Origin of the sequence: Paenibacillus sp. Y412MC10 (assembly GCF_000024685.1) — a bacterium.
GTDB classification, from domain to species: domain Bacteria; phylum Bacillota; class Bacilli; order Paenibacillales; family Paenibacillaceae; genus Paenibacillus_AQ; species Paenibacillus_AQ lautus_A.
The window spans coordinates 4,953,777-5,011,447 of the sequence record NC_013406.1 but is presented as its reverse complement, the minus strand read 5'-3'; the positions used below and the strand labels follow the sequence as shown (position 1 = coordinate 5,011,447).

At 50.9% G+C, this 57,671-nt stretch carries 59 protein-coding genes (2 of these 59 cut by a window edge); 46 read left to right on the top strand and 13 right to left on the bottom strand.

Annotated features, from left to right (window positions below):
• Positions 1-114 carry the 3' portion of a DinB family protein gene (locus GYMC10_RS21840; RefSeq protein WP_015736532.1) on the top strand. It extends 363 nt beyond the left edge of the window, so 114 of the gene's 477 nt are visible here — the last part of the coding sequence; its start codon lies beyond the left edge, outside the window; it ends in the stop codon at positions 112-114.
• Positions 115-194: 80 nt separating this feature from the next.
• On the opposite strand, the gene GYMC10_RS21835 is transcribed toward GYMC10_RS21840, so the two are convergent.
• The 3 genes from GYMC10_RS21835 to GYMC10_RS21820 form a co-directional block, all read right to left on the bottom strand.
• Positions 195-1,766 carry an acetamidase/formamidase family protein gene (locus GYMC10_RS21835; protein WP_015736531.1) on the bottom strand — a complete coding sequence of 524 codons (1,572 nt, stop codon included), beginning with the start codon at positions 1,764-1,766 and terminating at the stop codon, positions 195-197.
• 221 nt (positions 1,767-1,987) lie between these two features.
• Positions 1,988-3,472, bottom strand: a complete 1,485-nt coding sequence (locus tag GYMC10_RS21830) for an endonuclease/exonuclease/phosphatase family protein (protein WP_015736530.1) — start codon at positions 3,470-3,472, stop codon at positions 1,988-1,990.
• A gap of 427 nt (positions 3,473-3,899) precedes the next feature.
• Positions 3,900-4,991 (bottom strand): class I SAM-dependent methyltransferase, encoded by a 1,092-nt coding sequence (locus tag GYMC10_RS21820; protein ID WP_015736529.1) that lies wholly within the window; start codon positions 4,989-4,991, stop codon positions 3,900-3,902.
• A gap of 470 nt (positions 4,992-5,461) precedes the next feature.
• On the opposite strand from GYMC10_RS21820, the gene GYMC10_RS21815 reads away from it, so the two are divergent.
• The 9 genes from GYMC10_RS21815 to GYMC10_RS21775 all read left to right on the top strand — a co-directional run bounded on the left by GYMC10_RS21815 (position 5,462) and on the right by GYMC10_RS21775 (position 10,706).
• A complete protein-coding gene (locus GYMC10_RS21815; RefSeq protein WP_015736527.1) occupies positions 5,462-5,911 on the top strand; it encodes an NUDIX domain-containing protein in 450 nt (149 codons plus the stop codon).
• A gap of 86 nt (positions 5,912-5,997) precedes the next feature.
• The gene (locus tag GYMC10_RS21810) at positions 5,998-6,399 is read left to right on the top strand and encodes a hypothetical protein (RefSeq protein WP_015736526.1); all 402 of its coding nucleotides are present in this window, start codon (positions 5,998-6,000) and stop codon (positions 6,397-6,399) included.
• Positions 6,400-6,441: 42 nt separating this feature from the next.
• A complete protein-coding gene (locus GYMC10_RS21805; RefSeq protein ID WP_015736525.1) occupies positions 6,442-6,984 on the top strand; it encodes a YfiT family bacillithiol transferase in 543 nt (180 codons plus the stop codon).
• Between the two features lie 91 nt (positions 6,985-7,075).
• Positions 7,076-7,543, top strand: coding sequence for an NUDIX domain-containing protein (locus GYMC10_RS21800; RefSeq protein ID WP_015736524.1), 468 nt, complete (start codon positions 7,076-7,078; stop codon positions 7,541-7,543).
• Between the two features lie 19 nt (positions 7,544-7,562).
• A complete protein-coding gene (locus tag GYMC10_RS21795) occupies positions 7,563-8,261 on the top strand; it encodes an HAD family hydrolase (protein ID WP_015736523.1) in 699 nt (232 codons plus the stop codon).
• Positions 8,262-8,287: 26 nt separating this feature from the next.
• A complete protein-coding gene (locus GYMC10_RS21790) occupies positions 8,288-9,169 on the top strand; it encodes an alpha/beta fold hydrolase (protein WP_015736522.1) in 882 nt (293 codons plus the stop codon).
• 15 nt (positions 9,170-9,184) lie between these two features.
• Complete coding sequence (locus GYMC10_RS21785; protein ID WP_015736521.1) at positions 9,185-9,700, top strand: hypothetical protein; 516 nt, start codon at positions 9,185-9,187, stop codon at positions 9,698-9,700.
• Between the two features lie 32 nt (positions 9,701-9,732).
• Positions 9,733-10,419, top strand: coding sequence for a class I SAM-dependent methyltransferase (locus tag GYMC10_RS21780; protein WP_015736520.1), 687 nt, complete (start codon positions 9,733-9,735; stop codon positions 10,417-10,419).
• A gap of 20 nt (positions 10,420-10,439) precedes the next feature.
• Entirely contained in the window at positions 10,440-10,706 is a 267-nt protein-coding gene (locus GYMC10_RS21775; RefSeq protein ID WP_015736519.1) for a hypothetical protein, read from the top strand.
• A gap of 63 nt (positions 10,707-10,769) precedes the next feature.
• On the opposite strand, the gene GYMC10_RS21770 is transcribed toward GYMC10_RS21775, so the two are convergent.
• Positions 10,770-11,657, bottom strand: a complete 888-nt coding sequence (locus GYMC10_RS21770) for a LysR family transcriptional regulator (protein WP_015736518.1) — start codon at positions 11,655-11,657, stop codon at positions 10,770-10,772.
• 166 nt (positions 11,658-11,823) lie between these two features.
• Between GYMC10_RS21770 and GYMC10_RS21765 the strand changes: the two genes are divergently transcribed.
• The 6 genes from GYMC10_RS21765 to GYMC10_RS21740 all read left to right on the top strand — a co-directional run bounded on the left by GYMC10_RS21765 (position 11,824) and on the right by GYMC10_RS21740 (position 21,356).
• Positions 11,824-12,171 carry a nuclear transport factor 2 family protein gene (locus tag GYMC10_RS21765; protein WP_015736517.1) on the top strand — a complete coding sequence of 116 codons (348 nt, stop codon included), beginning with the start codon at positions 11,824-11,826 and terminating at the stop codon, positions 12,169-12,171.
• 51 nt (positions 12,172-12,222) lie between these two features.
• Entirely contained in the window at positions 12,223-13,017 is a 795-nt protein-coding gene (locus GYMC10_RS21760; RefSeq protein ID WP_015736516.1) for an SDR family oxidoreductase, read from the top strand.
• 324 nt (positions 13,018-13,341) lie between these two features.
• Positions 13,342-15,405 carry an alpha-galactosidase gene (locus GYMC10_RS21755; protein WP_015736515.1) on the top strand — a complete coding sequence of 688 codons (2,064 nt, stop codon included), beginning with the start codon at positions 13,342-13,344 and terminating at the stop codon, positions 15,403-15,405.
• A gap of 16 nt (positions 15,406-15,421) precedes the next feature.
• On the top strand, positions 15,422-18,031 hold the full coding sequence (locus GYMC10_RS21750) for a carbohydrate-binding protein (protein ID WP_015736514.1): 2,610 nt from the start codon (positions 15,422-15,424) through the stop codon (positions 18,029-18,031).
• A 141-nt stretch (positions 18,032-18,172) separates the two neighbouring features.
• Positions 18,173-20,512 (top strand): glycosyl hydrolase family 95 catalytic domain-containing protein, encoded by a 2,340-nt coding sequence (locus tag GYMC10_RS21745; RefSeq protein ID WP_015736513.1) that lies wholly within the window; start codon positions 18,173-18,175, stop codon positions 20,510-20,512.
• A gap of 328 nt (positions 20,513-20,840) precedes the next feature.
• Complete coding sequence (locus GYMC10_RS21740) at positions 20,841-21,356, top strand: RDD family protein (protein ID WP_015736512.1); 516 nt, start codon at positions 20,841-20,843, stop codon at positions 21,354-21,356.
• A 234-nt stretch (positions 21,357-21,590) separates the two neighbouring features.
• Here the strand turns inward: GYMC10_RS21740 and GYMC10_RS21735 are convergent, their stop codons facing one another.
• Entirely contained in the window at positions 21,591-22,484 is an 894-nt protein-coding gene (locus GYMC10_RS21735) for a carbohydrate ABC transporter permease (RefSeq protein ID WP_009590032.1), read from the bottom strand.
• Between the two features lie 19 nt (positions 22,485-22,503).
• Positions 22,504-23,481 (bottom strand): ABC transporter permease, encoded by a 978-nt coding sequence (locus GYMC10_RS21730; RefSeq protein ID WP_015736511.1) that lies wholly within the window; start codon positions 23,479-23,481, stop codon positions 22,504-22,506.
• A 174-nt stretch (positions 23,482-23,655) separates the two neighbouring features.
• Between GYMC10_RS21730 and GYMC10_RS21725 the strand changes: the two genes are divergently transcribed.
• From GYMC10_RS21725 to GYMC10_RS21710, 4 genes are all read left to right on the top strand, one after another.
• On the top strand, positions 23,656-25,197 hold the full coding sequence (locus GYMC10_RS21725; protein WP_015736510.1) for a response regulator: 1,542 nt from the start codon (positions 23,656-23,658) through the stop codon (positions 25,195-25,197).
• Positions 25,175-27,010, top strand: a complete 1,836-nt coding sequence (locus GYMC10_RS21720) for a sensor histidine kinase (RefSeq protein ID WP_015736509.1) — start codon at positions 25,175-25,177, stop codon at positions 27,008-27,010. The genes GYMC10_RS21725 and GYMC10_RS21720 overlap by 23 nt, the downstream gene beginning before the upstream one ends.
• A 122-nt stretch (positions 27,011-27,132) precedes the next feature.
• Positions 27,133-28,746: an ABC transporter substrate-binding protein gene (locus tag GYMC10_RS21715; protein WP_015736508.1), complete on the top strand. Its 1,614-nt coding sequence runs from the start codon at positions 27,133-27,135 to the stop codon at positions 28,744-28,746.
• 101 nt (positions 28,747-28,847) lie between these two features.
• Positions 28,848-30,959, top strand: coding sequence for an alpha-galactosidase (locus GYMC10_RS21710; RefSeq protein WP_015736507.1), 2,112 nt, complete (start codon positions 28,848-28,850; stop codon positions 30,957-30,959).
• 346 nt (positions 30,960-31,305) lie between these two features.
• On the opposite strand, the gene GYMC10_RS21705 is transcribed toward GYMC10_RS21710, so the two are convergent.
• Positions 31,306-32,016 (bottom strand): hypothetical protein, encoded by a 711-nt coding sequence (locus GYMC10_RS21705; protein ID WP_015736506.1) that lies wholly within the window; start codon positions 32,014-32,016, stop codon positions 31,306-31,308.
• A 261-nt stretch (positions 32,017-32,277) separates the two neighbouring features.
• A complete protein-coding gene (locus tag GYMC10_RS21700) occupies positions 32,278-33,171 on the bottom strand; it encodes an AraC family transcriptional regulator (protein ID WP_015736505.1) in 894 nt (297 codons plus the stop codon).
• A 168-nt stretch (positions 33,172-33,339) separates the two neighbouring features.
• Between GYMC10_RS21700 and GYMC10_RS21695 the strand changes: the two genes are divergently transcribed.
• Together GYMC10_RS21695 and GYMC10_RS21690 are read left to right on the top strand one after the other, a co-directional pair.
• Entirely contained in the window at positions 33,340-36,678 is a 3,339-nt protein-coding gene (locus tag GYMC10_RS21695; protein WP_015736504.1) for a DUF5107 domain-containing protein, read from the top strand.
• Between the two features lie 97 nt (positions 36,679-36,775).
• A complete protein-coding gene (locus GYMC10_RS21690; RefSeq protein ID WP_015736503.1) occupies positions 36,776-37,729 on the top strand; it encodes a hypothetical protein in 954 nt (317 codons plus the stop codon).
• Between the two features lie 33 nt (positions 37,730-37,762).
• Here GYMC10_RS21690 and GYMC10_RS21685 read toward each other — a convergent pair whose 3' ends face one another.
• Entirely contained in the window at positions 37,763-38,515 is a 753-nt protein-coding gene (locus GYMC10_RS21685; protein WP_015736502.1) for an MBL fold metallo-hydrolase, read from the bottom strand.
• Between the two features lie 335 nt (positions 38,516-38,850).
• Between GYMC10_RS21685 and GYMC10_RS21680 the strand changes: the two genes are divergently transcribed.
• From GYMC10_RS21680 to GYMC10_RS21635, 10 genes are all read left to right on the top strand, one after another.
• A complete protein-coding gene (locus GYMC10_RS21680) occupies positions 38,851-39,639 on the top strand; it encodes an ABC transporter ATP-binding protein (RefSeq protein WP_015736501.1) in 789 nt (262 codons plus the stop codon).
• Between the two features lie 46 nt (positions 39,640-39,685).
• Positions 39,686-40,765 (top strand): winged helix DNA-binding domain-containing protein, encoded by a 1,080-nt coding sequence (locus GYMC10_RS21675; protein WP_015736500.1) that lies wholly within the window; start codon positions 39,686-39,688, stop codon positions 40,763-40,765.
• Between the two features lie 20 nt (positions 40,766-40,785).
• On the top strand, positions 40,786-41,229 hold the full coding sequence (locus tag GYMC10_RS21670; RefSeq protein WP_015736499.1) for a DinB family protein: 444 nt from the start codon (positions 40,786-40,788) through the stop codon (positions 41,227-41,229).
• Between the two features lie 49 nt (positions 41,230-41,278).
• Positions 41,279-41,617 (top strand): YrdB family protein, encoded by a 339-nt coding sequence (locus GYMC10_RS21665; RefSeq protein ID WP_015736498.1) that lies wholly within the window; start codon positions 41,279-41,281, stop codon positions 41,615-41,617.
• A 273-nt stretch (positions 41,618-41,890) separates the two neighbouring features.
• A complete protein-coding gene (locus tag GYMC10_RS21660; RefSeq protein ID WP_015736497.1) occupies positions 41,891-42,808 on the top strand; it encodes a Gfo/Idh/MocA family protein in 918 nt (305 codons plus the stop codon).
• Between the two features lie 157 nt (positions 42,809-42,965).
• Positions 42,966-43,442 carry an NUDIX domain-containing protein gene (locus GYMC10_RS21655; protein WP_015736496.1) on the top strand — a complete coding sequence of 159 codons (477 nt, stop codon included), beginning with the start codon at positions 42,966-42,968 and terminating at the stop codon, positions 43,440-43,442.
• 278 nt (positions 43,443-43,720) lie between these two features.
• Positions 43,721-44,008 (top strand): hypothetical protein, encoded by a 288-nt coding sequence (locus GYMC10_RS21650; RefSeq protein ID WP_015736495.1) that lies wholly within the window; start codon positions 43,721-43,723, stop codon positions 44,006-44,008.
• Positions 44,009-44,061: 53 nt separating this feature from the next.
• Positions 44,062-44,466, top strand: a complete 405-nt coding sequence (locus tag GYMC10_RS21645; RefSeq protein ID WP_009589894.1) for an RDD family protein — start codon at positions 44,062-44,064, stop codon at positions 44,464-44,466.
• An 80-nt stretch (positions 44,467-44,546) separates the two neighbouring features.
• A complete protein-coding gene (locus GYMC10_RS21640; RefSeq protein ID WP_315971985.1) occupies positions 44,547-45,212 on the top strand; it encodes an HAD-IA family hydrolase in 666 nt (221 codons plus the stop codon).
• A gap of 113 nt (positions 45,213-45,325) precedes the next feature.
• Positions 45,326-45,607 carry a hypothetical protein gene (locus GYMC10_RS21635; protein WP_015736492.1) on the top strand — a complete coding sequence of 94 codons (282 nt, stop codon included), beginning with the start codon at positions 45,326-45,328 and terminating at the stop codon, positions 45,605-45,607.
• 39 nt (positions 45,608-45,646) lie between these two features.
• Here GYMC10_RS21635 and GYMC10_RS32615 read toward each other — a convergent pair whose 3' ends face one another.
• Positions 45,647-45,919: a TetR/AcrR family transcriptional regulator C-terminal domain-containing protein gene (locus GYMC10_RS32615; RefSeq protein WP_015736491.1), complete on the bottom strand. Its 273-nt coding sequence runs from the start codon at positions 45,917-45,919 to the stop codon at positions 45,647-45,649.
• Between the two features lie 181 nt (positions 45,920-46,100).
• On the opposite strand from GYMC10_RS32615, the gene GYMC10_RS21625 reads away from it, so the two are divergent.
• Complete coding sequence (locus GYMC10_RS21625; protein WP_015736490.1) at positions 46,101-46,979, top strand: HAD family hydrolase; 879 nt, start codon at positions 46,101-46,103, stop codon at positions 46,977-46,979.
• A gap of 153 nt (positions 46,980-47,132) precedes the next feature.
• Here the strand turns inward: GYMC10_RS21625 and GYMC10_RS21620 are convergent, their stop codons facing one another.
• Positions 47,133-47,999 carry a LysR family transcriptional regulator gene (locus tag GYMC10_RS21620; RefSeq protein ID WP_015736489.1) on the bottom strand — a complete coding sequence of 289 codons (867 nt, stop codon included), beginning with the start codon at positions 47,997-47,999 and terminating at the stop codon, positions 47,133-47,135.
• Positions 48,000-48,143: 144 nt separating this feature from the next.
• Between GYMC10_RS21620 and GYMC10_RS21615 the strand changes: the two genes are divergently transcribed.
• The 13 genes from GYMC10_RS21615 (at position 48,144) to GYMC10_RS21555 (ending at position 57,037) form a co-directional block, all read left to right on the top strand.
• Positions 48,144-48,491, top strand: a complete 348-nt coding sequence (locus GYMC10_RS21615) for a DMT family transporter (protein ID WP_015736488.1) — start codon at positions 48,144-48,146, stop codon at positions 48,489-48,491.
• Positions 48,491-48,805 carry a DMT family transporter gene (locus GYMC10_RS21610; RefSeq protein WP_015736487.1) on the top strand — a complete coding sequence of 105 codons (315 nt, stop codon included), beginning with the start codon at positions 48,491-48,493 and terminating at the stop codon, positions 48,803-48,805. Before GYMC10_RS21615 ends, GYMC10_RS21610 begins: the two co-directional genes overlap by 1 nt.
• 141 nt (positions 48,806-48,946) lie before the next feature.
• Positions 48,947-50,641: a M3 family oligoendopeptidase gene (locus GYMC10_RS21605; protein ID WP_015736486.1), complete on the top strand. Its 1,695-nt coding sequence runs from the start codon at positions 48,947-48,949 to the stop codon at positions 50,639-50,641.
• Between the two features lie 139 nt (positions 50,642-50,780).
• Positions 50,781-51,662 carry a GNAT family N-acetyltransferase gene (locus GYMC10_RS21600; RefSeq protein ID WP_015736485.1) on the top strand — a complete coding sequence of 294 codons (882 nt, stop codon included), beginning with the start codon at positions 50,781-50,783 and terminating at the stop codon, positions 51,660-51,662.
• Positions 51,663-51,700: 38 nt separating this feature from the next.
• Positions 51,701-52,246, top strand: coding sequence for an NUDIX hydrolase (locus tag GYMC10_RS21595; RefSeq protein ID WP_015736484.1), 546 nt, complete (start codon positions 51,701-51,703; stop codon positions 52,244-52,246).
• Between the two features lie 34 nt (positions 52,247-52,280).
• The gene (locus GYMC10_RS21590; protein ID WP_015736483.1) at positions 52,281-52,913 is read left to right on the top strand and encodes a histidine phosphatase family protein; all 633 of its coding nucleotides are present in this window, start codon (positions 52,281-52,283) and stop codon (positions 52,911-52,913) included.
• Between the two features lie 482 nt (positions 52,914-53,395).
• Positions 53,396-54,073: a phosphotransferase enzyme family protein gene (locus tag GYMC10_RS21585; protein WP_410002327.1), complete on the top strand. Its 678-nt coding sequence runs from the start codon at positions 53,396-53,398 to the stop codon at positions 54,071-54,073.
• 30 nt (positions 54,074-54,103) lie between these two features.
• Positions 54,104-54,325, top strand: coding sequence for a hypothetical protein (locus GYMC10_RS21580; RefSeq protein WP_015736480.1), 222 nt, complete (start codon positions 54,104-54,106; stop codon positions 54,323-54,325).
• A gap of 11 nt (positions 54,326-54,336) precedes the next feature.
• The gene (locus tag GYMC10_RS21575; RefSeq protein ID WP_015736479.1) at positions 54,337-55,032 is read left to right on the top strand and encodes a cyanophycinase; all 696 of its coding nucleotides are present in this window, start codon (positions 54,337-54,339) and stop codon (positions 55,030-55,032) included.
• A gap of 124 nt (positions 55,033-55,156) precedes the next feature.
• Positions 55,157-55,510 (top strand): DUF952 domain-containing protein, encoded by a 354-nt coding sequence (locus GYMC10_RS21570; RefSeq protein WP_015736478.1) that lies wholly within the window; start codon positions 55,157-55,159, stop codon positions 55,508-55,510.
• A 43-nt stretch (positions 55,511-55,553) separates the two neighbouring features.
• A complete protein-coding gene (locus GYMC10_RS21565; RefSeq protein ID WP_015736477.1) occupies positions 55,554-55,841 on the top strand; it encodes an antibiotic biosynthesis monooxygenase family protein in 288 nt (95 codons plus the stop codon).
• Positions 55,838-56,104, top strand: coding sequence for a DinB family protein (locus tag GYMC10_RS21560; RefSeq protein ID WP_015736476.1), 267 nt, complete (start codon positions 55,838-55,840; stop codon positions 56,102-56,104). Before GYMC10_RS21565 ends, GYMC10_RS21560 begins: the two co-directional genes overlap by 4 nt.
• A gap of 21 nt (positions 56,105-56,125) precedes the next feature.
• Positions 56,126-57,037 (top strand): phosphotransferase family protein, encoded by a 912-nt coding sequence (locus GYMC10_RS21555; RefSeq protein WP_015736475.1) that lies wholly within the window; start codon positions 56,126-56,128, stop codon positions 57,035-57,037.
• Between the two features lie 32 nt (positions 57,038-57,069).
• Here the strand turns inward: GYMC10_RS21555 and GYMC10_RS21550 are convergent, their stop codons facing one another.
• Both GYMC10_RS21550 and clpP read right to left on the bottom strand, forming a co-directional pair.
• Entirely contained in the window at positions 57,070-57,282 is a 213-nt protein-coding gene (locus GYMC10_RS21550; protein WP_015736474.1) for a hypothetical protein, read from the bottom strand.
• A gap of 70 nt (positions 57,283-57,352) precedes the next feature.
• On the bottom strand, positions 57,353-57,671 hold the 3' portion of the coding sequence (clpP, locus tag GYMC10_RS21545; protein WP_015736473.1) for an ATP-dependent Clp endopeptidase proteolytic subunit ClpP. It continues 278 nt past the right edge of the window; 319 of the gene's 597 nt are visible here — the last part of the coding sequence; its start codon lies beyond the right edge, outside the window — the gene reads right to left on this strand; it ends in the stop codon at positions 57,353-57,355.

The window sequence follows — 57,671 nt, the reverse complement described above, 5'->3', positions numbered from 1 at the left end:
AGCAATCTCGACATCCTGCATCAGTGCGCCACGCATTATTCGGAGCATATGGGTCAAATTTTTTATATCGCCAAGCAGTGTTTGACGGTTCAATATAAAACCACATCGATCTAATAAACGAGTCCCCCTTAGATGGCGTTTCCAGCTAAGGGGGACTTTGTTTCGGTAGAATCATATAGCGACTGTGTACAAGATCAATCCAGGGAAGGCGTTACGCTGGCTTTCAGCACATTCCCGCTGGTGGTCCAGTTCACATGGGCCCCGAACAGAGCAGGGATTGTCTTGATGGGAATCATGGTTATGTCATTCTTCATGATGGCCGCTTCGCTGTTGTACACCGCCTTGCCATCCATTTCATAGATCGCCTGTCCGATCGGGACGGTTATGCTTTTACCCGGGGCGGTTGCTAAGGCCGCATGCCGCTTAGGATCCCATTCCACTTCATAGCCCAAACCTTCAGCGAGCGGACGGAGGGGAACATAGAATTCATCCCCGATGATGGAGGAGCCCAGGGCGGAACCGTTGATGGCGATCGACAGCTTGAGATTGTTAATAAAATGCCGCTTATGAATCAGCGCATGAATTCCTTTGGTTTTGTCCACCACCTGGGAGACCTCGTAATCCGTAGCCGCGCTCATGTAAGCGTAAGCCGTTGCGCGATCCATGCCCAGCTTCTCATTCAAGAACCCAAGGGCTTCGCGCACCGCTTCCTTCATGGCTTCATCCAGATCGGGATCGAGACCGACGGGAATCCAGTAATCCTCCGTTTCGGCAAAAGGCTGCTTGAGCTCTGCACGTGGCAAGGAAGGATCGCCAGCTTTCAGCACCGTCAACCGGAAGGTGCCGCGAAGGGAGGCCTCCATTGCAGTCAAGGCAACCTCGCCGTCTCCCTGTGCAAAATGAGGATCGCCGGTATAGAAGAGCCCGCCTTTTACCTGAATCGGAAGATACAGCGTAGATCCGACGCCAAGCTCGTTGATATCGATATTGCCTCCGGTTTCGATCGGCGGGACGCTGCTAACTTTTTCACTGGTATCCGGTGCGACGCCCATAAGTCCAATAAAAGGCTTGAGCGGGAAGCGGACATGCCCGCCCTGTTCAACGGGAAGCACGCCATAGAGTTTACCGTTGATTTCTTCTACCGGCGTGAATTTGGAAATATTTTGGTACAGCTCGGGATTTGCTGCGCTTGCTCCTTCTTTACGCCCGTCATTCTCGGGATATTCGCCGGGAAGGGCCCCCTTATAATGCCGGTTGGATATGACGCCGTAGGGAACCCGGGGGGTGAGAGAAAGAACCTCGACCTTCAACACATCTCCAGGTTCTGCTCCCTGGATTCCGATCGGTCCCGTTACGACATGCGGTCCATCGTTGTCAAAATCATGCTGCAGCGCAGAGGCAGCAACCGCTTTAGCGTCATCTAGCACTTGATCTGGCCGGATGCCGAAGGAAGCAAAATACTTCTCCGGATCCCTTCCCTGGTCTTCAAGGATGCCTTCATGGGATATCGTATCAAACGTGACGGTGCTGCCGGAGGTGACGGTCATGATGGATTTGCTGTCCCGATTCGGTAGATGCCCCCAACTGATATTCTCTACGGTGCTGGGGACATAATAATCGGCTCTGAGTTGCTCATTGCTGGTGGATTGCAGGATGGGAAACGAATCGAGGACAGCGGCTTGCGCGGGTACAGCGGCGAACAAGGAAATCGTACATAAAGCTGCGGTGATGGAATGAAAGCGAGTATTTCTTTTCCTTGATGACATATTATCTCCCCCATATCCTGTGCATATTATCAATCTAGCAGCATTATACATGGAGAAGGATAAGTTTAACAATATTTATGTTATGTTATATAACGCGAAAAGATGAAATTAATTACATAGAACTAGATTTCTGAGGGTGAATACCTAAGAAACCTTCCACGCACCATGAGCCTGAGTCATGGCATGTGGAAGGTTTATCTGTTTTTTTTGGAGTATGAAGCTTACGGCTGACCAGGGGAAGGGCGCTGAAATGTGTCTTTTTTCTGCATAATGCTCATCAGCGGCGCAGGCTCCTGATAGGTGATCGATTCGTTCACACCGGCATCCAGCTGTCCGTTATTAAACTGGACCCCTACGAGATGCGTGCCGGATGGCGATGAAATACCCAAGGAACGTCCGCTGGTGGAGGTTCCGTTCAGGCCCTGATTGTTGCCCGGCGTGAAGACGGCAAGCACCTGAGACGGTAAGAGCTCATCCCCATCGGCATGATAGTTGGCAAGGAACTGCTCCAAGCCCAGGTCATAACAGCAAGGCTGCTTCTTGATCCAGACCACCTTGGTTTCATTCGGGCCGATAAGGGTGTTGGTGCTGTAGCGATCCTTCGTAATGGTCCAGCGGTTGGACTTGGATTTGTCGAACGGAAGGGCAGGATCGTAATAGTAGTAGATTTGATACCCTTCCAGGTCGATTTCCCGGTTCGTGGGGTTATAGATCTCCACATAATTGTAATTCCCTTGCTCGTTCGAGTTGGCGACCACTTCGGAGATATGCAGAGCCGTGGTCAAGGGCAGCTTGGGCACCGTTTCTCCGGTGGTTTTGTTGGATTGTTGCAGGGTGCCCTCCATCATGACGGGATAATGATCGCTAGGGTATTGGCCGTCTTCCTTGTAGTTGATAATCTCGCTGTGCAGGATATTCCAACCTTGGCCGTGCAGAATCCAGTCGATCCGGTTTCCGCTGCCGCCGCCCGTAGGGTCCTTGTAGTTATGGAAGGTTCCCAGATCATCGTTGGTTCGCTTCTTGGCCGTGACATGCGCATCCGATAACCCGTTGCTTGTAAAAATCGAATACGTATCGCTCCCCGGAAGCGTGTTGAAATCGCCGGTGATTACAACGGGGATATCCGGGTCAAATGCCTTCATCTTATCAACGATAAGTGCTGCGCTCTTCTGCCGGGAAACCTCGGATTGATGATCCAGATGCGTGTTGACCATATAGAAGGTTTTGCCGTTTCGAAGATCCTGAAAGCGAACCCAGGTTGCCATCCGCGGAATTTGGTTGCCCCAGCTGGCCGAGCTGATCGTTTGGGGCGTATCGGACAGCCAAAAATGAGACTGCTCCAGTGGCGTCAGCCGGTCCGTATTATAAAAAATCGCCATATATTCCCCTAAGCTCCCGCCTTCACGTCCGACTCCGATCCGATCATAACCCGGCAGATCATTCTCCAGATCCACGATTTGCCGGTGGAGACCTTCCTGCGTTCCAATAACGTCCGGCTGATGCTCCAGGATGAGGTTCCTGGTGACTGGGCGGCGGTTCTCCCAGGGCTGACTGTCATTGGCGGCATACCGCAGGTTGAAGCTCATAACCTTTAAAGGACCCGACGAGGCTTCCGCGGTGCTTCCCATTTCGCCGGAAGCGGATAGCGATGCCGTCGTCAGAAATGTAAGCATCATGAACAGGCTGGTGATTTTGGGGATTCTCATTAAAATTCCTCCTTTGTCATGTGCAAGAATATGTTCCTAATGGATGCTAAGCAGGTCACTTGTCCTCCCTTCCTGATTTGCCCATATCATATCGTATTTTTAGCGGGCTGCGTATTTACATTTTTTTAGGTTTTTGCTGTTGTTTTGGTTATTCGTGGAGGAAATGGCTGGAAGAGGCCACTCGGGAAAGAAGAGAATATTAATATGGAGAGATGATGGCGGTATGAAGTCCATTAGGCTGCTCGTAATATGTAAACCTAGCTCCGCCTCTCCAGTTGTTTCCGGCTCCGCGGTGGTACGGCACAAGAAAGAGGCCAAGAAGACCATTGTAGCTGCAGGCCCCTTTGACCTCAATACCGTCATGAACGTAAATAACGCCTCAAGAAGCACAGGCTCCCGAGTTTTAGTTCACCTGTAACTACCAGCTTCAGGTTTTTAAGAATACGCCAAGCTCCCTTACTTTCCCTGTGCCCGATGTGGCCGCCAGCTTTACATATCGGGTGAAATGCGTATTTTGCAGCAGCAGCGCTTTTTCCGTTTCCGGTTCGCCGCCTGATTCCCAGAAGAGCATATCGGTAATGCATTGATTGATTTTCCGCAAAAAAGCGTTACGGATATCTTGGTCTCCCATATGATGATAAAAAACGGTTAACAGGAGGCCGATCTCATACCGCTGAAGTCTTGATGAAGATTCGAAGCGGTCCGGAAGCAGGTCAAAGTTCACCCTTTCCAGCCGATTCAGCCGCAAAGCCAGATCATAATGCTCAGCCAGCGGCTCCAATCCGGTTACGTGCGCACCTTCGCGGGCGAAATGCCGTGCGTAATATCCAATATTGCAGCCGATATCGATCACTTTCGTGCCGAGAAGAGAACGTGTACCCAAGAAATCCATAATGACATCAAGTCTTGTCGGATAGGTTTGATCGCGCTCGCTCTTCAAATGAAGGTAGGAAGGGTGCAGTATGGGGGTATAAATAAGGCTCCGTTGATATCTCTGAAAAGAATCGGCAACCTCTGACAGCCCTTCGATATTCATCCAGTCCATATAATCTTCGCTGGACATTTTGACTTTCATGCTCCTCTTGCCTTGGCAATACAAAAAAGTCGACCTGTGATGTCCGTCCTTCAGGTTAAAATAACCTCCTGCGCGATTAAATTTCACCAAAGGCGGGTCTTGATGAAAAAAAGCGCTGTTGGACGACAGATCCACCTTCATCATGTGATACTGATTTTTCCTAAAGGCGAGGACCTCTTCATCCTGTAAAGGCGGGTCGATTCCCCTGGTGAGAAAGATCTTCTTATACCAATCCAGGTACGCGGACGGGCTGGCTTGTTCGTTCATGAAATATCGGTACAGGCTCTTGTGCGAATCAAAACGCATGATCGGCATATCAGCGGAAAGTTTATGATGTTCGTACCAGGAATCGGTGTAGTTGGGAATATCCTTTTTTCTTTCCTCCGTAACCAGATCCGTGAACAGCAGTTCGATCGGGACATCAACATTTACATACCCGGACATCGCTCAACCTCCAATATATCGTAGTTCCCTTATTTCGAAGAAAATTAAAAGGCTTCAACAATCTTCGATGGGAATGTTCAGTAGAACGTGCTTGCTTGTTGCAATGCTGGCATTCAGAAGGGTGACCGGAGAATTTGACATCATGATCATGGGGCGATGTTCTGGAGCATTCAGTCTTCAATAATATATTCTCTGCCTTATCGGCTTGACCCGACGCGTGACTCTATCTACATAAAAAACTATTCCTAGCAGTTGGGGCAGTCTCGTACTGGAGTATTTATTCGATGGAGATATGCGTGAGAAGGGGAGTCATTCCGAGTTGAAGTTTCATTAACGTCGTGCGATTGCGTGTTATGTGCGATAACGGTAGAATAAGGGGAGTTACCAGATATTTCATCCAAGAACCCTCCTCGCGGTTAACGCCAAAGGCGGGTTCTGTTTATGTAGATCATGTGCAAAGGATTGTGGATATGACGGAAAATGGGATCGTGCTTGTGGTCAGCGTTACCCTCGTACAGGGAGATCAAGTGTTTATTATCCAAGAAAATAAACCTTCGGTTCGGGATACCTGGAACTTCCCGGGAGGGCGCATCGAGCCTGGAGAAACGATGTTTGAGGCGGCTATTAGAGAAGTGAAGGAAGAAACAGGGTATGAAGTACAACTGACGGGTACAACAGGGGTTTATCAGTTCATCAGCAGTTTGAATTACCATGTCGTCATGTTTCATTTTACCGGAATCGTGACGGGGGGCTCGCTTGAGTTGGGTGCTGACGAGATCAAGGATTGCCGCTGGGTCACGCTGCCTGATCTCTTAGCGGATGACAGCATGATATTCCGGGATGCCGAAGTCATGGGGCGGATTGTGGAGAGCCTCGAAAAAGGCGTACAGCACCCGCTTGCGCTGTTTCATCCGTCTTAACTGCTTCTAACTTCGGGGTCATCGCATAATCATAATTCTTAGCGGATATTTCGTATTATTTTTTCGAATAAAGGAGCGAAAGAGGGATGATCCAACCTAAAAAAATCGCTTTTGGCGGATTCGTTGTCATTGGTATGTTCATATTACTGTACCTGATGAGTGAAACTCATAATGAAATTCAAAGGGCCTATACAGATTTATCTCCCCAGCAATTCTCGTTATTAAAGATGAGTTTATACGGATTCCTGTTCGGAGTTTTAATAGAGTGGAGAGCATGGGGTAGTTTAATTAAGGGGCAAGTTCGATTAAGCTGGCTGTTATTGCCCGCTGCTTTACTTACAGTCATCATCTTCATTCCTGGCATTTATTGGATTGAGTGGTTTGGACTTGGAAGGCTGTTCGTTATAGAGATGTTTGGGAAACCGGAAATACACATGCTGCTTTCCGTATTATCCGGTGTATTGTTTATTCGATCTATCTGCGACTAGAAACATATGAAGGGTACGATGATGTATGGAGGAGGTAAGGAAGTGGTGGTCAGCATCCGTTATCCCCTGGGCTCCTTTGAGCCATTGGTGGAGCCAACTTTGGAGGACAGACAGAAGTTTATGCAGCAGATTCCTTCAATCGTACCGACGCTTCGGCAAATCATCATGAAGTGTCCTCTTTCCCAGCTGCACATGCCATACCGTGAAGGTGGCTGGAGCATTCAGCAAATCGTGCACCATCTCGCCGATAACGACATGAACGCTTACTTGCGATTTAAGCGGGCATTGACTGAGGATGAGCCGCTGGCTAGCTCGTACCGGGAGGATTTATGGGCTGAGCTGAGCGATTACACGGAGGTTCCCGTTGAAAACTCGCTTTCGCTTCTGGAAACACTTCATTTTCGTTTTCTTATCCTGCTTAAGGATCTGCATCCCGAGGATTTCAAAAGAACCATGAGAACCCAAGTGCTCGGCAGCTTTACCCTGGACATCGCCTTGCAGCGATTCGTATGGCACAACCAGCATCATATCGCACAGATAAGATCCATAGCGAACCTCGAAACTGTGAAGTTACATAAGGAGTGAGCCCATATGAGCTGGAGATCCAGGGCAGAAGAAGCTAGATTCTAAGCCTTCCATGTCAGCATGAAGAACCAAACCAAAGGAGCGTAAAGCCATGGGAATGTCGGATTACTATAAAGATTTGAGAGAGAAGATCGGAGATCAGCTGATATTCATGCCGTCCGTTGCAGGCATTATCCGAAATGATCAGGATGATATTTTGTTCGGAAGAAAGCATCAGGAAGAATTATGGGGCCTTGTAGCAGGTGCCATCGAGCTGGGTGAGTCGCCGGCGGAGGCGATGATTCGCGAGGCGAAGGAAGAGACGGGGCTTGATATCAATCCTGAGCGAATCATTGGGGTGTATGGCGGAAAAGAACGCCGATATACATACAGCAATGGACACCAAGTGGAGTACCTCACCATTGTGTTCGAGTGCAGCGTTGTGAGCGGTGAGCTGGACCCGGAGAATGACGAGTTTGCGGAGCTGGCGTTCTATCCGGAGGATCAGCGGCCGCCGACGGCTCTAAAATACCCGGAGCATATTTTCATTAAAGCCAATGGAGAGCGTGCACATTTTTAATAGAAAGCAGGCGCCGCCTATGACAGTAAAAGCGATCATCTTCGATCTGGATGAGACATTAACGGACAGAAGGGCAGCAATTAACACGTTCATCAAGCGATTGATTGCCAGGTACTTTCCCGATTCCGATGAAGCTGCACAAATGATGATAGCCAAGCGATTCAAGGAAGCGGATCATAACGGCTATCGGGACAAGCGCGAAGTGTATGAGATGCTGGTCGAGCAGCTTCCGTGGGTGAATCCCCCGGAGGCGGATGAATACCTGTCATTTTTCAGAGGGGAAATCGCCAGTTGTATCCAGCCGATGGATCAGCTGGTTTCCGTCCTGCGCGAGTTGAAGACTTGGGGACTTAAGCTTGGCATCATCACCAATGGAACCGTTCAAGTCCAAGAGGGCAAGATCCATCAGCTGGGAATTCGCGAATACTTCGATTCTATCGTGATCTCCGAAGAGGCTGGCGTCAAAAAGCCGGAGCCTGCAATCTTTACGAGAGCTCTGAGCCAACTTCACGTAATGCCATCAGAGGCATGGTACGTCGGAGACCATCCGCATAACGATGTAATCGGGGCAGCACAATGCGGTATCAAAGCCATCTGGTATACGAGAGACGGGGGATGGGACGCCTCTATGGACGTGAAGCCATACAGGACCATACATAAGCTGGAACAATTGATCCCTATATATGCCGAACACCATGAAGGCAAGTGCATAAGATAAATTTTATGTCATTGGAGGTGCAGGTATTGAAGCGATTCAAAAGCAATCATGGACAAAAGCTCGTCTATGCATCCTACGACCGCCTGCTGTCGTCATGGACGGTACCGTATGAGCAGCATAATATTTCTACTTCCTACGGTATGACTCACGTTATAACAGTAGGTTCTTCGGATCTTCCTCCGCTGCTGTTACTGCATGGAACGGGCGATAACGTCGCCATGATGTGGATATATAACGTGGAGGAGCTATCCCGTAACTTTCATATCATCGCGGTGGACAATATCGGAGGGTCCGGGAAGAGCGAGCCGAACGACAAGTATGCTCGCGAATTCAATCAGGCAACATGGTTGGACGAGGTCCTTGAGGCAATGAATGTGGACGCTGTCTATATCGCGGGCGTATCCTATGGAGCTTATCTGGCCTATCATTACGCCATCGTCAGACCGGATCGGGTGAACAGGATTGTTTGTTTGGCCGGGAGCATTGCCGGAAGCCAGTTTGAAGTGATGAGCAAAATGATGAGGGCTTTTCTGCCGGAAGCCTTATTCCCTTCGGAACGAAATGTGCGTTCATTGCTTCGTAAGCTGTGCGGTACCCATGCAGATGCATTCGAGAACAATCCGGAGCTGATGCAGCACTGGTTCTACTTGCTGAAGTACTTCAACAATCGCTCCATGATGAAGCATGCGATTACGATCCATTCGCCAGCGGACGTTCAGGCTATTCGCAGCAAGACCTTGTTCGTCATTGGCGAGCGGGATTTGCTTAGTCATTATCCGAAGGCGGTTGCCAGATTGGAGACGAACGGGATGCGCTACCGCATCGTTAACGGGGCGGGTCACGCCATTAACCATGAGATGCCGGAGCTCGTTCATGAAGAGATTATAGGCTTTTGCAAGGAAGCTTGAACGAGGTGTGCCGATATGAAAATGAGACGTTTTGCCGCTTTAATCATCATTGCGCTTGCCGCGCTAGGCGTGGTTCTATTCGGCAATATGATGACGCCTCGGCCCGGCAGCAGCTCCGGAAACGGCAATCCTGCCATCCTGCTGCTGATCCCTTTAAGCATTCTTTTTCTTATGTTGGTCTATCAATGGATTCGTTTATTTAAAGATGTGAAGTTGTCACTCAGCAGATTGAGTTTGTTGATCTTAGTGCTGATCGGCTATATCATAGCGGGGTATGCTTATCAGCTTCATCGACTCGAAATCTATAGAGAAATCCTAGCCGAGGCTTTCCAATTGAGGTGGGGCCAAACGGACTGGGATCACATCGTATCGATAACGTCCGGCGGTCTCCTTTCGATACATATGAACAATCAATTTTTCAATTGGAACACGTATTTCATGATGATTGCCTTCTCGCTGCTGCTGTGCTTCATGTACAAACTGATACAGGACATCATGAACAGAAGACAAGGAACATCCGCGGAGAATTAATTTCGTAAGCGGGCTGGATAGGGGGACAAATTGTGTCTATTGATAAAATTTACGACAAGCAGGCTCAAGCCTATGAGGCCATGGTTAGCAGACAGCCTGATTTATCTGAACTTATCCATAGGGTCAGACCGCACGAAGGACTGGATGTTCTTGATTTGGGGGCAGGATCAGGCCGATTATCGATGCTGCTTGCCGCCGACGCTAGATCATTGATCTGTACCGACATATCGCAACCCATGCTTGATATTTTGGACGATAAATGCTCTGAAGCTTTAGATTCTCGCAATTGGACCACAATGGTTGCTGATCATCGCAATCTCCCGGTTGCTTCATCGAGTGTAGATCTGATTGTATCGGGCTGGAGCATTAGTTATCTGGCCGATTCCAGCCATGAGGAATGGCGTGAGAATCTTGAACTTGTGATGTCGGAGCTGCATCGAGTTTTGAGACCCGGGGGGACGATCTTGATACTGGAAACGATGGGAACCGGAACGGAGACGCCGAATCCTCCCGATTTCCTAACCGGTTATTACGCTCAATTGGAGCAGCAATACGGATTTAGCCATCAGTGGATTCGGACCGATTATGTTTTTGATACGGTAGAGGAGGCATTGCTACACACAGGCTTCTTTTTCGGTGAAGAGTTAACGGGTAAGATCATAGCGAACCAATGGTCAACGGTGCCGGAGTGCGCGGGGGTCTGGTGGAAGCATGTTTAACTAGGAGGTGACACGGCCTTGTGGAACTTCTAATCTATGTCGTGTTGTTCATCCTGAATATTCCGATCTATAAGTGGATCTTTAGACGAATTTTCGATGACGTGGATGATCTGAAGCAGTCGGTGAAGTATTCGTTTACGCCGGATATTATCTCTTTGTTCCGCAGACGTTATTGGAAGGATCAGTTCGGGGAACTGAAGCTGTCCGTTTTCTATTTTTGTTGTTTACTGATCTTCGTCATAGAGTGCGTGGTCGTGGCGAAGGTGATTGACGTGATCTTTCGATGAGTTAGCAAAGGCTATCCAAGCGTCGTTTTGACCTGGATAGCCTTTTTATTGTGCGCCAACCGGTTACTTCCCGCTGACTTGATAATGATGCTCCACATATTCAATGAATCGTCTGGCCGCAGGCGAAAGGTAGCGGTCTTCCCTCCACTTCAAGCCAATCTCCCAGAACCAGCCTTCATCGGTAATGGGAATCCACGAGAGGCCTTCCAGCATGAGGCCGGCCGTTTTCGGCAGAACGGAGACGCCAAGTCCCTCTTTAATAAAACCCGCAACGGTGGCCAAATCTTCTGCATCGTACGTCGAAGACAGAATAAAGCCGGTATGCTGAAATCGCGATTGAATCGTGGCTCGAAGGCCGCAATTATGCTTCAAGCCGACGAACGGCTCTCCGGACAAATCCATCAGACTTAGCGAGGGGCGATTCGCCAAGCGGTGGTGACTTGAAACCACGATATATAAAGGCATGGTTCTCATGACCAGCCAGTTATGTTGATCTATAGTTGATTCTCTCGATGTAATCATGAGGTCCGAATGTCCTTTTTCCAAATGTTCGTCAATATCGCCGAGGTTTCCCTGATGCAATTCAAAACGAACCTTGGGATGAGCCAGCTGATAGGCCCTGACAAGGGCAGGGACGAGATCGACCCCTAAAATATTCAGGTAAGAAACCGAAATGATCCCCGTGTCCGGATTGGACGATTCTTCGATTTCCTGCATCCCGTTCTGAATGTCCTGGAGGGCCTGCTCCACCCATCTGGCAAACATGCTGCCATAGCGGTTAAGCTTCACATTACGGCCATTTCGTTCAAATAGCGGGACGCCCAGCTCACTCTCCAACTTGGAGATGGCGTGGCTTAAAGCCGGCTGCGTGATGCTGAGCGCTTTCGATGCCTTCGTCATATGTTGAAGACGGGAAACCGTCAAAAAATACTCCAGCTGTGTAAGCTCCAATCGCTAAGCACCTACTTTATATGAATTTTATTTATAGATTTTATGATTATTATAAATTGGACGTAATAAAAGCGTCAAGGTAAGATATCCTTGTCTTCAACCGGAGCGGGGGAGGATAAGCGGCGTCAAGCCTGAGGAATATCATATCATAAGGAGTGAAGCGTTTATGATCGAGATAAGCGAGAAGCAGCTGCCGAGTATAATTCGCACATTTATATCCGCAAGCAATGATCATGATACAAACCGGATGCTTTCGTGCATCGGCAAGGATGCTATAGTCGTCGATGACAGCAGGGAGTTTAGGGGCAAGGCAGCCATACAGAAATGGAGCGACGACGAATTCATCGGCGCACGGGTAAATGTCCGGGCGACAAACATTCATCAACGCCTAGACCAGTACATCGTTTCAACCGAAGTAAATGGTGATTATCCGGCAGGCCCTTACTATTTTGATTTTTGTTTCACGGTGCAAAGCGGTCAGATTTCAAAATTACAGATTACTGAATCAAAGTAAGGAAAAAATACCATAATCAAAATTTGAGCGTTCGAATACTGGAGGGCCATTATGAAACATAGACATGAAGGACCATGGAATGAGTTTGAAGGCAAAAGAGTGCTGGTTACTGGAGGAACCAGAGGAATGGGTCAGGCCATCGTAAAGCGGCTTTCAGACGGAGGGGCGGCTGTACTGACTACCGCCCGTTCCGAACCTAGCGTTCGGGTCGGCTCCGGCTTGTTCGTTCAAGCCGATATTGCGACGTCTACAGGCGTCGATAAGGTGATTCAAGGTGTACAGGAGCACCTGCATGGAATTGACATTGTGGTGCACTGCGTAGGCGGTTCGACCACACCCCCTGGAGGAGCGCTTGCCTTGACTGACGAGGATTGGGTTCAAGCCTTGAATTGGAATCTTCTCGCGGCGGTTCGTTTGGACAGGGGGCTGCTGCCGTATATGGTAGAGCAGGGATCGGGTGCCATCATTCATATCACTTCGATACAGAGACGCCTGCCGCTCTATGAAACCACGCTGGCTTATGCCGCGGCGAAGGCTGCCCTTGCCAATTACAGCAAAGGGTTATCCAACGAGTTTTCTCCGCGGGGCATTCGAATTAACGCCGTATCGCCCGGATTCATTCAGACAGAGGCTGCAGATGCCATGATCGACCGGATTGCGTCGGTATCAGGAAGCCGAGAAAGCGCGCTTCAGGAATTGATGGATTCGCTCGGGGGGATTCCTCTTGGACGTCCCGGGCTTCCGGAAGAGGTAGCCGAGCTGGTGGCATTTCTTGTATCGGACCGGGCGTCATCCATAACGGGAAGCGAATATGTGATCGACGGCGGCACCATACCAACCGTCTAATGATAAGATTTAGCGTGAGAACAGTGGTACTTCATCATCCATATGTAAAACAGGCTATCCGGAGAGCTTAGGCGCTCTGAGATAGCCTGTTTCTTATGAGCATATCCTTCGCAAGCGATCGGTGCGATCAGCCAAAAGAGGCCATATTGCATTTTAACAAATGAGTCGCTCCAGATGCGTTATATCCCGATATGGATCGGAAGATCGTTGTATAGTAAGCGCTTTAACCGCCCTTCTATAATGGTAGCAAGCTGTAAAAGGCGCTTGATGCTATAAAACGGCCTGAATGCAGCACAGATGCACGCAGAAGGAGGCAATCCACAGATGTTAGGAAGCAGCGATACGGCGGTGAACGTGGGGGTGAATGCCGAAACTCACATTCGCTTGGCGAATGGCCTGGTAGCCATTGAGGTGGATTTGGAAAAAGGCGGTTACGCCTACGCAGGCAGCAAGGGATTCGTTCTGCAAGAAGTACGAAGCGGATTTCGATGGCAGGGCCGGGAATACCATACGGGACATTACGACCGCCACTATATGATGGGGCAGCCGGAGAAGATCCAAGATTCGTTCAGAACCGGAATCCATGCCGTGATTAAGCATGAATCCGATCTGCTCCCAGGCCTGGAACAGCATTTTTATGTCTATGAGGGAGCTTCATCTTTCATCACAAGAGTCGTCATAGTCGGTCAAGAGGAATTAAAGGTAAACCGCATCGCGGTGGTGAAAACCGATAGCATATCCAGCGGGAGCGAGACGGTTCCGGGAGAAGCGCTGCATGTGCTGCGCGTGCCTTATGATAATGACAAATGGGTGCGCTATCTGACGGAGACGGCCCCGCTGGAGACGGAAAGCTACGAAGTGACGGCCTTGTTCCAGCCGGACAGCCGTTATGGATTGATTCTGGGATCGATCAGTCATGACGTATGGAAAACCGGCATTCGCGTCAAAGGGGAAACCGCAGGCAAGCTGGATGAACTGGAACTGTACGCTGGCGCTGCCGACGCCATGACCCGAGATTCCCAGCCGCATGGCTACGTAAGAGGAACCCGCGTCGCATCTCCGCTGGTTATGGTAGGGGATTACGACGATTACCGGACAGGACTCGAAGCGTATGGGGAAGCGAATGCGAAGGTAGCGCCTGCACTGAGTTGGGACGGCGGTGTCCCGATCGGTTGGAACAGCTGGTCGGCCGCCATGAGCACGCTGGATTACGACCTCTATGTGGCGACGAGCGATTTTCTGAAGCGGGAGGTTCAGCCGCAGGGCTTTCATAACGAGGATACCCTGTACATGAATTTCGATGCGTTCTGGGATCGCCTGACGCCTGTCGAGATGGAGGATGCCTTGAAAAGGGTCCGCGAGAACGGGCACAAACCCGGTACATACTGGACGCCGTTTGCTTTCTGGGGAAGTCCGGCCGGGTTCGGCAGCCCCGTGGAGGGCACCGATGGGAAGTATACTTATGGCGATATCCTGCTTCGCGACCAGGATGGCGAGATTTTGCCGGATGTTGACGGCGGACTTGCGATTGATCCTACGCATCCCGGGAACCTGGCGCGAATCGATTGGTTCATGGATAAATTCGTCTCCGAGGGATTTGAGTATATCAAGCTGGACTTCATGGCTCATGCGGCTCTGGAAGGCAAGCATTACGACCCGAATATTACGACGGGGATCGCTGCTTACAATTACGGCTTATCGTATCTGACGGATAAACTCTCCCCGGAGCGGATCGGCAGACCGTTCTTCATCAACCTGTCGATTGCCCCGCTGTTCCCTTATTCCTATGCGCACAGCCGCAGAATTTCCTGCGATGTGTTCGGAACGATCCAGGATACGGAATATTTGCTGAACTCGCTGACGCACGGGTGGTGGATGAACGATACGCTGTACCGTTTTAACGATCCGGACCATGCCGTGATCTATAAAAGCTTCAATCAGGATTCGACGACCCGCCATGAAGGGCGAAGCCGTCTGACCGCGTCCGTGATCTCGGGAACGGTGCTGCTGCTGGGCGATGACTTCCGGCATGAGGAAGCGGCATGGCGCGCCAAGAACTGGCTGGGAAATGAGGCGATCACAGAGATTGCGAGACTGGGCAGAACCTTTGTGCCCGTAGAGGGGAATCTGGGGAAACAGGCTGCGGATACGTTTGTACTGACCCATCCGAGCGAAGCGGGAACCACGTATATTGCCGTATTTAACTTTGACGGGGCCGAGTCCGTGCAGAAGACGATTTCCTTGGAACGGTGCGGACTCGAGGCGCACGCTTCCTACTCGGTCCTGGATGTGTGGGAAGGCTTGACAGGTCAAGCGAACGGCACACTTACGGTCGAGCTGGCGCCAGCCGAATCGAAAATTCTAAAGTTAGCCGAAATCAATGAATAAGAGGAGGAGAGGTTCAGTGAATATCCATCCGTTCAAATTCTTCCAAAAGCCATTCATGCTATTCTTATCGATGCTGTTAGCGGGGGCTATGCTAGGCAGCTCCTTTGCTTCGGCAGAACCGCAGCCGCCGAGTCAAACGGCCGGAGGCATCCTTTCCTACGAGGCCGAGGCATCTCAGAACACGTTTACCGGCAATGCAGGAGCGGTCGATTGCGGCTTCTGTTCGGGCGGGCAAAAAGCCGGCAATCTGTACGGCGGCTCCACGCTGACGTTCAACGGGATTCAGGCCGATAAGGCCGGTATCTACAATATGAACATGTTCTACATCTCCGGGGATTCCCGCGCGGCTTCGATCTCCGTAAACGGAGCGGAGAAGGAGAACTTCAGTTTTCCGAAAACAGCGGATTGGAACACGATCGGCACCTATCAGATTCAAATTTACTTGAAGCAGGGCAGCAACACGATTCTGTTCGATGATGCAGGCGGCTACTCGCCCGATTTTGACAAAATTGAGCTGACCTTTGATTCAGCCGGCGATGACGGATCAGACCCAGATGGCAGCATTGGCGATTTAGGCAAGCAAAAGAAAGCCACGAGCTATGGCTCCATCACCTTGACCGAGTATGCCAACGGCTTCAAGGTATCCAATCCGACGTATGAGCTGCTGTACAACACCTCGACCGGTTTGTCGCAATACAATTGGAACGGCAAACCGGTTGCCAAGGGGTTATACAGCGAGATCCAGCTCGACCGGATGGTTGCAAGCAAGGACTATAAACATCATAAATTTTATAAAAATCAGGTGGTCCCATTCCAGGATGCCACCGGCAAGGGCATCAAGGTGACGGTCGTGAATGAGGATGGGGGAATGCCATCGCTCAGCCAAATTTATTATGTCTACGAAGACGGGCCATATTTGCTTACGGAAACAGTCGCTACCCACAATTCCGCCATATCTTCGGGAAACATAGCGCCCATCGCGATGGAAGCGAGAGGCGGCATCGACATCGGCAGCTATGACGATAACCGTGTCCTCGTCGTTCCTTTCGACAATGATGCTTGGTCCAGATACCAAGCGAAGTCGATGAATACCGGCCTCAACAATGGTCTGTATATCAGCTCGGAGCTTACGGCCATCTATGACAATACGAGCCGGAACGGCCTCGTTATCGGATCGGTGACGCATGACACGTGGAAAACCGGCATCTATTGGAGCGGCTCGAATGACAAATTGAACAAACTGCGCGTATATGGCGGATTTACGTCATCCACCTCCACGTGGGACACGATCTCGCATGGAAAAGTAACGGGCAAGCAGATTGCTTCGCCGAAAATCATGGTCGGCTTTTTCGAGGATTATCGGACCGGGCTGGAGGCGTTTGGCCAGGTGAATGCAGCGATCCAGCCTCCGTTAGCCTTTGGCGAGGACATTCCTGAAGGCGTTCCGGTCGGCTGGAACAGCTGGGGAGCTTATGCCAGCGATTTGAGCTTTGACAAGGCAGTCTCGGTCTCCAATTATTTTAAAGACCATATTCAGAACCATTCCTTCAACAATGAAGGCAATATCTACATCAATCTCGATTCCTATTGGGATAACATGACGGATCAGCAGCTGACGGATCTGGTTCAGCTCATTCATAGCAATGGACAGAAGGCCGGTATCTATTATTCGCCGTTCGTGTACTGGGGCAACAATATGGAGCAGGAGGTCGAAGGGACCAACGGCAAATATAAATACGGCGATATCGTGCTGCGCGATTGGGACGGCAACGTGCTGCCGACGCTGGACGGCGCTTATGCCGTGGACCCGACGCATCCGGGCGTGAAGCAACGGATCGATTATTACATGAATAAGTTCAAGAGCAAGGGCTTTGAATATATCAAAATCGATTTTTTGAGCCATGGGGCAATGGAAGGCAAGCATGATGACCCTAGCGTTCAAACCGGCATCCAGGCCTATAACCAAGGGATGGCTTACGTGAATGAAGTGCTGGACGGCTCCATGTTCATCAGCGCTTCCATCGCGCCGCTGTTCCCTAGCCAATATGCGCACAGCCGCCGCATCTCCTGCGATATCGACGGCAGCATCGGCAGCACGGAATACCAGCTGAACAATCTGACGTACGGCTGGTGGCAGAACGGAACGATCTACCATTATACCGATCCGGACTATATGCACTTAACCAAAGGCGGGTCGATGGAAGGCGCGCAGTCTCGCGTCAATGCGGCCGCGATCTCCGGCACGGTCTTCCTGAATTCGGATGACGTAACGGATGCGACGGCACGGCAGTACATGGAAACGCTGCTGACCAACCCCGAAGTGAACGGACTGGCGATGAAGGGCAAGGCGTTCCGGCCGGTAGAAGGCAACACGGGCACGCAGGCAGCCAACGTATTCGTACTGGACGATCAGGGAACCCGCTATGTAGCCGTGTTTAACTATACGCAAAATGCGGCGCAGCGCACCGTAGATCTCGTTCGTGCCGGTATCGCTTCGGAAGGGGCGGCGTCCTATACGGTGACGGATGTATGGAGCGGCCAATCTCAGACGGTGTCTGGCTCTTCGCTGGATGTGACGCTTATAGCGGCCGAATCCAAGCTTTATAAAATCGTCCCTAATCCATAACAAGTAGTCATCGAATCATCATGTACATCTGCAAGTTCATCGCGGTTCCCGGCTCCATCCGGGAATCGCGATTTCTTGCTTTTGCTGTAAAGGTAGTGCTTGTCTCAATATTGGAAAATCAAATGAAGAGGAGAAAACAACATGTCAGATATGAAACTATGGTACACGAAACCGGCCCAGGGCTGGTCGCAAGGACTGCCGATCGGCAATGGCCGAATGGGGAATGTGGTCATATCCGCTCCTGACAGAGAAATATGGAATATCACCGAAACCACCTATTGGTCCGGCCAGCCGGAGCCGGCTCAAGGGCGAAGCAACAGCAAAGCGGATTTAGAACGGATGCGGCAGCATTTCTTCCAGGGCGATTATCGCGAAGGCGATCGGCTAGCCAAGAAGCACCTGGAGCCGGAAAAATTGAATTTTGGCACCAATCTGGGACTATGCCAAGTCGTGCTGGAGTTTGATCATAACGTGAAGCCATCCGAAGGCGGGAGACAAGAAGCAGCAGCTGAGCCGCTGTTCTATCGGGAACTGGATCTGCAGGAGGCGGTGGCACGTTCTTTTTGCGAGATCGATGGAGCGGAGATGACGCGAGAGGTATTTGCTTCCCATGCCGATCAGGTCATCGTTTCGCGGATTCGCAGCAGCCATGGCTCGTCAGGCGTGTCATTCCGCATTTCGATTCGAGGCGAGAATGGTCCTTTTCATGCTAACGTAACGGGGAAGGACACGATCGAATTCCGGGGACAGGCGCTGGAAGACGTACATAGCAATGGGGAGTGCGGGGTGTCCTGCCAAGGCCAGCTTCGGGTCGCTGCGGAAGGCGGGAAGGTGAGCTGCACGGCTGACACCATAAGCGTATCCGGGGCGGATGAGGCGGCGATTTATTTTGCGGTGAATACGGATTACCGTCAAGAAGGTGAGAGCTGGCGGGAGAAAAGCGCGTTTCAGCTAGAACAGGCTGTGCTGCTGGGATATGACGCGCTCAGAGCCAAGCATCTGGCGGATTATCAGCCGCTGTATGCCCGTGTGCGATTGGATCTGGGAAGCTCCGAGCATGCCAGTCTGCCTACGGACGAGCGGATCGGCAGGTTCAAGCAGGGCAAGCAGGATGATCCGGCGTTGTTTGCGTTGTTTTATCAATATGGAAGGTACTTGACGATTAGCGGGTCACGACCAGACTCTATCCTGCCCATGCATTTGCAAGGCATATGGAATGACGGCGAAGCCAACAAGATGGCCTGGAGCTGCGATTATCACCTGGATACGAACACCCAGATGAATTATTTTCCGACGGAGGCCGCGAACCTGAGCGAGAGCCATGAGCCGCTCATGCGGTACATCCAGCAGCTGTCGGTGGCCGGTCGCTCGGCTGCGCGCCATTATTATGATGCCGAAGGCTGGGTGGCCCATGTATTCTCCAATGCCTGGGGATTTGCGTCACCGGGGTGGGAAACCTCCTGGGGGCTCAACGTGACGGGCGGACTGTGGATCGCGACGCATATGATGGAGCATTACGCGTATAACCAGGATCAGGCTTTTCTGGAGGAACTGGCCTATCCCGTCCTGAAGGAGGCCGCGGCCTTTTTCATGGATTACATGACCGTGCATCCGAAGTATGGCTGGCTGGTGACAGGTCCGTCGAATTCGCCGGAGAACAGCTTTTATACCGGTAATCCGGAGGATGGGCATCAGCAGCTGTCCATGGGCCCGACCATGGATCAGGTCCTGGTTCGGGATCTGCTGGCGTTCTGCGTGAAGGCAGCACAGACGCTGGGCGTGGATGAAGAGCTTCGGCAGAAGTGGCAGACGGCGCTGGATCAATTGCCTCCGCTCATGATCGGCAAGAAGGGACAGCTGCAGGAATGGCTGGAGGACTACGAGGAGGCGCAGCCGGAGCACCGCCATCTGTCGCATCTGTTTGCCCTGTATCCCGGCAGCCAAATCACGCCGCATCGTACGCCGGAACTCGCTGCGGCAGCCCGAGTGACATTGGAGAACCGGAACAGCCGGGCCGACCTGGAGGATATCGAATTTACCGCAGCGCTGTTCGGACTCTTCTACGCCCGGTTGCATGACGGAGACCAAGCCGTCCAGCATATCGCCCACCTGATCGGGGAGCTGTGCTTCGACAACATGCTCACCTACTCCAAACCCGGCGTAGCCGGAGCCGAGGCCAACATCTTTGTCATCGACGGCAACTTCGGCGGCACCGCCGCCATTGCGGAAATGCTGCTGCAGAGCCACGAGGGCGAAATTCATCTTCTGCCCGCATTGCCGGCGATATGGCCGACGGGCAGCGTGACAGGGCTGAAGGCGAAAGGGAATATTGAGGTGGATATGAGCTGGGAAGATGGGAAGCTGGTTGAGGCGAGGGTGAAGGGGAATGAGGATAAGAGTGTGCGGGTGTTTTATGGGGGGAGGGAGATGGAGGTAGTGTTAGAGAAGGGGAAGGTGCAGGAATTGAAGGTGGAGTTGTAATTGTAAGCATGTTTCCGGTATTTGTGATACTCAAGGACTTTACGTAATACTATCTTAATTGATACGGCGTCTGGATCCATGCTGAAAAAGCAATCAAGACAGTAAACTAAAATAAGTTTAAATCGTCAAACGGTCTTTTGCCCTGAAATCCATGGGTCTACAGGCCGTTTTGTTTTGCTTGTTGATCGATCAGAAGGTAGTAAAAGTACGTGTTATGGAAAAATGATATGTATAAATAAAATAAGAGATATCGATTTAGAAGGGGGAAGTTGAACCTAATAAAAATTAGTATCAGGCAGCAGTAGCAATTATAAAAAGGGGGATGTAAATGAATGCAGGCTTTGTACTTCGTTTTAAAGCGTTTATGATCGATTATCTATTTATCTTAATATATTTAGTAGTTTTATTTCTATTTAATGCAGTCTTGTTCCCATCTTTACAACAGTTTTTCGCGGGCTCTCTTGTAGTCGCACAATTTACAGGTTTTCTAATGGTGACATTACCAGTATCCCTTTATTTTATCCTTAGCGATTCGGTGATTGGCGGACAGTCATTTGGAAAAAGGAAGATGGGTATCCGGGTAGTGAATAGTAAACATGGGTCCGTTTCGGTTATAAAGATGATTTATCGAACGGCATTAAAATTCCTGCCTTGGGAGTTGTCACACTTCCTTGTTTACCGTTTAGTTCATATAGGAGATGAAGCAGTGCCGCTTCATTATTACTTTGTAGGCGGCGTAATTTATTTATTGATTTTGACATATATTTCGACTGCAATTTTGACAAAAGAAAAAAAATCCCTGTATGATATGATCTCAAGAACAACGGTAATCAGGACAGGGTGAGTATTGTGCGTTTACTCTCCTTTTAATGAAACATGAAGAAATCGCCCTTGGTAAAATGGATGTGTCGAGCAGCCATTCCCAAAGTCGATTTCTTTGTTGTTCTTTGATGGAGCAACTTCATCTACTCATGGATGTGGAGATGACATTTCCTCGTAATCTTTAAGTCTATGAATCATCCAATCGCTTGGACGCCCCAATCTTTTTCACCGCTTATTCTGACAGAGAAAAATATATCTAACTCTTGATAGCCCCCATCATAATCCCCTTCACAAAATACCTTTGCACAAAAGGATACACCATAATGATCGGCAGCGTGGCGACCATGGTCACCGCCATCCGGATGCTTTCGCTGGAGACCGGGATCCGCTTGGAGCCCTGGGCTAGCTGCTGCGCGTCGGACATCATGCCGGCGGTCTGGAACTGGTTGAGGATTTTGACCAGGACGGCCTGCAGGGTCTTGAGCTCCGGCTTGTAGGTATACACATAGGAGTCATACCAGGAGTTCCAATGGCCGATGGCCAGGAACAGGCCGATCGTCGCGAGCACCGGCACGCACAGCGGCATGATGATGCGGAAGAACGTCTGCAGGTCGTTCGCGCCGTCGATTTTGGAGGATTCCTCGATCTCGCCGGGGATTTGCTCCATGAAGGTGCGCACCAGAATCATCAGGAAGACGCCGATCAGGCCGGGGAAGATGTAGACCCAGAAGGAGTCGATCAGCCCCAGGGATTTGATGATCATATACGTCGGGATCAGCCCGCCGCCAAAATACATCGTGAACACGAAGAAGAAGGAGAAGTATTTCCATCCGAGCAGATTGCGCTTGCTGAGCGGATAGGCGAGCAGCGTGATGAAGAAGATGGATACTGCGGTCCCGACGATGGTACGCAGCACGGTAATCTTAATGGCGCTCCAGATTTCCGGGTTCCGGAAGATGGTCAGGTAGCTCTCGATGGTTGGCACGCGCGGCCAGAAGTACAGGTTGCCCCGCATCGTATCGGTTGCATCGTTCAAGGATATGACCAGGATGTTCCAGAACGGATAGAAGGTCACGAGGAAGATGCCGGTCAGGAACAGGTATAAAGAGGCATCGAAGATACGCTCGGGCACGGTTTTTTTGCTTAACATGGATGTACCTCCTTATGGTTTAGAATAGGGACTGCCCGTTCAGCTTCTTCGCCGTATAGTTGACGATGACCACGATGATGAACGCCACCACGGAGCTGAACATGCCGACGGCTGCCGCATAGGAGAACATGCCGTTCTGGATACCATAACGGAACGAATAGGTGGACAGGACGTCGGAGTAATCCCGCGTCAGGTCATTGCCGAGCAGGAAGTGCTGGTCGAAGCCCGCGTTCAGGATGCCGCCAAGCGCCAGAATCAGCAAAATGACAATCGTTGGCTTCAGGTGGGGCAGGGTGATGTACCGGATCTGCTTAAAACGGTTGGCGCCGTCGACCTTGGCCGCTTCATAGAGCTCCTGGTTAATGGACGAAATGGCCGCCAAATACATGATCGAGCTGTAGCCCATATCCTTCCACGTATTGCCGAGTGCGACGATCCACCAGAAGTACTTGCCGTTCTGAAGGAATAAAACGCTTTCATCGGTAATATGGAGGAATTTCAAAATGCCGTTAATGGCACCATCCGAGGAGAGCAGGGTCACGATGATGTTGGCCGCGATAACCCAAGATATGAAATAGGGAAGATAGGAGGCGGTTTGCACCGTCTTTTTGAATTTCACATTCTTGATCTCATTAATCGCGATGGCGATCAGGATCGGCATCGGGAATGAGAAGAGAAGCGTGATCAGCGTGGAGGCCAGCGTATTTCGCATGACGATCCAGAAGTCGCCGTTGTTGAAGAAGTAGCGGAACCACTCCAGGCCGACGAACTCGCTCGTGAACAGGGTCGACCAGAAGCCGCCGAGCGTCGGCTGGTAATTGACGAAGGACATGTATAGGCCAACCATGGGCGTATACGCAAACACAATGGCCCAGATCAGTCCGGGCAGCATCATCAGGAATAGATACTTCTGCTGATTCAGCATGGCCCAGCGGCTTTTTCGATGAGGACTCAAGTTCAAGTCACTCCGCGTCTGTAAGGTTGTAGCAGGTTTCATATGGGGCACCTCGCATCTCAAGTTAACTCAAATTATAAGACTCGGAAAAAATGAGTGTCGATATGACAATGTAACGAAAGATGCTTGAAAATAACTTACATCGCGAATTCCCATAGTTAAAAAAACGAAATCGCTATAATATGAAGGGATAAAGCCGATACAGGGGGTATGAGCATGTATAGCATTTTTCTCGTAGATGACGAAGAGCTGGAGCTTGAGATGATCCGAGATTATATTCGTTGGGAAGAGATGGGGATATACGTGGCCGGAACAGCCCTGAACGGCAGGGATGCCCTGGAGAAGATCGAGGTGATTCAGCCCGATATCGTACTGACGGACGTTCAGATGCCCGTCATGAATGGGCTTGATATGGCAAAACGGGTAAGTGAGCAATTCGACTGGATTCAATTCGTCTTCCTGACCGGACACGATGAATTCAATTATGTGAAATCAGCCTTAAACGTAGGAGCCGTCGGTTATTTATTGAAGCCGCTGGATCTGAGCGAAATTGTAAGCGTTATCGATAAAGTGAAACGGCGCTGCGAGGAAGTGCGGATGAAGAACCGCTCCATTCGCGTGACCAAATCCAATATTGTACGAGAGATGATGTTCGAGCAGAACGAGGAGCGATTCCGAAACCTCGCCGCCAGCTACCAGAAGCTGTCCCGCCATACGGAGCCGAGAACGTATACCCTTACGCTGCTCGGCGTCGATGCTCCACAAACTGCACAGCCGGGGCCGTCCCTCGAGGATGGTATGGCGCGCCTGCAGACACATATAGAGGAGTGGCTTGCGGACAAGAAGCTGGAGGCGGATCTGGTCATCTGCCGGGAAGGCGAGCTGGGCGTCTTCATGGATGCCGCCAGCCATCTGAGCCGTTTTACGTGGGAGGATTTGCTGAAGCAGATGCAGGATACGCTGGGCTTTACGATGACCGCGGCCGTGAACGAGGAGCCGGAAGAGCTGTCCCGCATCCAGGATTTATACCGGGAGACGCGGATGATGCTGGAGGAGATGTTTTACGTCGGGAACGGGAGAGTCATCTATGCCAAGGACGTGTTGCGGCAGCTGGAGAGCCGGCAAATTCCTCCTTTCCCTGAGAAGGCCTATTTCGAGGACATTCATCAGCTGGCGTCCGAGCAGGCCGCGCAGAAGCTGAGGGATTACTTCAACCGGCTGGTCATGCTGCGGATCAGAAAAACCGAAGTGTGCGATTTTGCCATCGGACTGGTTGAGCGTCTGCTGGAGGGGATCCACGAACCGATCACGGAGAGCCACAAGCGTGCGGAGCTTTACCATTCCGTCTATCAGTGCCGAACCATTATTGAAATTGAAGCGATCATCATGGATTACGCCGGGCATGCGATTCGGACGCTGGAACACCGGTTCATGGACAAAAATGCAAGGCTGGTGCACCAGGTGCGCACGACGATCGACCAGACCTTTCACCAGGCCATCACGATCAACAGCTTGTCCGATCAGGTATATCTGTCTCCCAACTACCTGCGTTCCATCTTTAAGGAGAAAACCGGCATGACGATCCATGATTATCTAACGAAAATCCGGCTGAACAAAGCCAAGGAGCTGCTGGCCGACGATTCGCTCAAAGTGCAGGACATCGCCCAAAGGGTTGGTTATGAGAGCACATCCTACTTCATTTCCTTATTCTTAAAAAGCCAAGGAGTTACGCCGAATGAATACCGCAAAAACATCTAGCCCGTCCGGCCCGTGGAGCCGTCTGGCAGGGGCTTTCCCATTCGCGCACTTACGCGCATACACCAATTGGCGGCTCCGGCACAAGTTCTTTTTCATCTTTCTGATCGTGATCATCCTTCCGTTCTCGCTGCTGATCTATTATTCGTATTCTTCGACGCGCAGCACGATTACGGAGCATACGTATACGGCCTTGGGCGGATCGCTGGCACAGATTAACACCAACGTGGAGAAGCGGCTGGAGTATTACAATCAGCTGTCAAACATCCTCTACATGGATGCGCAGCTCCGCAATTATCTGTCTACCGATTATGAGCAGGCGTACTATTATCTGGATGCCTTCCAATATATCAACCGGACGCTGCCGTCCCTGATGACCCTGAATGCCAACATTCTGGGCATTACGATTTATACGGGGAACCATACCCTCTATTCCGACGGTCAATACGTCAAATATACGGAAGAGCTGCCCCGGGCGATGGAGGAGCAGGTGCTGGATGCCGCCGGCAATACGGTGTACTTCCATTCCGGGAATTTCAAGGCCGATGATGCACATATCACCATTGCCCGTTCGTTAAGTTATTTCAGCCTGCAGCATCCGTACGGGATTTTGACCATGGATATTAACGCGAACGAATTCTACTCCCTGATCAAAATGGAGAACGACAACAAAAGCGTCTATATTATCGACGAGTTTGGCGGCGTGATCAGCACGGGGGATCAGAACCTCCAATCGAACCAACTGTTCGACGAGTTTCCGATTCAGGAGCGGATGACCCGGGATGCGGGCTCATTCGATATGAAGATTAACGGCCAGGAGCGTTTTTTTACGTATAAAAAGCTCAGCAACGGCTGGTCCACGGTCATCACCGTGCCCTACGACGAGCTGCTGGCCAATGCGAATCAGGCGACCAAGAACGTTATCTGGTTCTCCGTATTGGCAATTGGTATTGCTATCCTGCTGATCTATTTTACGACCAAGGTCATGACCAAGCGGATCGAGGTGCTGCTGCAGCAGATCCGGAAGGTGGAGCGCGGGGATTTCCGGCTGTCGATTAAGCCGATGGGCCATGACGAGATCGGCCAGGTGTCCTTCGCGTTCAATAAGATGGCCTCGACCATACAATCCCTGATCCATGACGTGTACGTCAAGGAAATCGCAAGGAAGGAGTCGGAGCTGAATACGCTCCAAGCCCAGATCAACCCCCATTTTCTATACAACACCTTGTCCTCGATCTCTTCTCTGGCGATCAAAGAAGGGGCTATGCAGGTGTACCAGATGGTCAATTATTTGGCCAAATATTACCGGGTGTCGCTGAATAAAGGGAAGCGCATCATTCTGCTGGAGCAGGAAATCAACCTGGTGAAGAATTATGTCGCGATTCAGAAGATCCGGTTCCGGGACAAGCTTCATATGCATTACGACCTGGATGAGCAGCTGTTCGGGAACACAACGATCAAGCTGATTTTGCAGCCGTTCATCGAGAACTGCATCAATCATGCCATAGGGGACGAATCGGGAATCAACATTAACGTGAAGCTCAGGCAGGAGGGGGACGACATCTTGCTCCAGGTCATCGACGACGGCATCGGGATGACGCCCGAACAGCTCGATCACGCGCTGAACAAATCGGATAATCTGTCGGGCTACGGCGTGAAAAATGTGGATGACCGGATCAAGCTGACCTACGGGGAAGAATATGGCGTCAGCATCTTCAGCCGGCTCGGCATCGGAACCGCGGTGACCATTCGGATACCTGTAATCTCCGATAGGCATCCTGCAAACGAACGGGACCCGCAGCAGGCGATACCCTGAATGAAAGACATTTTGCATCATGGATTGTAAGATTGCGTTATAGATCAATGAACTCCCGATTTTTACAATGATAGATATATTCGAGCATATGAATATGACGACCTTAGAAAGGGGTTCAGGGAATGAAGAAACTAAAATTGATTCTGGCAGCAGCGCTCGTTATGACAACGCTTTCGGCTTGTGGCGGCAACCAGAAGGCGGCATCGGGCGGAGACAGCGGCACGGAGACGGACAGCAATGCGCCGATCACGTTAACCTGGTTTGACCAAAACACGGGGGATGCCTTTACGAATCCGGTCGCTAAAGTGATAACGGAGAAAACGGGCGTCACCGTCGAGATTCAGCAGCCTACGGGCAATCCGGTTGAGAAGCTGAATCTGATGCTGGCCAGCGGCGATCTTCCGGATGTTATTTTGATGAGTCGTGGAAGCGATATCATGAACAAGTATATTACCTCTGGCGCGGTGATCCCGCTGAATGATCTGATCGAAGAGCACGGACCGAATATCCAAAAAATGTACGGCGACACGCTTGCCAAAACCCGGAGCGAGGACGGCAACAATTATTATTTCTCCAACTGGTACGGCTTGGAGCAGTACCCGGTGTTCGGCTTCATGATGCGTATGGACATCATGAAGGAGCTGGGCGTCGGCGATAAGGTGAACAACGGCGAACCGTTTACCGCGGAGGAATTCGAGCAGCTGCTCGTCAAGTTCAAGGAGAAATATCCAACGATTGACGGCAAAGAAAGCATTCCGATGACGCTCAACGGCGAGAACGTCGGAGCCGTGACCGGCAGCTTCAAGGGCATGTACGGCATGATGCCGTATTACGAAACAAACGGGGAGCTGAAGAAGGACGTCCGCGATCCGCGCTATCTCGAAATGGTCAAATTCCTGAACTCCCTGTACCGCAAAGGCCTGCTCGATAAGGAATGGGCGACCATGAAGACCAAGCAGTTCGAGCAGAAGCTGGGCAACGGCAACGTATTCGCCACGGCGGAAGCGCTCTGGAATGTGGGAAATGCGAATGCGCTGCTCAAAACCGAGGCAGCCGATAAGGCCACCGAGGACGAGCGTCAGTTCTACCAATATAAAGTGCTGGCCCCGGGCGTGAAGCCGGAAGAGGCCACTTACGGACCGAAGAGCTCCCTGGGCTGGGACGGCGTCGCGATCAGCCGCTCCAACAAGGATCCGGTTCGTACGATGAAGCTGTTGGATTTCCTGGCCAGCGAGGAAGGCCAGTATCTGCTGATGTGGGGAGTAGAGGGCGAGCATTGGGAAATAAAGGACGGCAAGCATGTGCCAAAACAAGAAGTGCTTGACGCCTTCAAGAAGAATTGGGACGAAGCTTCCCGTACGACGGGCATTCGCAAGTGGACCTGGATGATCAAGAATGGTCCCGGCGAGGACGGAACCCCGTATGACCTGATGGGTCGTTACCAGACCGATCCGGTCACGGATCTGGCGATCAAGAATCTGGCCGATACGTCGTTTGATACGGCACCGTACGATAACCTGGGTCCTGCTGGCGGAACGCCGGAAGCCATTATGGAAACGAAGGTGAACGACACCATCAATAAATATTTCCTGAAGATGGCCCTGTCGCCGTCCGAGGACCAAGTGGTGGAATCCTATAACCAGATGATGGCCGAGATCGAGGCGGCTGGCCTGGCCAAGCTGGAAAAGATCTATACGGACAACTTCAACAAACGTCAAGAGCTGTGGGGCAAATAATCTGACCAAGGAGAGTCAAAAGATGCTTCGTCTTTTGACTCCTCCTTTTTTTCTTGCGCAGGCATAAACCAGATCAACACGAATCGGAAGGATGATATTCTGTGACCATTCAATACCAAGAACAGTTTCGCGTGTTTGCGATACAAACCGATAACAGCTCCTATCTGTTCGGCATCAACGACAGCGGCAATCTGCAGCATCTCTACTGGGGGGAGTCCGTCGCGATCGAAGACGCGGCGCCGCTGCTGCGGCCGAGATCGCACAGCTCGTTTGACGCGGAAGTCCATTCGGAGGTGGAGGAATACAGCTTCTGGGGCGGCGTCAAATACAGCGAGCCCAGCCTGAAGGTCCGCATGCCGGATGGCGTGCGCGACTTGGCGGTTCGTTATGCCGGGCACCGCACGCTGCGGACGGAAGGCAGGGAGACGCTGGTCATCGTCATGAAGGATGAAGCGTACCCGCTGGAAGTGGAGCTGTCCTACCGGGCGATTCCCGAGTGCGACCTGATCGAACGCTCAGCCCGAATCGTAAATCGCGGCGAGGCGGATATCGTGCTGGAGAACGCGCAATCCGCAGCTTGGGTCATCCCCTATCTGGCGGATTACCGCCTCACGCACGTAACAGGAAAATGGTCCGGCGAATTTCAGCTGCGCAGCACCTTCCTCACCGAAGGAAAGAAGGTGCTGGAATCCCGCAGGGGTTTTACGGATAGCCACGCTAACCCTTGGTTTGCGATGGATGACGGACATGCCACGGAGTCGGCGGGTCAGGTATGGTTCGGCGCGCTGGCCTGGAGCGGGAACTGGAAGATCACGGCCGAGCGGACGGTGTTCGAGCATGTTCGGGTGACCGGAGGCATCAACGATTTCGACAGCGAGTGGGTGCTGGGAGCGGGAGAAGCCTTCGATACGCCAAGCTTCGTCGGGGGATACAGCAGCGGGGGCTTTGGCGGGATGAGCCGGCAGCTGCATCGCTATCAATATTCGGATGTTCTGCCGGGCCGCGAAACGAGACCTGTCCTGTATAACTCCTGGGAGGCGACGTACTTCGATGTCAATGCCAAGGATCAAATGGCTTTGGCCGAAAGAGCCGCGCGTCTGGGCGTGGAATTGTTCGTCGTGGACGACGGGTGGTTCGGCGGGCGCAACCACGACCGCGCCGGGCTTGGCGATTGGTTCGTGAACCGGGAGAAATTCCCGAACGGCCTTGGCGAGCTGATTAACCGGGTGCATGAGCTGGGCATGGATTTCGGCATCTGGGTGGAGCCGGAGGCCGTTAATCCAGACAGCGATCTGTACCGGGAGCACCCGGATTGGGTCTACCATTTCGAGACGCGGGAGCGCTCGGAGCTTCGCAATCAGCTGCTGCTGAACATTTCGAAGCCGGAGGTTAAGGCATACATTTTGCAGTTTATGACGGACCTGCTGGAGAAGCATGACATCAAGTTCATTAAATGGGATATGAACCGGACCGTAACTGAACCCGGCATGAAGGATCATCCGCTTCACTGCCAGAAGGAAATCTGGATTCGCCACGTTCAGAGCCTGTACGAGATTTGGGCGGAGCTGCGGCGCAAGTTCCCGCATGTGGCGTTTGAAACCTGCGCCGGCGGCGGAGCGCGCATCGATCTTGGCATCTTCCGGTATGCCGACCAATCCTGGCCGAGCGATAATACGGATGCCTTTGACCGCCTCAGCATTCAGGAGGGCTTCTCGTACACGTATGCTCCGCGGATGATGACCTGCTGGGTGACGGAGTCGCCGACTGGGATGAATCGCCGACAGGTCTCCCTGAAGTATCGCTTCCACAGTGCGATGATGGGAACGCTCGGCATCGGCTCCAACCTGAATGAATGGAGCGATGAGCTGATTGCTCAATCGGCTGAGTATGTGGCGCAGTACAAATCCATTCGCCATCTGGTTCAGTTCGGCAGCCAGTATCGCCTGGACTCGCTTCGGCATAAAGGCGTAACGGCCGTGCAGTACGGCAGCGAAGACGGCAGCGACAACGTGCTGTTTGCGTTCCTGCACAGCCAGAAGCTGGGCGAGCCGCTGCCGAGACTGCGGCTGACCGGGCTGCAAGCCGATCAGTCGTATGCCATTGAGGGGTTGGCCGGTACATGGAGCGGCAGGGCGCTCATGAACATCGGGATCGAGCTGCCGCTGCGCGGGGATTTTGACAGCTTGGTGTATCGGATTCAGAAACTGGGATAAGATACTGCCTAAATAGAAAGAGCCGTGTTGTCTTATAGGCAATGCGGCGTTTTTTTTCCGTCGACTTCCACGTTAACGTCAATGTTATGAATGATTTTAGATGCATCATGGACATAAAGGAGGGGAGAAATGTGGATTACCTTTCTAGCCTATCGACCTGCTGACGGGGATTATAGTAACAGGTAGTTTGATTCCTTTGAGGGCGTTACTGATACCATCGGTTATTTCTTACGATTCTGGGGAGATGAAGTAGTGAATATCTTTCAACATAAAGTTCTAGTTTGATTTGGAATAAGAGAGGTACTCGCAACATTTCAGTAACGAGCACCCCTCTCTCTAAATCCGATTAAGCCCTTGAAGCTATAATAACTTTCAAGATAGTGGAAATCTCTTGATGCCTTTCAGCTTCCGACCAAAGAAACATCCTGATAGTAATGTTCAATATTACGACAACGCAAGAAATTACCAATCCCAACAAAATTAAAACAACAACGGATGATAAGTTGCTTAAGTACATGCCAACAAATTCTGTCCACAAAGCAATTAAGAACAATCCGATAATACCTATTGGAAGCCATTTTTTATTTTTAGTGTTTTGACTAAGGGTTTCCAGGTGTCCAACCATAGCTGTAATGTATTCAGCTCTATTTATTCCCATTTCATTCATTTTCCTTGCAATTCTATCTGTGCGATATGCAAAGAGTATATTTCTTTCGTATTCAATCGGCTTCTTATTTGCAAGTGATAAATACTGTTGTTTTTCACCATTTCCAAAGTGCAATCTTACGGATTGATTTCTTGATTTGATCGCAAGATTCACAAAACCTAAAGAGGTTGCTTCTGCTACTATTGCGAGAATCGACAGGGAAATTTTTAAGGTCGCCAAGGTTACAAAGAGGAGTACTATCCCACTTATAAGTAGAATCGAAGCACTCATTAGGTAAAAAGCATCCTTTTTAGTTGTTGGGATAAGCTTATTACTAGATAGTTCATCATCATAAAAATTTGTAATCTCTCTTAGATTTGAAACAAAATTCATTCCGACCTTTTCTTCCATTTATGACCACTCCTTTTTGTTGATTAATACGTGGATATATTGAAAACAGTTTCAAAGAATGAAGTTGAATTTTTGTAGAACACTTGATTTATCAATACAAAGAGGATCAATGTGATGGGTATTAAAGCGCACAAATGTAACTTTCGCAAGGAGCGAGATCAGGAGAAAGTGCGGGGCATGGTCCCTTCGAGGAAACGAGCCAAAAAAGAATAAGCAGCGACGTTACGAAAAACGGGCTGCCGCTAAGAGGCAATAAGGGGACTACCCCTTCCGGGTATCTCGGTATTCGGAAGGGGATTTTCCCATGATTTTTTTGAACAGCCGCGAGAAGTAGTAGGGATCCTGGAAGCCGAGACGGTGGCTGATCTCCTTGACGCTCTCGCCGGTCAGGTCCAGATGCTGGCAGGCCCGCTGGATTTTGAGCCGCAGATAGTAATCGATGGGGGAGTAGCCCGTCGCTTCCTTGAACCGGAAGGTGAAGTGCGGTATGGACAGATTGGCGTAGGCCGCCAGCTCCTTCAGGCTCACATGGCCCTCCAGATGCTCGGTCATGAACCGAAGCGTCTGTTCCATGTCATGCTTGTTGTGCTGGTGTTGCCCCCGCTGCGGTTGGAGCCGGGCGAGGCGGATGATGGCCGCCAAGTGGCCGGCGAGCTGCGAGACATGGATGATATGGTTCAGCGTATACCCTTTTTGCAGCAGCTCGTAACTCTCCTGAAACAGCTCTACGATGCTCCTTGACTGGTCGACCGGAACGATGGCGGGTTCGGCTGCGCCGGTAAATCCCTCGAACAATAAACCTGCATGCGTCCCCTTCATATGCCACCAGTAAATGCTCCAGGGATGAAACTCCGATGAAGCATATTCATGCGGCGTATCCGGCGGGATGACAACCGCCTGCCCCTTGAGCAGAGAATAGGTTTTGCCGCCGTTCAACCGGTACCAGCCTTCCCCCTCCGCGCAGTAGATTAAGATGTACGCGCCGCTGCCCTCCGGGCGTTCCCGGTAGTGATGAAGCGCACGCGGAAAGTACCCGACGTCGGTTACGTGCAGCGGTTCCACAAGCGAATGACGGGCAGCCTCTTTCATAATATGATCCGGGAGGACAATGATTTTCTGGGACTCGAATCCGTCTGGTTTTCGTATGGTATCCATAGCTTTACTATGAATCTGAACGGAATTGTTGTCAACCGGATGGAGCACCTGATAATCAGAATATAATCCATCATCAACATGATATCGTCAATGGCTCTTCGGCAGGCTGGCTTATAAGATAGAGACATAACGCAGCCAACGCGGATGCTAATGGAGGGATGACGACTCATGACAAAACAACGGCAAGTGAGCGTACGGGAAGAGACCGTGGAGATTCCCACGTATGAAGTGGGGAAGCCGGACCTGAACCCGATGTTTTTGGAGAAACGGGTGTATCAGGGGAGCTCGGGGCGTGTCTATCCGCTGCCGGTCATCGATAAAATTTACGATGAGAAAGTATTAAAGCCCTACCGGATCATTTTCCTTGAAAATGAGTACGTGCAGATTCAGATCATGCCGCAGATTGGCGGCCGGATCTACCGGGCCATCGATAAAACCAACAACTATGATTTTGTATACCACAATCAAGTGATCAAGCCGGCTTTGGTTGGCCTTGCGGGTCCATGGATATCCGGGGGAATCGAGTTCAACTGGCCGCAGCATCACCGTCCGAACACCTATGGCGAGGTGGAGTGGAGTCTAACGGATCACCCGGATGGCAGCAAGACGGTATGGGTCGGCGAGATCGACCGGATGTACGGCACGAAGGTGTCTACCGGCTTCACGCTGTACCCGGGCAAGGCGTATCTTGAAATTCACGCGCAAATGTACAATCGGACTTCGGAGCCGCAGACCTTTCTGTGGTGGGCGAATCCGGCCGTAGCGGTCAACGATCATACCCAATCCGTATTTCCGCCGGACGTTCATGCAGTGTTCGATCATGGGAAGCGGGACGTGTCCAAATTCCCGATCGCAACCGGCACGTACTATAAGCAGGACTATTCGGCGGGCGTCGATATTTCCATGTACCGCAACATTCCCGTTCCGACCTCCTATATGGCTTATCATTCGGATTACGATTTCGTCGGCGGATATGACCATGGCTTGAAAGCGGGGATTCTGCATGTCGCCAATAAACATATATCTCCCGGCAAAAAGCAGTGGACGTGGGGGCACGGCGAATTCGGCCAGGCCTGGGATCGCAACCTGACCGACGAAGACGGCCCGTACATCGAGCTCATGACCGGCGTGTATACCGATAACCAGCCCGATTTCACCTGGCTGGCGCCGTATGAGGAGAAAAGCTTCAAGCAGTACTTCATGCCCTATAAAGACATTGGGCTCGTGAAGAATGCGTCCATTGAAGCCGCCGTAAATCTCGAAGTCTACGGCCGCAAGGTCGTAGTACATGCTTATGCAACCTCGGTTATCGAAGAGGCTCGCATTCTGGTGACCGGAGCGGGAAGCACCTGCTTGGATCGAAAGGTCAAGCTGTCGCCGGCCGACACCTTCCAGGCCGAGATCGAGCTCGCCCCAGGTATGAGAGAGGAAGATGTGCGGATCGCGGTATTCGCTGCGGACGGCAGAGAGCTGGTCGCTTACCAGCCCAAGCTGCGTACCTTGGAGCGAACGCCGGACCCGGCCACGGCGATTGGCAAGCCGGAGGACCTGAAGAATACCGAAGCGCTGTTCTTGGCTGGGCAGCATCTGGAGCAGTACCGGCACGCGACCTATGAACCGGAAGCCTATTATGTAGAAGGGCTTCGGCGCGATGCGGGAGACGCAAGGCTGAACAATGCCTATGGTTTGCTCCTGCTGCGCAGAGGGTGCTTTACGCAGAGTGAGGTTTATTTTAAAAAAGCGATCGAAACCTTGACCCGCCATAACGCCCGGCCTTATGACAGCGAACCGTTCTACCATTTGGGCAAAGCCTTGAAGTGGCAGGGACGTTTGGATGAAGCGTGCGCTTATCTTTACAAATCGGTCTGGTCGGGGGCTTGGCAAGGTGCAGGGTATCTGGCTTTGGCCCAGATTGCCTGCGAGAAGCAGGAATATGAGGAAGCGTTCGAGCTGATGGAACGATCCCTGGCTGCCCAGTACCGTAATTATAAGGCGCGGCATCTCAAGAGTTTCGTCTTAAGAAAGCTGGGACGTTTGGCGGATGCGGCATCATGGCTTGAGGAAACGCTCAAGCTGGATCCCATGGATGCGGGCGCGATGAACGAGCTGGCAGCCGTATATCAAGAACTGAAGCAAGAGGACAAGAGCCGGCATGTTTACGAGTCGCTTGCCCAGCTCTTGCGCGATAATCCGCACCATTATATAGCCATAGCTCAGGACTATGCGGATGCAGGCCAATATGGCGACGCTTTGGATGTGCTGCAGCGCTTCGAACGCCTTACGGCATCTGCCGTCTATCCGATGGTTTATTACTATCAAGGCAGTGCTCTGATGAAGATGAACCGGGCGGAAGAGGCATCCGCTTGCTACCGATTGGCTTCGGAGGCCGATCCGTCGTACTGTTTCCCGAATTCCCTGCATGACTACGTGACGTTAAAGCAGGCGCTCAGCGTACACCCGCACGATGCGAAGGCGTTGTATTACTTAGGGAATCTGCTGTACGACAAGAAGCGCTACGAGGAAGCCATTAGCAGTTGGGAAGCTTCGGTCGCTCTGAATGGCAGCTTCGCTACGCCGCATCGAAATCTGGCGCTCGCTTACTATAACAAGAGGCAGGACCACGATAAAGCATTGGCATCCCTGCAAACCGCCTTCTCGCTGAATCCGGCGGACGCCAGGGTCTTCTACGAGCTGGACCAATTGTATAAAAAGCTCGGTCATGCTCCGGCTGATCGCTTGAAAGCGATGGAGGAGCACATGGAGCTGGTCGAGCAGCGAGATGATTTATATCTGGAATATTTGACGCTGCACAATACGCTGAATCGTTATGAAGAGGCATTGGCATTGATTCTGAAACGCAACTTTCACCCATGGGAAGGCGGCGAGGGCAAGGTTCCGGCCCAGTATGTGTTGGCCCGTGTGGAGCTGGCGAAGCAGCTGCTTCAGGAGCGTCGCTGCGAGGATGCCGTAGAGCAGCTGCTTGCTGCCAAACAATATCCGCTCAACATCAATGAAGGGAAGCTCACGGGAGCGCAGGAGAACAACATCGATTATTACCTGGGCTGCGCATACGAGGGGCTTGGCCGGTCCGAAGAGGCGGAGGCGTACTTCATGAAAGCCTCGAAGGGGCTGGATGAGCCGGCCAGCGCGTTGTATTACAACGATCAGCCGCCGCACATGATTTTTTATCAAGGGGCAGCGCTGCGGAGACTGGGCCGAGAGAATGAAGCCCGCAGCCGGTTTAACAAGCTGATCGATTACGGGGAGAAGCATATATTCGAGCCTCAGAGCATTGATTACTTTGCCGTATCGCTGCCGGACTTCCTGGTGTTTGATGAAGATCTGGACCGAAGAAACGAAATTCATTGCCGCTACATGATGGGGCTTGGGCATCTTGGTCTCGGTGACCGGCAGTCCGCGGAGAACCTGTTACGCGAAGTGCTGCAGCTGGAGTCTCACCATCAAGGAGCTGCTCAGCATTTGGAACTTTGCAAGACGTTGATTTAGAGATTGCAACTTCATTCTCAAGGACCGTTATGAACGGTCCTTGAGCATTTGTGGATTCCGGGTAATGCCTTGACTACAACGGAGGAGGATGACGAAGATGATCTGGAGCAAAGGGATGCTGGATGGATATGAGGTTTGGACAGGGCGCACGGAGGTGATGGAGATGGTCCTGGTGCCTGAACTCGGAAGCAGGGTCATCTCGCTTCGCAATCGAAAGACTGGCCGGGAATGGCTGGTGCAACCTGCTGGAGCTCTGGAAACGAACGGGTATGCAAGCTCCTTTGGACAGCGGGACGGCAGCGGGTGGGACGAAATGTTTCCAACGATCAATGATTGCCGGTATCCCGCGTATCCATGGGAAGGAACGGAGCTTCCGGATCATGGCGAGGTCTGGTCCATTCCATGGAAGGCGCACACCGAGGAAGAACGGCTGCACTGCAGCGTGCAGGGAATCCGAATTCCTTATCGGCTGCGCAAAACCTACTCCTTCCCCCGTGAAGATACCCTACGGATCGATTATGCCGTTCATAATCCGAGTCCGTTCCCGTTCTCTTTCCTGTGGGCTGCGCATCCGTTGTTTCAAATCGATGAAGGCGCAGAGATTATCGTTCCACACGAGCTGAGGGAGATCATCGTATCGTACTCGGCGAACGGTCGATTGGGAGAATCCGGCGATATTCGGAAATGGCCGCAGCCATGGGAGGAACACCCCCATGTCCGCTTGAATCGTACCGCCAGTAGGCTTGAAGCATCGGCTGAGAAGTTTTATTTTGCTGGTGAGCTGCCGGAGGGGACAGCCTCCATTTACGATCCGGTTGCAGGTGAAGGACTACGCATGATGTTTCCTAAAGAGCAGGTGCCTTATCTAGCGATATGGGCGAACTATGGCGGCTATCAGGGACAGTATCATCTTGCGCTTGAGCCTGCGACGGGGCTGCTCGATGATCTCTCGTATGCCATGCATCGTCAGGCAGCGGCCGAAGTGCCGGCCGGCGGCACGTATACGTGGTACCTTGAGATTAGCTGGGTTAACGGCAGAAGAACGAAGTGAAGTCTTCTTGATCGACAGTGGACCGGCAATCGCTTAAGGATAAGCCAATTCACGAATGCGCTGGTTGGGATTGTCCGTAAATAATCCGCCGTGGTAACAGATCACGTTGCGGATATCATAGTGAGTGAGCTTCTGCAAGGAGAGCCGGGCGAACGCCAAATCAATAGTGGTTGCCGGATCCGGCCCGATCAGTTGCCCCTCTCTAACGTTTAGCGCATCCGCTGCATTCAGGGTTTTGCTTGGTATATGATATAAACTGGTGTGGCCGGGGGTATGGCCCGGCGTATGGATCGCGATGATACCGCCGCCAAACGGCAGCTCTTCGCCGTCGCGCAACATGCGGTTCACGGGTGCTGAGGGCGGGTTCTCCAGCGTGTGTTTAAACGCGTTCCTCCACTCTGGCGGCACGTTATCCGGCAACGAAGCCAGCGCTTGCGCGATAGCCTCGGGCGATAATTTGAAAAGCCTTGTATCTCCTTCGATATAAGGCTTTTCGATTTCGCTGGCGAACACTTCCGGGGCTTGCTTGCAGTGCTGGATTATAGCTGGCAAACTGCCGATATGATCCAAATCCTGGTGTGTTATAATAATTTTGCTTACATCCTGAACGGAAAAGCCGCAGTCCGATATCTGCTCCTGAATCAGCGGGAACTGACCGGGATAGCCAGTATCGATAAGCACCCGATTCTGATGATCCCAGAGGAATGTCGGGTGGATCGTTTCGGTACGTCCCATCATGGCTGCGGAAATTTCCAGCATGGCAATGCCTTGATCGATTGGTAGCATGTTTACATACCTCCACTATATTGGAATGTCTCCTCCCAAATTCAATCTCCAGAGAAGAACGAGCAGAAGTAGATTATCAAATCAACGAACCTTTGTAAACAGAAAAATATTTTATTATAACATAAAAATAATTATTTGTCAATATTTAATTTATGAACTAGAATCCTTGTTTAGGCATGAAATGTCCTGCCTGGCATACTTTGCATGATTCCAAGTCGTAGGCTGATCACAAGGCGGGGTTTCATCTCCCTATTGAGGAATATGTAATTGCTGGTATAATCCTTGAAAAGAGAAACGAAATGGCGCAGCAGATTGAAGAAGGAGAGGGAACGGCAATGAACACGATGATTGAACTGGATGACGTAACCTGGAGACGGGAGCAAAAGACCGTTCTTACAGGCGTGGATTGGACCGTGCAGCAAGGGGAGCATTGGGCGGTGCTCGGACTGAACGGCTCCGGGAAGACAACCATTTTGAATATGATTAACGGTTACATCTGGCCGACCAGCGGCACGGTTTCGGTGCTCGGGCATCGTTTTGGCAGGGTGGATTTAAGAGAACTGCGTAAATCGATAGGCTGGGTCAGCTCCTCGCTGCAGGAAAGAATCCGCCCGAGCGAATCCACGCTGGATGTCGTAATTAGCGGCAAACACGCCTCGATCGGACTGTATCAGAAGGTGGATGAAGCAGACCGGGAACAGGCCGAGCAGCTGATGAAGGATTTTAATTGTATTCATCTGCTGGGGCGTACATATGAAACTTGTTCGCAAGGGGAGAAGCAGAAACTGCTGATCGCCCGGGCCCTCATGGCTTCGCCAAGGCTGTTGATACTGGACGAGGCCTGCAACGGACTGGATTTTCTGTCGAGGGAAGCGCTGCTGTCCAGCATTACGGCTCTGGCTTCAAAGCCCGATGCGCCGACCCTGCTGTTCGTTACGCATCATATCGAAGAAATTCTGCCGATTTTCTCGCACTCCTTGCTCATCCGCCGGGGGACCGTCTTCGGGAAGGGACGTTCCCGGGACATGCTGACCAGCGACAATTTGACCTCGTTCTTTGAGACGCCGGTCGAGGTGAGCTGGCAGAATGATCGGGCCTGGATGTCCATTCCGGACTTGAAATAGAAGCTTTGCGTCCGACAATATTCATGGCCTGGGAGAGTGGATAGATGTGCTAAGTCACACCATAGCGAATCAACGGCTCTACAATCAGCGCATAACAGGGATGAAGCATGTGAGCCCGGTAGAAGTTGTAAGAGAATTAGGCGCTGTTCAGGCACAGGATTACCACCAAGCGGTATGGGGAATCGGTCTCCGTACGCAGTCCGCCAAGATATCCGATGTTGAGCAGGCCGTGATCGATCGCAAAATCGTGCTGACTTGGCCGATGCGTGGAACGATTTTCTTCGTGCCTGCGGAGGATGCCAAGTGGATGCTGAGGCTGACGGCATCGCGGTTTCAGACGCATGATAAGAAGAAGCAGGCCGAGCTTGAGCTTGACGAAGGTACGCTCCATCAATGCGGTACGATCATTGGCAACGCGCTGAGAGGCTGTTTACCGGTATCCCGACCCAGACTGATGGAGCTGCTGGAGGAAGCGGGGATCAGCACCAAGAATGGCCGCGGCTATTACATTCTCGGATATTTGGGGCGGACCGGCATGATCTGTTTCGGCCCGCATGAAGGCAAACAGCAAAGCTTCGTACTGCTCGACGAGTGGGTCCCGAATTCAAGGGAGCTATCGCTCGAAGAATCGCTGGCGGAGCTTGCGCTCCGCTATTTTACAGGTCACGGGCCTGCAACAGTCCAAGATTTTGCATGGTGGGTCGGATTAACGCTGACAGAAGCTAAACGAGGCTTTGAGGCCGTCCAATCCAATCTTCGTTTAGATTTTGTCAACGGCACGGAATACTGGAGCTCTGTTACTGGGCCATCCGCGTCCGCTGATACGGATTCGGCGGTTCTGCTTCCGGGTTTTGATGAATATTACTTGGGGTACAAGGATCGCAGCGCAATTATTGAGTCAGAGCATGATGCCAAAATCGCTCCCTTTCGCAACGGGGTTTTCCAACCCATCATGGTCGCAGGAGGAGAAGTGGTCGGTATCTGGAAGCGGGAGATCAAGCGCAGCGGCATCGAAATCACGTTAAGCCCGTTCTCGGCGTTGGGCGATCGAGAAGAGGCGTTTCGGGAGGCGGCTAAACATTACAGTGATTTCATGGGCCTGCCGATTACACGAATAGAATCATGAACGAGAAGGAGGAATAACGCATGGAATCCATTATGAAGCTGGAATCCTTGATCTCTGAAGTAACGGAGATTGTAACGGCAATCGACGAGGTGGAATTCAATCTGAAGCTTACGCCTGATAAATGGTCCAAGAAGGAGATCCTGGGCCATCTATGCGATTCGGCGGTCAATAACCATATCCGGTTTGTAAAAATATTGGTGTCGGATTACCCTATCGCGATTCAAGGTTACGCGCAGAACGATTGGGTTCGGGTCAACGATTATCAGAATCGATATGATCAATCGGATGTTCTGGCACTGTGGCAGCAGGTTAACCGGATGATTCTGCGGGTCATGCAAAGAGCCGATTCATCCGACTTCCAGAAGAAATGCGTGCTGCCCGATAAAACGGAGGTCACGCTGGAGTGGTTGTTTAACGATTATGTTGATCACCTGATCCATCATTTGGAGCAAATCGAGCTTTAATGCCTGCACTATAAATAGGTTCATGACATGAAACGGAAGGTGTCCCTCCATGTTCAAAGTACTGAATCTCGCCGTCCGATTTATATTGGAATTGATTCTGTTATTTTCGATAGGTTACTGGGGCTTCCATTATGGTTCCGGTCTCGTGGCACAGGCAGCTCTCGGTATTGGACTACCGCTGCTGGCAGCCGTCATCTGGGGCATGACCATATCGCCGAAGGCAAGGGTCAAGCTGCCGCTTGCTGTCGTGCTGCTTATTGAATTCCTCATATTTGCGACCGCGGTTGCTTGCCTGATCGACTCTGGTTTAATAGCCTTTGCCATCGTGTTCGCTATCGTGGCTATGGCCAACCGCTTCTTCGTGATCAAGTGGAGGATGCAGCCATAGAATATTGAAAGTGCGCAGTATGCAATTGCATAACACATTTTTAAGCTCATGCGAAAGACTGCCCCTCATCTGGTTGACAGATGGAGACGGTCTTTTTGTATTGGATCCAGGTGCAGGATAAAAGACGATTTAAAGTCACGTCCTTTAGTCGAACAGGATGATATGATGGTTGAAAGAAAAGCCTATGTCCGACAGCTGGATATCCTCAGTAATGTAGTGAGTGGAAAATCAGCGTGATCATCTAAAATGCTGAAGGTAAAGGAGAATGAACTTATGACTATGAAGATCGGTATGATTGGTTTGGATACATCCCATGTTTCCATTTTCGCGAAAATGCTCCATGACAAGGCGCATCCATATCACGTTCCTGGTGCACGGGTGACGGCCGCTTTTCCCGGAGGGTCGCCGGACTTTGAGCTGAGCATAAACCGAGTGGAGGGATATACAAAGGAACTCGCGGCATGGGGAACGGAGATATTGGAGAGTCCGGAAGACGTGGCCAAACAGGTCGATGCCGTCATGCTGGAAGCGGTGGATGGAAGGTCGCATCTGTCTTTATTTCGCGCGATTGCACCTTATTGCAAACAGGTATTTATTGATAAGCCGTTTGCGGTGAGCAGTAAGGACGCAAGGGAAATTGCCGAATTGGCGGAGCAGTATCAGGTGACCGTTATGAGTTGCTCGTCTCTCCGGTATGCGCAAGGATTACAGGATGAATTGGCTCGGGGCGGGGCGGATAATATCATTGGCGTGGATTGCGCAGGACCGCTTCCCCTTCAACCTACGCAGCCGGGATTTTTCTGGTACGGCATTCATGCGGCTGAAATGCTGTACCGTGTTCTCGGACCCGGATGCGTAAGCGTCCATGTAGCCGCAACGGAGCTGCACGAGGTGTTAACGGCGGTTTGGAATGACGGGACGATCGGAACGATACGGGGCAATCGGGCAGGCAACGACCGCTTCGGGTTGACCGTTCATCGCGCGGAGGCCAGCACCTTCGTGGACATCATGGAGCACCCCAAGCCCTATTATGCCAGTCTGCTGGATCAGATCATGAAGATGTTCACGACGGGGGTTTCCGATGTTCCCTTATCCGAAACGCTGGAGATCGTTCGTTTTCTGGAGGCGGCGAATGTTTCCCGCGTAACGGGAGAAAACGTGAGACTGGATGAAAGCGATCGAAGTGAATGATAGCAGAACAAACACGGGATATACTGACTAGCGATATACTGACTAGCGATATACTGAGGAAAGGATGCATCATATTTCCATATCGGCCGCGTTGATTGTATGATAGACAGATCAAGTACGTTCGGCCGTTTTTTGTAAGCCGGGAGAGGTGGTTATGATGACGTATCACATTCGGGTGAGACCGACAGCCTTGGTTCTGAGGGATGAGTCTGTGTTATTAGTCGAGTATGTAGATGAGAACGGATTGCATTATAATTTGCCAGGGGGCGGGGCCGAGCCGGGGGAGTCGATCGTGGAGGGAGCCTTGAGGGAATTGCGTGAGGAAACCACGCTGGAGGCGCAGGTGGGGCCAGTCGCATTCGTGTACGAGTATGCTCCGCATAAACAGTCCAGAGATAATTTATCGGGCATCCATACGTTATACATCGTGTTCGAATGTTATCCGCTTGAAGGGTCATTTCCGAAGCTTCCGGCGGCGCCAGATCCGAATCAAACCGATGTGAAATGGATACCGCTCGAGCAGCTGGACGACATTATTTTGTATCCGAATATTAAGAAACACATCAGACAGTACGCTATGGATCGCCGAAATATTGAAATGATCGAGGATTTTGTTCTGGACAAATATTCGTGAATTGCTGGGAGTCGTCAGGAAATGGAGGAGCGGATAGCTGCATAATCCGGCCAACGGCACAATAGTGTATAACAAGCAGAATGGAATGGCTTCACTACAACGTAGGAAGTCATTCCTTTCTTTTATGTGGCGAATGTTGTTGCGTGTAAAGGTTATTTACTCCTTGGTATGATGACAACGGAATGGGGAAAAGTGGAAAAACTATTGTTCGATCAGGAACCGAAGCTTACAATGATATCAGGTATTTGGAAAATGTTGTGTGGAAAGAGAGGCATTCGATGAACCATAAAACGATGGGTATGATATTTATCTGCATTTCGGTGTTCTTGTATGCTGTCCGGTATCTGGCAGCTGCCATATTCGGATCCAACTTGACGTCATGGAGCAAAGAGATGTTTGATTCGATGTTGACCTATGTAGGCAAAGGCCCGCTGGTATTAAGCTGGATCAGCCTGATTGTCGGCATCTTGTGTTTCTTAGGTCCGAGCATCGGCAAATGGAATTCGGAAGATTTGAATAAGATCAAGAAGAACTGGAAGGAATTCGATCCGCCTAATAACAAATGAAGTGTCGGCAGGGAGTCTTTTTGAGTATGGAGTGAATTCAAGGGGGAGTCGAGATGACCGATAACCAAGTGGCCGGCTTTTGGATCAGGCTAGGAGCCAACATTCTGGATGGACTTATAGTGTCGCTTCCGCTAACGATCATAGCTGGACTTATCACGGGGAATTATGAGAATGAGCCGATCAGTAACTTGATCTTCGGTTTATACGGTATTCTGGTGCCGGTGTATTGGAATGGGTATACGATCGGTAAGCGCATGTGCGGCATTCGTATCCGCAAATTCGATTTTCTTGAGCCGCCGGGCCTCGGGACGATGCTGCTTCGCAACCTCGTGGCGGGAATCGTGTATGCGTTAACCCTTGGAATTGGAATTATTGTGAGCATCTTTATGGTTGCGCTGCGAGAGGATAAGCGTTCGCTGCACGATTTTATCGCCGGTACGGAAGTTGTATATGACTAGGGAATGAAGGGGTTACGTAAATCAGGATTACCTAGCGGGGCAGCCATTCATGGCGTTACCATGACGGGAGTTGATTAGATATCGAGTTTAAGATAAAAGGGATTGTCTTTGATATGGATAATACGCTGCTGCATTCCAGCATTGATTTTGGAGCTATGAAAAGAGACATCTATGCCTTTTTGTGCAGTCACAGCATTCTGTCTCCCGGCCTATCCATGGATACCCATACCACCTCAACCGTCATCGCTGAAGCCATGAATACGGGACGGCTGTCGGAAGAGCTGAGCTGCATGATGTGGGATATCGCCAAGGAACATGAGATTCAAGGGATGACGGGAGCAAAACTTGAAGATGGAGTTATGGAGATCGTCCAGCAATTACATGGACAGCTGCATCTGGCCATTGTGACGAATAATGCGGTAGAAGCAGCGATGACTGCACTCGAAGAGAACCGGATTGCTCATTACTTCGATCTCATTATCGGCAGGGAAGCCATGGACTTATTAAAGCCTGCGCCGGATGGATATATGGAGGTGCTGAGGCATTTTCACCATACATCGCCGAAGGAATGGCTGTCTGTCGGAGATGCCTGGGTGGACGGCAAGGCCTCCGAGAGCGCCCGAATTCCATTTATCGCATATCGTGGGGACATCGCGAGAATGAACCGCATGGGAGTTTTTCCGTTTGCCGAGATTCAGGACATACAAGAAGTCTTGGGGTATCTTCAGCCGCGTATCACCAAATAAATTTTGGAGGGGACATCTGCTGTGCAGAGTTTTATAAGGGAAGAAATTCCTCAAAAGATTGAGGTCGTTCGCAGAGCCGGCGTTCTATCAGGCATGCTGGCCGAGGCTACGTGATGAGATGGTATTTGTCCCATGTGTCTCTGACATTATTTATCTGCATCACCCTGTTCACGCTGTACAGCTTCATGTTTCCGCCGGAGGCAGGCAGTCCCTTACAGGGACTGGCGTATGCGTCGATTCTTCTGTTGTCGCCCGTGGGGATGCTGTTGGCACTCCTAAGCAGAACTCGGGGTAAACTTTCGCGAATCGGCATCACAGCCATTGCAGGCCACTCCGTGCTGATATTATTTCTTTTTTTATACATGACACTGGGATACCTGATTCTCGGTGTGTAAGGTTACCAAAGAAAGGGCAAGTCATGCCTATCTCTCCGTTCATTCGTTCCCAATGCCTGCAAACAATGTATCCAATACCCGATGTACATACTCATTCTGCTCTTCATCGGACAAGGGGAGGCCTAGGAAGTTTAATTGAAAAGCATATTGATAGCAGCTTCCCAGCAGCATGTCCGCAGCGGATCTCGGTTTAACAAACTCCGATACTCTCCCGATTCGCTGCTCCTCGAGCAAATAGGATTCAACGGCTTCATTTGCCCGGTGGGGGCCTTCATTCCGAGCGGTGAAGCCTTCCCGATGCTGCGCTAACAAACCTGGCTCAGAAATAAACGCTTATTGAAGCGAAATAAGCAATTAAGCTTTACCATCTTCCTCCCGGAAGTTGTATAATCATGGAAGACGTCTAACTCACACGTATGGCCCAGTCTTGGCAGGAGCTATTCTAAGGCTGGGTTTTGTCACATACCGGACGGCGAAGGAGGACTGCTTCACTATGAAAAAAAGAGCATATATTACGGATCTCGACGGGACGCTTCTGCGATCGGATCAAACCTTATCACCCTATACGATGAACGTTGTCACGGATGCATTGGAGCGGGACTTGATCGTCACGTATGCGACTGCCCGCGGTTATATTAGCGCTCAGAGCGTCGTTTCGGATATCCCGTGGAAATACCCCGTGATTCTATATAACGGCGCTTTGATATATGACGGGTTGAATCAAACCGTTGTGGATGGATACTGGCTGGAGCGCGACATTTCAAATGAGATTATCGGCGTTGGGAAAAAGCACGGCATTACACCCTTTTATTTCTCGCTTGATAAGGACCAGCGGGAGCGTGTTCTGCATGAGACGCTGCGTAGAGAGGGAGAGATGACCTTCTATGCTGGCCGCCCCCATGATCCGCGGTTCCTGGAAGTGAAGAACTTGAAATGTCCGCCGGATTACCGGACGTTAGCTCTTACCTACATCGGATTACATGAAGAATTGGAGCCAATTCGGCAAGAGGTTACGGCATTCTACGGCGACGTGATTCATGCTCATATGATGCCGGATTATTACATTCGCAACCACTATTTCCTCGAATTCAGCCATGCCAAAGCAAACAAAAGAGACGGCCTCCAATTATGGTCCGCCCACATGGGGATTGATCTGGAGAACACGGTGGTGTTCGGCGACCACATCAATGATGTCGGCTTGTTCGAGGCCGGAGGCACGCGGATCGCAGTCCGGAACGCGCATGAAAGGATACGGCAGCTGGCTGATCATATTATCGACTCGAATGAGCTGGATGGCGTGGCGCATTATATCGAGCAGCAGATGGAACTGGCGGGAGAGAATACGATTATATCCACACTGGGAGGACCATGAGGAGCTTTTAGCTGCAGCGAATATGGATTAGACTTGAGATGAACTTTAGGAACCGTTTCGATGTCAGACGATATCCAAAGAGGAAATATCGCCTGCATCTTACGGCTGGTTAAATCTCAGCGTGATGTTCAGACCTCCGTCGTTATTTATAACTCATGATCTTCCCTTCATCTCAAAATTGACCTTAACCAGCTCGGCAAAAGCAGAAAATGCCTTGTTCCTGAACCGGTCGTTGCGCCGGACCAGGCTTGTCGAGGTGTGACGGAAGGCTTCCGGGATCGAGTAGCTGCCCATATTGGCGTATTCTCCGCTTAAGACGGAGCTGGGGAGCAGCGCTGCCGCAAGTCCTGACCGCACGATGCTGAGCTGGGTTTCCAACGAGGAGACCTCGATCATATTGGTTAGCGGAATGCCTTCGCTCAGCAGCCATGCTTCAAGGGCGCTTCGAAACGGGCATCCCGCGGGGGCTACGGCCCATTTGGTCACCGCAAGTTCGGGAAAGGGCTGCTCTTTGGATTTGGTCAGCAGCATGACTTCATCCTCTTCTATATAATCGGCTACCAGCTTCGGTGGAATGGTTCCTGTCACAAAAGCCCCGTCCAGCTGATAGTTCAGAACTTGAGTAATCAGCTCCGAGGAGCTGCCAGTCAACAGGGACAGCGTGACGTCAGGGTACTTGGTTTGATAGTCGGACAAGGATTGAATGAAGTGCCCGCAATGAACCGTGTCCACGACGCCAATGGCTAATGAACCGCTTGGATACGGCTGTTCCTGCACGGTTCTCACTGCTTCTTCGGACAGGTTGATGATGGTACACGCATAGTCCAGGAACATACGCCCTTTCTCCGTCAATGTTACTCCATTGGAGTGCCTGTTAAACAAGGGAACCCCCAATTCATTCTCCAGTTTTTTGACCCGGGCCGTTACATTCGACTGCACATACCCAAGCTGCTCCGCGGCGCGGGTGATGTTACCTTCCTCCGCAATCCTGAGAAAAACCCTTAGATCAGTAAGCTCCATGCCAACACTCCTCTCCTTCAGACATCACTAAAAATGATGACATCATTATTAATGATCATTATACAGCATGCCAAATTTGGATTACAATCACAACGACATCATAAAGCGATTTAAACAAATACAGAGTGGAGGGGATGTTGGGGGATGAAGAAGGCATGGTGGCTCTTATTATTGGCGGGAGCGCTGGAGGTTGTCTGGGTATCCGGTTTAAAACATTCCGATGTATGGTGGCAGTGGGTCATTACCATCGCATCGATCGTATTCAGTTTTAAAGTTTTTTTGGACTCCGCGGCGAAGCTTCCCATCGGCACGGTCTATGTGATCTTCACAGGACTCGGTACAGCCGGCACGGTGCTGGTGGAGATTCTCGTGTTTGGCGAGGAAGCGAATCCCGTCAAGCTCCTACTGATTGCAATGCTGGCCGCAGGCGTGCTGGGGCTAAAGCTGGTCACGAAGGATACGGATCGTCAAGCGAAGGAGAGTGGCGTCTAATGGAATGGATCGCTCTGATTGCAGCCGGGTTGTGCGAAGTTCTGGGTGTCATTGCCTTAAGACGGGTAACCCTGCAACGCAGCTTGGGATCCTACGTTTTTTTAGCCTGTTCGCTTGGCTCCAGTTTCCTGCTGCTGACGTATGCGATGAATTTCATTTCCATGGGAACCGCCTACGCGATTTGGACGGGAATGGGGACGGCAGGCAGCACGCTGCTGGGGATGTTTGCGTTCGGAGAACCGAAGGAATGGCGTCGTATGTTCTTCATCGCTTTAATTCTCGCTTCAGCCATCGGACTTAAGATTATGACGTAACCAATCGGGGCGTACAGAATTTCTTAGACTGTGAAGGATATTCGGATTTGTATATAGAATTTACATATAGTTTGGTGATTTGAAGCTATGCGATCAAACGCCAGGATGCATTTTTTATTTTGGAAAGGACAGGTGTATCTTATGAAATTCAGCGAGTATCGCTATGAACGCCCCGACGTAAAAGCTTTTGAGCAAAAGTTCAAGGAACAACTGAACGCCTTCACCTCCGCCGGCACGTACGAGGAACAGGATGAGGCGATGACCCGTATTAACAAACTTCGCAGCGAGATGGATACCCTTAGCCAACTGGTGTACATCCGCCACTCGATTGATACGAACGACGAGTTCTATAAGGCAGAGCAGGATTTCTTCGACGAGAACGGACCGGTCATCCAGGAATACATAACGGATTATTACCGGGCCCTCGTGGATTCGAAATTCAGAGCCCAGCTGGAGGACAAATGGGGACGGCAGCTGTTCCAGCTGGCAGAGTTATCGCTCAAAACCTTCAGCCCTGAGATCATCGAGGATTTGCAGCAGGAGAACAAGCTGACGACGGAATATGCGAAGCTGATCGCTTCTGCAAAAATTCAGTTCGAAGGCGAAGAACGCACCCTGTCGCAGCTGATTCCGTTCCAGCAATCGACGGATCGCGATATGCGCAAACGCGCAATGGAGGCTTCCAGCGGTTTCATGGCCGAGAACGAAGCCACCTTCGACCGCATCTATGACGATCTGGTTAAAGTGAGAACCAAGATTGCCAAGAAGCTTGGCTTCAACAATTACGTGGAGCTGGGTTATGCCCGTATGGCCCGCACGGATTACAATGCGGAGATGGTGGCTAATTTCCGTAACCAGGTGCTCGAGCATATCGTTCCGGTTGCGTCCAAGCTGAAAGAACGTCAGCAGAAGCGGATCGATGTGGACCAACTGCTGTACTACGACGAGAATTTTTCCTTCAAATCGGGGAATGCCACGCCGAAGGGCGACCCGGATTGGATCGTGAACAACGGCGCGAAGATGTACGAGGAATTGTCTCCGGAAACTCACGAGTTCTTCACCTTCATGCAGGAGAACGGCCTTATGGACCTGGTTGCCAAAAAAGGCAAGCAGAGCGGCGGATACTGTACCTATATCAGCGAGTACGGCGCACCGTTTATCTTCTCCAACTTCAACGGGACTTCCGGAGATATTGACGTGCTGACGCACGAAGCCGGTCATGCGTTCCAAGTGTACGAGAGCAGAGGTTTCGAGGTACCGGAGTATGGATTCCCGACTTATGAGGCATGCGAAATCCATTCCATGAGCATGGAATTCTTCACTTGGCCGTGGATGGACCGCTTCTTCGAGGACGAGGCGGATAAATACCGCTTCGACCATCTGGCGAGCGGACTCATCTTCATTCCTTACGGGGTGACGGTTGATGAATTCCAGCACTTCGTTTACGAGAATCCGGATGCTACGCCGGCGGAACGGAAACAGGCATGGCGCGAGATCGAGCGGAAATATCTGCCGCACCGGAACTATGATGATAATGCGTATCTGGAGCAAGGCGGCTTCTGGCATAAACAAGGACATATCTTCAATTCGCCGTTCTATTATATCGATTATACGCTGGCTCAAATCTGTGCATTCCAATTCTGGAAGAAGATGCACGAGGACCAATCCGCGGCATGGGCGGATTATCTGCACCTGTGCCGTCAAGGCGGAAGCGAATCCTTCACTGAATTGGTGAAGGTCGCAGGACTGATCTCTCCATTCGAGGATGGCTGCGTCACTTCCGTCATCGGCAGCATCGAAGCTTGGCTGGACAGCGTGGACGATACAGCTCTTTAAATCGTAAATAAGTTATGCAAAGACATGCAGGAGCACACGAGTGGGTACATACTCAGGTGTTTCCTGCATGTTTTTCATAGTGAGCATCTCAAAACGTGACTCACTTTTTAATGCCCATAAACCAGGAGGAATAAAGACCATGATTACGTACAAACCGTTAAGCGAGCTTCCGATTCGGGAAGTATCCGAGCTTTGGAATCTCTCGTTTGAAGGCTATATGGTGAACGCTTCCATGCCGCTGGACCGCTTCATTGCACGGATCGGGAATGACGCTTTATGTCTGGAGCGCTCACTCGCTTGTTACGTGGATGGCGTACCCGCCGGCATCGTCATGAACAGCTTTCGATTGGATGACGGCGAATCCATTGCGCGTAACGGAGGGACGGCAATAGCTCCGGATTTTCGGGGCAAAGGGATCGGCAAATCCATGATGGAGAAAAACGACGACCTCTATAAGGAGCAAGGCGTGCGTCGTGCCTATTTAGAGGCGATCAGCACGAATGCGGCCGCGATTCGCCTTTATGAAAGCGTCGGATATGAAATCATCGATCGGCTGCTCATCATGACAAATGATCAATCGTTAGAGACGCAGGATCATCAGAATGCATCGACTCCGTTTACGTTGGTCAGAGGCCTAGCCGCGGAGGCTGCCTCCGCAGACTTCTATCGATCCGGCGAAGTCTGGCAGACAGACGCTGCCAGTATCAAGGACGGCGAGTGCGTGCTTGTTTATGAAGGGGAAGAACTTGTGGGCTACGGTTTGTTTAAGCGTGCGTTCGATGCTGCGGGCCGTTTGCAGGCGACCACGCTGTTCCGCTGTGAAGCCGCTCCTGGTTACCGGGATGCCCAAGCCGTGTTAAAGGCAGCCGCGCTCGAGATGATGCAGCCTGGTTCCACTTGCAAGCGATCCGCATTCAATATCCGGGTTTCTCATAAGGAATTGGTGGACGTGCTGGAGGCGCTTGGGTTCGCCAGCTCGATGGAGCAGGTGCTTATGGTCCGCGACTACAACGCTACATAGGTTGTATGAATATCTGCAAGGCTGGAGGAATTACGCTTATGAGAAAAAGCACGGATCTAACCCTGTATCCGGCCCTATCGAATGATATCCATTGGGGCGTGGTGCGAGCCCGGTTTGCCCTGGGCGAAGATTTCGAAGAATCGATGGTCAGCAATGTCACGATTATTCCATTCGCCGGGGAACGCTGCGTTATTTTTCAGATAGCGGACGGCAGCTGGGAGCTTCCTGGCGGAACCCTGGAGCCTGGCGAGGATTATATCGAGGGACTCCGGCGGGAAGTGAGGGAGGAGCTTGGCGCAGAACTCGAGTCATACCGGGTCTTTGGCCAGTTTCGCTGCGAGTCCAGCAGCAAGACGCCTTATCGGCCGCATATTCCCCATCCTCATTTTGTCCGATTGGTTGGGTACGGGGATGTACGCATCGTTGGGGAGCCGCTGAATCCCGAGGATGGGGAGCAGGTCATCGCAGTGGAGGCGGTTGATCTGGAGGTAGCCGTAAGACGATTGGAGGAGACGGGCAGGCAGGATATCGCGGATCTTTACAAGCTGGCATATACCATACGACAAGGTGACAGCTTAGAGTAATCGACGATGACTCATTAGGTAGGGAGGAAGGAACATGAGAGAGACAACCACCATTTATCTTGTTAGACACGGACAAACCGAGTGGAACGTGCAGCATCGTTTTCAAGGACATAAGGATTCGCCGCTGACGAAGCTGGGCATTCGGCAAGCGGAATGGCTCGGCGAAGCCTTGCAGCATGACCCATTTGATTTCATCTTCTCCAGTACCAGTTCAAGGGCATACCATACGGCCGAGCTCATCAAGGGGAACCGGAATGTGCAAATTACGGCATGCGATAAATTCAGAGAGATTAATCTGGGAGTATGGGAAGGAGAGATCCAGGAACGGATCAGCGATATGTATCCTCAGCAGCTGGATCATTTCTGGAATCATCCGGAGCTGTTCGGTGTCGAGGGGAGCGAGACGTTTCACGAGGTCAGAGAGCGTGCGGTTAACAAGCTGAACGAAATCATCGCTTCAAATCCGGGCTCTCGTATTTTGCTGGTCACGCATACCGTGGTGGTTAAGCTGTTAGTGGCTTATTTTGAGGGGAGAAGTTTGGATCGGCTGTGGGATCTGCCTTACATCCATCCGACATGCTTGAGCAAGATCGAGCTGACCGATGATGTCCCTTCCATCCTCCTGCATGGGGATGTCAGTCATTATAGGGAGGAGCAAGGCGTTTAATGGTCGTCTGAGAAATATGTTGCATGAGGAACTCCACCCCCAAATTTCCCCGAATCGAGGGGCAGTTGCTGAGTGAGACCATGAATCAGGATGGGGTTTTATAAGTTCGATCATAGGGGGAGCGCGCTGTTCAGAAAAGAGGAGTAGATATTGGAACACTTATTTCAGGAGCTGTTACAGCATTATTTTCATGGCCCTGTGTCTTCGATCGAGACCGTGCCTTTCGGCATGACGAATGATTCCCGAATTGTCGTCATGAACCAAAATAAATACGTCGCGAGAATATACAATCGTCACACGAAGAATGAAGAGAGATTACGGTTTGAGGTTGGACTAACAGCCTATCTGGAGAGTTGTTGCTTATCGTTTGATGTTCCATGTTTCGTCTCCAGTAAGGATGATGCCAAGTACGTGGTTCTATCGGATGGTTCCCTGGGCTCCCTGACACGGTTTATCGAAGGAGAGGCCCTGACCTATCCAGCATGTCCGATGTGCTTAGTTATGGGCGGACAGTTGGGGAAATATCATTTGCTCTTCAACAATTCGAATCGGATTCCGTTGATGTAGCTTATCCTGCGATTGCGTTCCATGATTTTTACAACCTCCATTCTCTATCCAATCAGACGAAAATTAATGAGTTTTTGGTATGCCCTCCATTTGAGATTGATGCCGAACAGATAGCTGTATTGCAAGGATACTATGAATGTGGGTTTAACCGTGCACCTGAATTGAATGTACTGCCAAAGCAAATGGTCCATCATGATATTTTAGTTTTCAATCTCTTGATCGATCCCCAGTCCAGGGAGATGAGTGGTGTATTGGATTTTGATTTTGCCGCTAGGGACATACGGATATGGGAACTATCCATCTGTCTGAACCATCTTCTTCAGCATGAGGACCAGACCTTGACGAAGGTTGAATTATTTTTAGATGAGTATCGAAAAAATATGAGGTTAACCCGTGCAGAGATCGATTGGATTCCCTATACCATGCAGTTATATTATGTTTCGTTATTAAGCATCTATATCGGACAGCATTTGGCCGGAAGGAACATCGCCTCCTATTTTCAACTGATGTTGAAGCAACTTATGATCAGAAAAGAATGGATGGAACGGAATCAACATGAGTTTGTTGAGATGTTGTATTCGAAATGTTTATGAATGTGCCAAGCAAACAACTTCTAGGATGTGATGGATGCTGTGAGATTACCTTATAAAATAGGTTATGCCGTTACGTTGGTTTGGCTGGTCTGGATTGTATACGGTTATATGAATTATGACGATATCGCTGAGCGCGGCCAACTGTCCATCGTTCTGTTAAGCGCCGTGATTGGCATCATCCTGCTGCCGATCTATTTTATATCCGTACTGCTGTACTCTGTTTACAAACGGGATTCTGGAAAGAAAAAGTAAGGGGGGATATCTTGAAGGATCAATATCTATTTTTGCTCGGTGGACATTCCTTTCAAGCCGAAGCGAATCGACAGTTTCTAGAGCAAGCAGGCGGTTCCCATGCCAGGATTGCGTTATGCATCATGAACCGGCTGGGCTGGGAGGAGTATGTTCCGTTGTTTCAGCAGATGTGGACTGAAGCGGGAATGACCCAGAACGTGAGCGTGATCGTTCCCGATGAAGACGGGAATCTGGACATGGAACTAGCTGAACAGGTGCTGTCATGGGCCACGGGAATATTTATTGGCGGGGGCAACACGGAGAAATACCATCACTATTACGCGACGGGGCCTTTTAAAGAGCTGTTAATCGACCGCTACGAGAACGGCGTTCCGATTGCTGGCAATTCGGCAGGTGCCCTAATTCTTCCGGAGACATGCCTAATATCCCCGCTTGATAATGAACAAGGCATCATGATGTTTAAGCAAGGTGTAGGGTTGCTCTCGAATGTCCTGATCAGCGTTCATTATACGGAGTGGGACGACCAGTCCAATCTGCTGCAGGGAATGAAAACAAGGAAAGTGCGTTACGGCATCGGCATCGATGAGCAGGCATGCGCCGTTATTATCAATGGACAGCTGGCGTCCTCGTTGGGGGAATCCGTCTATACCGTAACCTACGAGGATTTTGACGAGGACCGATATACGATAGTGAAGAGGACATCTTGAAAGATGTCTTCTTTTTATAGGTCATCCGGAAGTAGGTCGTCTTGAAATAACGTATCAGGGATCTGGTTTTTCTATCGCAAGTGTGTCAAGATAAACGGAAAATAGACGGAGGGGACTGGACGGAATGATCTATCATATTATTTCGAAGCAAGCATGGATGGAAGCGCAAGGTAAGGATATGTACGAACCGCCAAGCCTGCAGACGGACCGATTTATTCACTGCTCGACCGAGGCGCAAGTCAGCGGCGTAGCTAACACAATTTACACAGGCAAAACCGATCTGCTCGTTCTGGGGATTCAAGAAGATCAGGTGGACGCGGAGATCGTATTTGAGGATTTATATGAGCTGAATCAGCTGTATCCGCATATTTACGGCGGGTTAAACCTGAATGCGGTCCGGAAGGTGTATCGTTTGGAGACGGATGAGTACGGCGTTTTTGCGTTCCAGGCTTCTCCTGAGCTTGAGTATAAAGGATAGAAAAGCCGTAATACCACAACTTAATACAAAGGAGGAAGCATGTATGATACTCGAAGTGGCCATGCTGCAGGTGAAGCCGGGACAAACGGCGGATTTTGAACGGAATTTCCAAGTCGCGTCAGGAATCATCTCCAAGATGAAGGGCTACATCCATCATGAGCTGAAGCGATGCTTGGAGGATGATCATAAGTACGCTCTATTGGTGAAATGGGAGACCCTGGAGGATCACACGATAGGTTTTCGGGAATCCGCGGAATATCAGGAATGGAAACAACGGCTGCATCACTTTTACGATCCGTTCCCTGTTGTAGAACATTATGAAGAGGTGTGAATCGAAGCATCATTTTTAAAGCCCCTGAACAAGCCATGCCCAGCGGTATGTTATCTTATGATGAAGCGATGGATAAGCTGAATCGAGTACGGGAAACAACGAAACAGATCATAACGAAGCTGGCTGAGCGAAATACGAATGATCTGCACGATCCTCACCCGTATGGATTCGAGCTGAATGCTGCACAATGGGCCCATTTTATAGCGATACACGAGACCCTGCATATCAGAAAGCTGGGACGTATCCGGGAGGCGAATCAGTAACCGTTAAGGCAGGTGTTCGAGTTGAACGTTGAAGAGTTGATGACAGAGGTATACGGCATTCTGCCGCTTAAGGTCGAGCCGATGTCATTCGGCCATACCAATCAGGTGTATAGCGTGTCATTTCCGGACGAGCAAATCATTCTCCGAACCAATCGCAAGCCCGACGTCCTGAAGCATACTGCAAACAACATAGCGATCCTATCATCGCTGGGCTTGCCGGTACCGAGCGTGATTCGAACGGATGTGTCCCTTCAGAAGGTCCCCTATGCATACATGATGCTGGAGCATGTTCCGGGCCGTGATCTGCGATATGAGCTTGAGGGCATGACGGATGAACAATTGGACGATCTCGCCGGACAGATCATCGTTTTCCAGCGCAAGGTGTCCGAGCTTCCCTTGGGCACCGGATTCGGATGGGTTCCGATCGGAGAGCAGGGGCCTTTTACATCCTGGGCGGAGATCATCGATCGTGATATCCGCAATCATATCGGCAACATAACCGGTGAGGTTGCTCCGGACATCATCGTTCAATTGCAGCACATCAAGCGGCGATACGAGCCTGATTTCGACCGGATAGAGCCTGTCTGTTTCCTGGATGATCTCACGATCAAGAACGTGATTGTGTCCGATGGCACGCTGCAAGGTATCGTGGATTTCGATTGGGTCTGTTATGGAGACCCGTTGTACATGATCGCCCTCACCCAAACGGCGGTGGTCTCTGATATCGGAGACCGGGGAATGGCCTACGTGGAGGCGTTATGCAGGCAGTGGGGAGCGGACCGGGAACAGCGGGCACTGATTGATTTTTACTCCGTCGTTCATGCGCTGGCATTTATCGGCCATCATCAGAGGGAGCAGAACGAGGCCTGCAAACAGCGTATGGTTTCATTCATAGTAGACAAAATAAAACAGGATGCAAACAGAACCGCATGAGCTTAAGAGCCCATGCGGTTCTTGTTGTCTTATCAAGAAGTTGGCGCAAATCCCACTCTCGGTTTGTCCCGTTCCTTGGTATTCACCGAAACGTAGCGGATCGCGGTTAACGGTACATACAGCATCTCGTATTCATCTCTGTATCGGATGAATTGTTCGCCTACTTCCTCCAGCGTGCCGTTCCGCACATAACTTCCATCCGTAAAATAGATGCTCACTTCCTGATTCAGCAAATTTTTCAGCATATACGGTTCACTCCTTGTGAATAAAGTAGAATATCGGGGCTAAACGATCATGGGCATTCATCGGATACCGTCACAGTTTGGTGACGATGTCGTCAATGATCCCGTATTCCTTCGCTTCTTCCGCCGACATAAAATAATCCCGCTCCATATCCTTTTCGACGCGTTCGACGGACTGACCTGTGCGCTCGGATATAATATGCGCCAGCTTCTCACGGGTTTTCAGGATGCGTTTAGCCGTAATGGCGATATCGGTTGCCTGCCCCTGTACACCGCCCAGCGGCTGATGGATCATAATTTCGCTGTTCGGCAGAGCGAGGCGCTTTCCTTTGGCGCCGGCCAGCAGCAGGATCGCTCCGTATGATGCGGCGAATCCCGTGCAGATGGTGTTG

What these genes read in the sequence shown, in the direction of transcription:
- GYMC10_RS21625 (WP_015736490.1), top strand. Translation starts at nt 46,101, where the DNA reads ATGAAAAAAAGAGCATATATTACGGATCTCGACGGGACGCTTCTGCGA.
- GYMC10_RS21595 (WP_015736484.1), top strand. Translation starts at nt 51,701, where the DNA reads ATGAGAAAAAGCACGGATCTAACCCTGTATCCGGCCCTATCGAATGAT.
- GYMC10_RS21650 (WP_015736495.1), top strand. Translation starts at nt 43,721, where the DNA reads ATGAACCATAAAACGATGGGTATGATATTTATCTGCATTTCGGTGTTC.
- GYMC10_RS21720 (WP_015736509.1), top strand. Translation starts at nt 25,175, where the DNA reads ATGAATACCGCAAAAACATCTAGCCCGTCCGGCCCGTGGAGCCGTCTG.
- GYMC10_RS21585 (WP_410002327.1), top strand. Translation starts at nt 53,396, where the DNA reads ATGTCCGATGTGCTTAGTTATGGGCGGACAGTTGGGGAAATATCATTT.
- GYMC10_RS21760 (WP_015736516.1), top strand. Translation starts at nt 12,223, where the DNA reads ATGAAACATAGACATGAAGGACCATGGAATGAGTTTGAAGGCAAAAGA.
- GYMC10_RS21740 (WP_015736512.1), top strand. Translation starts at nt 20,841, where the DNA reads ATGAATGCAGGCTTTGTACTTCGTTTTAAAGCGTTTATGATCGATTAT.
- GYMC10_RS21570 (WP_015736478.1), top strand. Translation starts at nt 55,157, where the DNA reads ATGATCTATCATATTATTTCGAAGCAAGCATGGATGGAAGCGCAAGGT.
- GYMC10_RS21820 (WP_015736529.1), bottom strand. Translation starts at nt 4,991, where the DNA reads ATGTCCGGGTATGTAAATGTTGATGTCCCGATCGAACTGCTGTTCACG.
- GYMC10_RS21655 (WP_015736496.1), top strand. Translation starts at nt 42,966, where the DNA reads ATGACGTATCACATTCGGGTGAGACCGACAGCCTTGGTTCTGAGGGAT.
- GYMC10_RS21755 (WP_015736515.1), top strand. Translation starts at nt 13,342, where the DNA reads ATGTTAGGAAGCAGCGATACGGCGGTGAACGTGGGGGTGAATGCCGAA.
- GYMC10_RS21800 (WP_015736524.1), top strand. Translation starts at nt 7,076, where the DNA reads ATGGGAATGTCGGATTACTATAAAGATTTGAGAGAGAAGATCGGAGAT.
- GYMC10_RS21705 (WP_015736506.1), bottom strand. Translation starts at nt 32,016, where the DNA reads ATGGAAGAAAAGGTCGGAATGAATTTTGTTTCAAATCTAAGAGAGATT.
- GYMC10_RS21620 (WP_015736489.1), bottom strand. Translation starts at nt 47,999, where the DNA reads ATGGAGCTTACTGATCTAAGGGTTTTTCTCAGGATTGCGGAGGAAGGT.
- GYMC10_RS21635 (WP_015736492.1), top strand. Translation starts at nt 45,326, where the DNA reads ATGAGATGGTATTTGTCCCATGTGTCTCTGACATTATTTATCTGCATC.
- GYMC10_RS21730 (WP_015736511.1), bottom strand. Translation starts at nt 23,481, where the DNA reads ATGAAACCTGCTACAACCTTACAGACGCGGAGTGACTTGAACTTGAGT.
- GYMC10_RS21695 (WP_015736504.1), top strand. Translation starts at nt 33,340, where the DNA reads ATGACAAAACAACGGCAAGTGAGCGTACGGGAAGAGACCGTGGAGATT.
- GYMC10_RS21645 (WP_009589894.1), top strand. Translation starts at nt 44,062, where the DNA reads ATGACCGATAACCAAGTGGCCGGCTTTTGGATCAGGCTAGGAGCCAAC.
- GYMC10_RS21700 (WP_015736505.1), bottom strand. Translation starts at nt 33,171, where the DNA reads ATGGATACCATACGAAAACCAGACGGATTCGAGTCCCAGAAAATCATT.
- GYMC10_RS21605 (WP_015736486.1), top strand. Translation starts at nt 48,947, where the DNA reads ATGAAATTCAGCGAGTATCGCTATGAACGCCCCGACGTAAAAGCTTTT.
- GYMC10_RS21735 (WP_009590032.1), bottom strand. Translation starts at nt 22,484, where the DNA reads ATGTTAAGCAAAAAAACCGTGCCCGAGCGTATCTTCGATGCCTCTTTA.
- GYMC10_RS21745 (WP_015736513.1), top strand. Translation starts at nt 18,173, where the DNA reads ATGTCAGATATGAAACTATGGTACACGAAACCGGCCCAGGGCTGGTCG.
- GYMC10_RS21725 (WP_015736510.1), top strand. Translation starts at nt 23,656, where the DNA reads ATGTATAGCATTTTTCTCGTAGATGACGAAGAGCTGGAGCTTGAGATG.
- GYMC10_RS21590 (WP_015736483.1), top strand. Translation starts at nt 52,281, where the DNA reads ATGAGAGAGACAACCACCATTTATCTTGTTAGACACGGACAAACCGAG.
- GYMC10_RS21670 (WP_015736499.1), top strand. Translation starts at nt 40,786, where the DNA reads ATGGAATCCATTATGAAGCTGGAATCCTTGATCTCTGAAGTAACGGAG.
- GYMC10_RS21830 (WP_015736530.1), bottom strand. Translation starts at nt 3,472, where the DNA reads ATGAGAATCCCCAAAATCACCAGCCTGTTCATGATGCTTACATTTCTG.
- GYMC10_RS21580 (WP_015736480.1), top strand. Translation starts at nt 54,104, where the DNA reads ATGGATGCTGTGAGATTACCTTATAAAATAGGTTATGCCGTTACGTTG.
- GYMC10_RS21795 (WP_015736523.1), top strand. Translation starts at nt 7,563, where the DNA reads ATGACAGTAAAAGCGATCATCTTCGATCTGGATGAGACATTAACGGAC.
- GYMC10_RS21810 (WP_015736526.1), top strand. Translation starts at nt 5,998, where the DNA reads ATGATCCAACCTAAAAAAATCGCTTTTGGCGGATTCGTTGTCATTGGT.
- GYMC10_RS21550 (WP_015736474.1), bottom strand. Translation starts at nt 57,282, where the DNA reads ATGCTGAAAAATTTGCTGAATCAGGAAGTGAGCATCTATTTTACGGAT.
- GYMC10_RS21610 (WP_015736487.1), top strand. Translation starts at nt 48,491, where the DNA reads ATGGAATGGATCGCTCTGATTGCAGCCGGGTTGTGCGAAGTTCTGGGT.
- GYMC10_RS21765 (WP_015736517.1), top strand. Translation starts at nt 11,824, where the DNA reads ATGATCGAGATAAGCGAGAAGCAGCTGCCGAGTATAATTCGCACATTT.
- GYMC10_RS21685 (WP_015736502.1), bottom strand. Translation starts at nt 38,515, where the DNA reads ATGCTACCAATCGATCAAGGCATTGCCATGCTGGAAATTTCCGCAGCC.
- GYMC10_RS21615 (WP_015736488.1), top strand. Translation starts at nt 48,144, where the DNA reads ATGAAGAAGGCATGGTGGCTCTTATTATTGGCGGGAGCGCTGGAGGTT.
- GYMC10_RS21565 (WP_015736477.1), top strand. Translation starts at nt 55,554, where the DNA reads ATGATACTCGAAGTGGCCATGCTGCAGGTGAAGCCGGGACAAACGGCG.
- GYMC10_RS21600 (WP_015736485.1), top strand. Translation starts at nt 50,781, where the DNA reads ATGATTACGTACAAACCGTTAAGCGAGCTTCCGATTCGGGAAGTATCC.
- GYMC10_RS21785 (WP_015736521.1), top strand. Translation starts at nt 9,185, where the DNA reads ATGAAAATGAGACGTTTTGCCGCTTTAATCATCATTGCGCTTGCCGCG.
- GYMC10_RS21690 (WP_015736503.1), top strand. Translation starts at nt 36,776, where the DNA reads ATGATCTGGAGCAAAGGGATGCTGGATGGATATGAGGTTTGGACAGGG.
- GYMC10_RS21715 (WP_015736508.1), top strand. Translation starts at nt 27,133, where the DNA reads ATGAAGAAACTAAAATTGATTCTGGCAGCAGCGCTCGTTATGACAACG.
- GYMC10_RS21680 (WP_015736501.1), top strand. Translation starts at nt 38,851, where the DNA reads ATGAACACGATGATTGAACTGGATGACGTAACCTGGAGACGGGAGCAA.
- GYMC10_RS21665 (WP_015736498.1), top strand. Translation starts at nt 41,279, where the DNA reads ATGTTCAAAGTACTGAATCTCGCCGTCCGATTTATATTGGAATTGATT.
- GYMC10_RS21835 (WP_015736531.1), bottom strand. Translation starts at nt 1,766, where the DNA reads ATGTCATCAAGGAAAAGAAATACTCGCTTTCATTCCATCACCGCAGCT.
- GYMC10_RS21815 (WP_015736527.1), top strand. Translation starts at nt 5,462, where the DNA reads ATGACGGAAAATGGGATCGTGCTTGTGGTCAGCGTTACCCTCGTACAG.
- GYMC10_RS21660 (WP_015736497.1), top strand. Translation starts at nt 41,891, where the DNA reads ATGACTATGAAGATCGGTATGATTGGTTTGGATACATCCCATGTTTCC.